Origin of the sequence: Streptomyces sp. 35G-GA-8, from assembly GCF_023534745.1 — a bacterium.
In the GTDB taxonomy this organism is placed as follows: domain Bacteria; phylum Actinomycetota; class Actinomycetes; order Streptomycetales; family Streptomycetaceae; genus Streptomyces.
Genome location: NZ_JAMHJQ010000001.1, coordinates 1 through 57671, shown reverse-complemented (window position 1 = coordinate 57671; position 57671 = coordinate 1). Strand labels below are relative to the sequence as shown.

General features: G+C 70.2%; 43 protein-coding genes and 1 pseudogene. 20 read left to right on the top strand and 24 right to left on the bottom strand.

Annotated elements, in window-relative coordinates:
- Positions 1 to 299 precede the first annotated feature (299 nt).
- Entirely contained in the window at positions 300 to 1349 is a 1050-nt protein-coding gene (locus M1203_RS00220) for an LLM class flavin-dependent oxidoreductase (RefSeq protein WP_249947369.1), read from the top strand.
- Here the strand turns inward: M1203_RS00220 and M1203_RS00215 are convergent.
- Positions 1330 to 2463 (bottom strand): LLM class flavin-dependent oxidoreductase, encoded by a 1134-nt coding sequence (locus M1203_RS00215; RefSeq protein ID WP_249947887.1) that lies wholly within the window; start codon positions 2461 to 2463, stop codon positions 1330 to 1332. The genes M1203_RS00220 and M1203_RS00215 overlap by 20 nt on opposite strands.
- Positions 2464 to 2617: 154 nt before the next feature.
- On the opposite strand from M1203_RS00215, the gene M1203_RS00210 reads away from it, so the two are divergent.
- The gene (locus M1203_RS00210; protein WP_249947368.1) at positions 2618 to 2782 is read left to right on the top strand and encodes a hypothetical protein; all 165 of its coding nucleotides are present in this window, start codon (positions 2618 to 2620) and stop codon (positions 2780 to 2782) included.
- Positions 2783 to 2941: 159 nt separating this feature from the next.
- Here M1203_RS00210 and M1203_RS00205 read toward each other — a convergent pair whose 3' ends face one another.
- Complete coding sequence (locus tag M1203_RS00205; RefSeq protein ID WP_249947367.1) at positions 2942 to 3469, bottom strand: DUF4142 domain-containing protein; 528 nt, start codon at positions 3467 to 3469, stop codon at positions 2942 to 2944.
- 325 nt (positions 3470 to 3794) lie between these two features.
- Between M1203_RS00205 and M1203_RS00200 the strand changes: the two genes are divergently transcribed.
- Complete coding sequence (locus M1203_RS00200; protein ID WP_249947366.1) at positions 3795 to 4541, top strand: SDR family oxidoreductase; 747 nt, start codon at positions 3795 to 3797, stop codon at positions 4539 to 4541.
- Between the two features lie 120 nt (positions 4542 to 4661).
- On the opposite strand, the gene M1203_RS00195 is transcribed toward M1203_RS00200, so the two are convergent.
- Positions 4662 to 5414, bottom strand: coding sequence for an SDR family NAD(P)-dependent oxidoreductase (locus M1203_RS00195; RefSeq protein WP_249947365.1), 753 nt, complete (start codon positions 5412 to 5414; stop codon positions 4662 to 4664).
- Between the two features lie 99 nt (positions 5415 to 5513).
- Positions 5514 to 5945, bottom strand: a complete 432-nt coding sequence (locus M1203_RS00190) for an Rrf2 family transcriptional regulator (protein ID WP_249947364.1) — start codon at positions 5943 to 5945, stop codon at positions 5514 to 5516.
- 345 nt (positions 5946 to 6290) lie between these two features.
- Between M1203_RS00190 and M1203_RS00185 the strand changes: the two genes are divergently transcribed.
- Positions 6291 to 7772: a short-chain fatty acid transporter gene (locus M1203_RS00185; RefSeq protein ID WP_249947363.1), complete on the top strand. Its 1482-nt coding sequence runs from the start codon at positions 6291 to 6293 to the stop codon at positions 7770 to 7772.
- A gap of 174 nt (positions 7773 to 7946) precedes the next feature.
- Positions 7947 to 9986 carry an NB-ARC domain-containing protein gene (locus M1203_RS00180; RefSeq protein ID WP_249947886.1) on the top strand — a complete coding sequence of 680 codons (2040 nt, stop codon included), beginning with the start codon at positions 7947 to 7949 and terminating at the stop codon, positions 9984 to 9986.
- Between the two features lie 65 nt (positions 9987 to 10051).
- Here M1203_RS00180 and M1203_RS00175 read toward each other — a convergent pair whose 3' ends face one another.
- Complete coding sequence (locus M1203_RS00175; RefSeq protein WP_249947362.1) at positions 10052 to 10561, bottom strand: Dps family protein; 510 nt, start codon at positions 10559 to 10561, stop codon at positions 10052 to 10054.
- A 111-nt stretch (positions 10562 to 10672) separates the two neighbouring features.
- Positions 10673 to 11275, bottom strand: coding sequence for a hypothetical protein (locus M1203_RS00170; RefSeq protein ID WP_249947361.1), 603 nt, complete (start codon positions 11273 to 11275; stop codon positions 10673 to 10675).
- 315 nt (positions 11276 to 11590) lie between these two features.
- Here M1203_RS00170 and M1203_RS00165 point away from each other — a divergent pair, with 315 nt between their 5' ends.
- The 4 genes from M1203_RS00165 to M1203_RS00150 all read left to right on the top strand — a co-directional run bounded on the left by M1203_RS00165 (position 11591) and on the right by M1203_RS00150 (position 14986).
- Entirely contained in the window at positions 11591 to 12121 is a 531-nt protein-coding gene (locus M1203_RS00165) for a hypothetical protein (protein ID WP_249947360.1), read from the top strand.
- Between the two features lie 128 nt (positions 12122 to 12249).
- A complete protein-coding gene (locus M1203_RS00160; protein ID WP_249947359.1) occupies positions 12250 to 13095 on the top strand; it encodes a DUF4097 family beta strand repeat-containing protein in 846 nt (281 codons plus the stop codon).
- A gap of 74 nt (positions 13096 to 13169) precedes the next feature.
- Positions 13170 to 14195 carry an ATP-binding cassette domain-containing protein gene (locus M1203_RS00155; RefSeq protein ID WP_249947358.1) on the top strand — a complete coding sequence of 342 codons (1026 nt, stop codon included), beginning with the start codon at positions 13170 to 13172 and terminating at the stop codon, positions 14193 to 14195.
- Positions 14192 to 14986 carry an ABC transporter permease gene (locus tag M1203_RS00150; RefSeq protein ID WP_249947357.1) on the top strand — a complete coding sequence of 265 codons (795 nt, stop codon included), beginning with the start codon at positions 14192 to 14194 and terminating at the stop codon, positions 14984 to 14986. Before M1203_RS00155 ends, M1203_RS00150 begins: the two co-directional genes overlap by 4 nt.
- A gap of 68 nt (positions 14987 to 15054) precedes the next feature.
- Here the strand turns inward: M1203_RS00150 and M1203_RS00145 are convergent, their stop codons facing one another.
- Positions 15055 to 16410, bottom strand: coding sequence for a M14 family metallopeptidase (locus M1203_RS00145; RefSeq protein WP_249947356.1), 1356 nt, complete (start codon positions 16408 to 16410; stop codon positions 15055 to 15057).
- A gap of 457 nt (positions 16411 to 16867) precedes the next feature.
- On the opposite strand from M1203_RS00145, the gene M1203_RS00140 reads away from it, so the two are divergent.
- The 11 genes from M1203_RS00140 (at position 16868) to M1203_RS00090 (ending at position 31437) form a co-directional block, all read left to right on the top strand.
- Positions 16868 to 18076, top strand: coding sequence for a S8 family peptidase (locus M1203_RS00140; protein WP_249947355.1), 1209 nt, complete (start codon positions 16868 to 16870; stop codon positions 18074 to 18076).
- Positions 18077 to 18352: 276 nt separating this feature from the next.
- Positions 18353 to 18745, top strand: a complete 393-nt coding sequence (locus tag M1203_RS00135; protein WP_249947354.1) for a YegP family protein — start codon at positions 18353 to 18355, stop codon at positions 18743 to 18745.
- A gap of 147 nt (positions 18746 to 18892) precedes the next feature.
- A complete protein-coding gene (gene pstC, locus M1203_RS00130) occupies positions 18893 to 19945 on the top strand; it encodes a phosphate ABC transporter permease subunit PstC (protein WP_249947353.1) in 1053 nt (350 codons plus the stop codon).
- A gap of 81 nt (positions 19946 to 20026) precedes the next feature.
- Complete coding sequence (gene pstA / locus M1203_RS00125) at positions 20027 to 21307, top strand: phosphate ABC transporter permease PstA (protein WP_249947352.1); 1281 nt, start codon at positions 20027 to 20029, stop codon at positions 21305 to 21307.
- Complete coding sequence (locus M1203_RS00120) at positions 21304 to 23043, top strand: phosphate ABC transporter substrate-binding protein PstS (protein ID WP_249947351.1); 1740 nt, start codon at positions 21304 to 21306, stop codon at positions 23041 to 23043. Before pstA ends, M1203_RS00120 begins: the two co-directional genes overlap by 4 nt.
- A gap of 50 nt (positions 23044 to 23093) precedes the next feature.
- Entirely contained in the window at positions 23094 to 25562 is a 2469-nt protein-coding gene (locus M1203_RS00115) for a hypothetical protein (RefSeq protein WP_249947350.1), read from the top strand.
- Between the two features lie 260 nt (positions 25563 to 25822).
- Complete coding sequence (locus tag M1203_RS00110; RefSeq protein ID WP_249947349.1) at positions 25823 to 26824, top strand: substrate-binding domain-containing protein; 1002 nt, start codon at positions 25823 to 25825, stop codon at positions 26822 to 26824.
- Positions 26825 to 27030: 206 nt separating this feature from the next.
- Positions 27031 to 28476, top strand: a complete 1446-nt coding sequence (locus M1203_RS00105) for an Ig-like domain-containing protein (RefSeq protein ID WP_249947348.1) — start codon at positions 27031 to 27033, stop codon at positions 28474 to 28476.
- A gap of 175 nt (positions 28477 to 28651) precedes the next feature.
- Positions 28652 to 29620 carry a sortase domain-bontaining protein gene (locus M1203_RS00100; RefSeq protein WP_249947347.1) on the top strand — a complete coding sequence of 323 codons (969 nt, stop codon included), beginning with the start codon at positions 28652 to 28654 and terminating at the stop codon, positions 29618 to 29620.
- Positions 29621 to 29641: 21 nt separating this feature from the next.
- Positions 29642 to 30478, top strand: coding sequence for a phosphate ABC transporter ATP-binding protein (locus M1203_RS00095; RefSeq protein WP_249947346.1), 837 nt, complete (start codon positions 29642 to 29644; stop codon positions 30476 to 30478).
- Positions 30479 to 30591: 113 nt separating this feature from the next.
- Positions 30592 to 31437: a GNAT family N-acetyltransferase gene (locus M1203_RS00090; RefSeq protein ID WP_249947345.1), complete on the top strand. Its 846-nt coding sequence runs from the start codon at positions 30592 to 30594 to the stop codon at positions 31435 to 31437.
- Positions 31438 to 31546: 109 nt separating this feature from the next.
- Here the strand turns inward: M1203_RS00090 and M1203_RS00085 are convergent, their stop codons facing one another.
- From M1203_RS00085 to M1203_RS00005, 17 genes and pseudogenes are all read right to left on the bottom strand, one after another.
- Positions 31547 to 32428: a peptidoglycan-binding protein gene (locus tag M1203_RS00085; RefSeq protein WP_249947344.1), complete on the bottom strand. Its 882-nt coding sequence runs from the start codon at positions 32426 to 32428 to the stop codon at positions 31547 to 31549.
- 30 nt (positions 32429 to 32458) lie between these two features.
- Positions 32459 to 34054: a DUF6519 domain-containing protein gene (locus tag M1203_RS00080; RefSeq protein WP_249947343.1), complete on the bottom strand. Its 1596-nt coding sequence runs from the start codon at positions 34052 to 34054 to the stop codon at positions 32459 to 32461.
- Between the two features lie 109 nt (positions 34055 to 34163).
- Positions 34164 to 36374 (bottom strand): hypothetical protein, encoded by a 2211-nt coding sequence (locus M1203_RS00075; RefSeq protein ID WP_249947342.1) that lies wholly within the window; start codon positions 36372 to 36374, stop codon positions 34164 to 34166.
- The gene (locus M1203_RS00070; RefSeq protein ID WP_249947341.1) at positions 36371 to 40204 is read right to left on the bottom strand and encodes a putative baseplate assembly protein; all 3834 of its coding nucleotides are present in this window, start codon (positions 40202 to 40204) and stop codon (positions 36371 to 36373) included. Before M1203_RS00070 ends, M1203_RS00075 begins: the two co-directional genes overlap by 4 nt.
- On the bottom strand, positions 40201 to 43416 hold the full coding sequence (locus M1203_RS00065) for a putative baseplate assembly protein (protein ID WP_249947340.1): 3216 nt from the start codon (positions 43414 to 43416) through the stop codon (positions 40201 to 40203). Before M1203_RS00065 ends, M1203_RS00070 begins: the two co-directional genes overlap by 4 nt.
- The gene (locus M1203_RS00060) at positions 43413 to 43796 is read right to left on the bottom strand and encodes a GPW/gp25 family protein (protein WP_249947339.1); all 384 of its coding nucleotides are present in this window, start codon (positions 43794 to 43796) and stop codon (positions 43413 to 43415) included. The genes M1203_RS00065 and M1203_RS00060 overlap by 4 nt, the downstream gene beginning before the upstream one ends.
- The gene (locus M1203_RS00055; protein ID WP_249947338.1) at positions 43793 to 44131 is read right to left on the bottom strand and encodes a hypothetical protein; all 339 of its coding nucleotides are present in this window, start codon (positions 44129 to 44131) and stop codon (positions 43793 to 43795) included. Before M1203_RS00055 ends, M1203_RS00060 begins: the two co-directional genes overlap by 4 nt.
- A 69-nt stretch (positions 44132 to 44200) precedes the next feature.
- Positions 44201 to 44740, bottom strand: coding sequence for a phage baseplate assembly protein V (locus M1203_RS00050; protein ID WP_249947337.1), 540 nt, complete (start codon positions 44738 to 44740; stop codon positions 44201 to 44203).
- 68 nt (positions 44741 to 44808) lie between these two features.
- Positions 44809 to 45948 (bottom strand): hypothetical protein, encoded by a 1140-nt coding sequence (locus M1203_RS00045; RefSeq protein ID WP_249947336.1) that lies wholly within the window; start codon positions 45946 to 45948, stop codon positions 44809 to 44811.
- Positions 45941 to 46300, bottom strand: coding sequence for a hypothetical protein (locus M1203_RS00040; RefSeq protein ID WP_249947335.1), 360 nt, complete (start codon positions 46298 to 46300; stop codon positions 45941 to 45943). The genes M1203_RS00045 and M1203_RS00040 overlap by 8 nt, the downstream gene beginning before the upstream one ends.
- 9 nt (positions 46301 to 46309) lie before the next feature.
- A complete protein-coding gene (locus M1203_RS00035) occupies positions 46310 to 47014 on the bottom strand; it encodes a hypothetical protein (RefSeq protein WP_249947334.1) in 705 nt (234 codons plus the stop codon).
- A gap of 55 nt (positions 47015 to 47069) precedes the next feature.
- Complete coding sequence (locus M1203_RS00030) at positions 47070 to 47576, bottom strand: hypothetical protein (RefSeq protein WP_249947333.1); 507 nt, start codon at positions 47574 to 47576, stop codon at positions 47070 to 47072.
- Positions 47577 to 47615: 39 nt separating this feature from the next.
- Positions 47616 to 54185 (bottom strand): DUF4157 domain-containing protein, encoded by a 6570-nt coding sequence (locus M1203_RS00025; protein ID WP_249947332.1) that lies wholly within the window; start codon positions 54183 to 54185, stop codon positions 47616 to 47618.
- Positions 54182 to 54472 carry a hypothetical protein gene (locus M1203_RS00020; RefSeq protein ID WP_249947331.1) on the bottom strand — a complete coding sequence of 97 codons (291 nt, stop codon included), beginning with the start codon at positions 54470 to 54472 and terminating at the stop codon, positions 54182 to 54184. Before M1203_RS00020 ends, M1203_RS00025 begins: the two co-directional genes overlap by 4 nt.
- Positions 54463 to 56469, bottom strand: a complete 2007-nt coding sequence (locus tag M1203_RS00015) for an ATP-binding protein (RefSeq protein ID WP_249947330.1) — start codon at positions 56467 to 56469, stop codon at positions 54463 to 54465. The genes M1203_RS00020 and M1203_RS00015 overlap by 10 nt, the downstream gene beginning before the upstream one ends.
- A gap of 33 nt (positions 56470 to 56502) precedes the next feature.
- Positions 56503 to 57381, bottom strand: a complete 879-nt coding sequence (locus M1203_RS00010) for a DUF4255 domain-containing protein (protein ID WP_249947329.1) — start codon at positions 57379 to 57381, stop codon at positions 56503 to 56505.
- Between the two features lie 4 nt (positions 57382 to 57385).
- Positions 57386 to 57671, bottom strand: a pseudogene (locus tag M1203_RS00005) (hypothetical protein); the annotation flags it as partial.

The following is a 57671-nucleotide window of genomic DNA, read 5'->3' as shown; positions in this document are numbered from 1 at the left end:
TCGGCGCCTCCGCACGCGCGGCCCGCCACCACGCCCCTCTCACCCTCGACGCCCCACCGCTGTCCGTTCGCGCCCGCACCACCATGGACTCCCGTTCACTTGCCCTCGTACCCCCGGACGCGCCACCGCCCGAATCGGTTTCCGGCTCCACCCCCGGCTCCACGGCACGAACGATCTCGATCCTCCCTCATGATTGGCCTGACAAGTTCTGGACAGGTGGGGTTCGCCTCCACACTCTCGGGAGAGGTATCCAGCCCGGCGGTGCATACCGCCCATGGCCACTTCGGAAGGTGGCGCCGGTGAAATTCAGCTATGCGATGCTCCCCGACTATCCGCTCCAAGAGTCACTGGCCTCGATCAAGCTCGCCGATGAACTCGGCTTTCACGCCTGCTATGCCGCCGACGAGGCCTGGCACAAGGACCTGTGGCTGCTCTTCGCCGCCGCGGCGGGCCAGACCAGCCGGATCCGTCTGGGCCCGAGCGTGTCCCCGGTCACGATCCGGGAACCCACCCTGATCGCCCAGGCCCTGGCCACACTCGACGAGCTGTCAGACGGCCGGGCGGAAGGCGTGCTGTCCAGCGGGAACTTCGGGCTGCTGGCCCAGTACGGCACCGACTGGGCCCGCACCCGTCCGCTGTCCCGGGTCAAGGAAGCGCTGCATGTGGTGCGCACGCTGCTGGACGAGGGAGCCATCTCGTACGACGGCGAGTTCTTCACCTACCGCGGGCTGTTCACCTTCGCCCGCCCCGTCCAGGAGCGTGTCCCGCTCAAGCTCGGCGCGATGCGCGGACCCAGGTCCTTCGAGGCGGCCGGCGAGCTGTCCGACGGCTGCCACCACGCGCTGAGCTACACGCGCGAGGCGTACGACTACGCGGTGCGGCACATCCGGGCCGGAGCCGAGCGCGCGGGGAAGGACTGGCGGTCCCTGGACATCGGCGCCTGGGTCGTCTTCGCCACCGGACCCGACTCCGCGACCGCCAAGGACGCGGCCCGCAGCATGGTCGGCATCTACGCCTCCTCGATGCCCGAGGAACAGCTCCGCCGCAACGGCGTCGACCCGGGCGAACTGAAGCCGGTCATCGACGCCATCGCGGCGGGTGACCTCGCCCGTGGCATCGAGCTGACGACACCCGAGATCGCCGAACGCCTCTCCATCGCGGGCACCCCGGAGGAGTGCCTGGAGAAGATCCAGCGGGAGATCGCCCCCAGCGGCGTCAATCACATGATCTGCGCCCTCACCGACCGCAGTCTCGTCAAGGCCTTCACCGGCCGTGACCTCGTGGGAGCGGCCGATGTGAACACCCAACTCCGCCTGATCCACGACAAGATCATGCCCGCCTTCGCCTGATCCGCGCCGTCGCCTGACCGGTGCCGTCCCTGACCGAGGCCGTTCGGCTCCGGACGGCGCGGGCGGCACCGTCAGGCGTCGCGGGTACGCGGCACGCGGTAGCCCGGGGCCGAGGGCCGGTCAGGCCCAGCAGTCGGGCCAGCCGGGTGTACGAGTCGAGCAGCGCCTCGCGGTCGTAGGTGCTCGTCGTGACCAGGAATTCGTCGGCCCCGCTGCGCGCCAGCAGCTGCCGGAGACCGGCCGCCACCTCGTCCGCCGTACCGTACAGATGCCCGCGCCGCGCTTCTTCGAACAGTGCGCGCTCGCGTTCCGTCATGGCGGTGGCGAGAATCGTCTCGACCGAGGCGAGCGGCGGGAACTCCCCGTGGGTGCGGGAGTACGCCGTCGACCAGGCCTCCGGGAGCAGCAGCGCGCGGGCCTCCCGTGTGGTCGGTGCCACCGCGACCGTGCCGGACAGGACGACATACGGCCGCTCGCCCCAGGGGGAGGGGCGGAAGTCACGGCGGTACGCCTCGATGGCCCGGAGCATCGCGTCCTCACCCCGTACGGCGGCGATGACCAGCGGGAGCCCGGCCTCCGCCGCGACCCGTGCGCCCTGGCCGGTGGCCAGGACGAAGACCGGGACGCTCAGCCCTTCGGCGGGGTGGGCGTGGACCTGGGGGTGCGCGTTCTGGGTGCCGGTGAAATATCCGAGGAGTTCGGCGAGCTGCCCGGGGAAGTCGGCCGCGTCCTCCTTGCCCCGGCCGAGTGCCTTGCGTATCCCGTCGGTGAAACCCACCGACCGCCCGAGCCCCATGTCGATACGGCCCGGGAAGAGGGATTCCAGCACCCCGAACTGCTCGGCGACGACGAGCGGTCGGTGGTTCGGCAGCATCACACCGCCGGTCCCGACGCGGATGGTCGACGTGGCGGCGGCCACGGCCGCCGCGAGCACGGTCGGAGCCGAGCCGGCGACCCCCGGCACGCTGTGGTGCTCGGACACCCAGAAGCGGTGATAGCCAAGGGCCTCGATCCGCCGGGCGAACGCGACGCTGTCGCGCAGCGCCTGAGGACCGTCCGACCCCTCCCGGATACGGGAGCGGTCCAGTACGGAGAAGGGAACAGTCGCCGCGATACTCACACCATCTCCAACAACCGGGCCGTACGAGGATTCCCCGGGGCCGGGATTCGCCATGAGGCGCACCTGTTGGCCGGTATCGTACGAAAGCTCGCTCCTGGCACGGCCCGGCGGTTATGTTTGCGGCCATGTTCCACGTTTGGGGGTCGCCATGAGAGCGTTCTGGACCGTCCTGGCCGTCCTCTTCGCGGCCCTCACTGTCGGAAGCCTCGCCGTACTGAACGAGGGCGCCGACAGGTCGATCGGGCTCAGTGACATCGCCGTCGCGGCGGTGCTCGGGACGCTGGCCTGGCTCAGCTGGGGCGCCCGGCGGTGAGGGGTCCCCTCCGCGGACCCGAATCGCCGTAGAAGGGCCGTAGGGCTTTTTCGTCGACCGCCCTACGGCCCCTCTCGTCCGTCGCGGTCGGCGGCCAGGTCCCCGAGGCCGCCACCGGTCTCCACCGGTTCCGCCGGCTCCACCGCTCTTCGCGGGGGATCAAGACTGCTTGACGCGCGCCTCGCAGGCACGGATCAGTTCCAGGTGCTTCGCCACCACGGGGCGTGCTCCTCGGGCGGCGGCCTTGACCTCGGCGTTGCCTCCCTTGGCGATTTCGCCGTCGATCAGGGCCAATGTGTCCTCGTGGCTCTTGGCCTCGGCGGTCAGCCAGTCGGTGTTGTACGCGCTCGTCCCCACACTGGCCTGCATGGCGGTCATCGCCTTCTCCTGCGCGGCGGAGGGCGAGGCGGACAGCGGGACGTGCAGTTCGGCCGCCAGCGCCTTGACGCCGACATCCAGCTTCCTGTGGTCGCGCACCAGCGTGACGCCGACCGACTTCACGCAAGCCGCCGTGGCGTTCTTGCGTGCGCTCTGTCCGGCCGCGATCTCCGCCAGGTTGCCCTGGTGAATCGCCTTCAGGAACGGCGCGTCATCGGCGGCCGGGGCCGCCGCGTACGCCGAAGGCGCGGATATGCCGGCCAGCGCCGCCAGCATCGTGGCAGCGGCTATGCGTCGCACAGCGATCATCTGCGTTGCTCCCTTCGCCCGGTCCGGGACGCACACAGGTCGGTGTCGGACCGGTCGTTGGACAAGCACCCCAGTCGGTGCCCGGAGCCCATGCATTCCCTCGCCGAACACGCCGGTCACACAATCACTCCTCAGTCACACGAATGGCCTTCAACTCGCCGGTGCGGCGGCCAGTTGAGCCCTGCGGCTTCACGGTGTCGGCGACCGGGCGAGGGGATTCGTAGCGACGTTACGAGGTGGGGTTGGCGTCGCTAACTCGACGGTGTTAGCGTTGATACGGTCGGGTTGCGAGCGGCGCTATCCGGCCGGGACAAGGAGCAGTGCCATGACCGAGCAGACCGTTTCTCCCCGTCGGGTGGCGATCATCACCGGAGGGTCCCGCGGCATCGGCCGCGAGAGTGCCGAGCGGCTGGCCGCCGACGGATTCGCCGTCGTCCTCAACTACGCCGGTAACAACACCGAGGCCGAGGCGGCGGTCGGGGCCATCACCGCCGCCGGCGGGCAGGCGATGGCGTTCCGGGCGGACGTGGCCGACGAGACGGCCGTGGCGGCGCTCTTCGACGCGGCGGAGGCGGCGTACGGCGGCATCGACGTGGTGGTGCACGCGGCGGGTGTCATGACGCTGGCGCCATTGGCCGAGATCGACCTCGACGCCTTGGACCGTATGCACCGCACCAACATCCGCGGGACGTTCGTCGTCGACCAGCAGGCCGCGCGCAGGCTCCGGCCCGGCGGGGCGATCATCAACTTCTCCAGCTCCGTCCTGGCGCTGGCACTGCCCGGCTACAGCGCCTACGCCGCCACCAAGGGCGCGGTCGAGGCCATCACACTGATCCTCGCCCGCGAGCTGCGCGGCCGGGACATCACCGTCAACGCCGTGGCCCCCGGGCCGACCGCCACCGCCCTGTTCCTGGACGGCAAGGACGAGCAGACCATCGCGAAGCTGGCAGGCCAGGCACCCCTGGAACGGCTGGGCGCCCCGCAGGACATCGCCGAGGTCGTCGCCTTCCTCGCCGGTCCCGCTCGCTGGGTCAACGGACAGGTGCTGCGCGCCAACGGCGGCATCGTCTGACGCGTCGGCGTCCCGCTGGACCTGCGCACCGTCGAACTCGACGTGCTCTCCCAGGAGTCCGCCGACGCGGCGTCTGCCCGTCCGCCCGTCTGCCCGTCCGTCCGTCCGTGGACGGAACGGTCAGATCTGGGCGAGGCCGCCGTCGACGAAGAGTTCGGCGCCCGTGGTGAAGGAGCTCTGGTCCGAGGCGAGGAAGACGGCCATGGCGGCGACCTCGTCCGGGCTGCCCATCCGGCCCAGCGGGATCTGGGCCGTGAAGCTGTCCTTGAACTTCTTCCTGGCCTGTGCGCTGTCGCCCGCCAGGCCTTCGATACCGGGGGTCTCGATCGGCCCAGGCGAGATGGCGTTGACCCGGATCCCGCGGTCGGCGAGCTCCGCGGCCCAGGTGCGGGCGAGGTTGCGGATGGCGGCCTTGGTGGCGCTGTACACGCTCATCGCCTCGATGCCGAGGGAGGCGTTGGTGGAGGAGAGCACGATCACGGACGCGCCGTTGGGCAGGAGCGGCAGGGCCTTCTGGACGGTGAAGATCAGCCCCTTGACGTTGATGTCGAAGGTGGTGGTGTAGTGCTCCTCGGTGATCTTCCCGAGCCGTGCGAGCTCGCCGCCGCCCGCGTTGGCCGCCACGATGTCCAGCCGCCCGCTGCGGGTTCCGATCGTCTCGAAGAGGGTGTCGAGATCCTGGAGGTTCGACACATCGCTCTGTACGCCGACCGCCCGCTCCCCGATGGCCTCCACGGCGGCGTCCAGTTCGGGCTTGCGCCGTCCGGTCAGATAGACGGTGGCGCCTTCTTCGGCGAACCGGCGTGCGATGGCGAACCCGATGCCCTTCGAGCCGCCGGTCACGAGGGTCACCTTGTTTTCCAGCTGTCCCATGACATCCATCCTTGAGGTAATGAGTTTTGTTACATTAAAGAGTGCGAATAACGACATGCCCGCGCACCGGCGGTACGACGCGCCGATGAAGCACCTTTCCTAGCGGGCGGCCAGCACGTTCTGGAGGACATCGGCCAGCGTGGTGCGGGCCAGCTCGTCGCGCAGGACGACATCGATTCCGTCGTACACGCTCTTCATCGTCGGCCGGATCCCGAAACCCACCGGACAGTCCAGGTTCGGTTCGGCGCGGTGCATGGCGAACAGAGGGCTGGGCTCCACGGCGTCGTAGACGTCCAGCAGTGTGATGGCTTCGAGTCCACGCGCCAGCGTCCAGCCCGCGCCCGCGCCGCGCCGGGACTCGACGATTCCGGCCTCGCGCAGCTCTCCGAGCAGACGCCGGATGACCACGGGGTTGGTGTTCACGCTTCCGGCGATCTGCTCCGAGGTGGCGATCTCGTGCCCCCGGCGCCGATGGAGCTCCATCCAGGTCAGGGCATGGGTCGCGACCGTCAGTCTGCTGTTCGCGCTCACTCGTTCATCACCTCCCGGCGCCTCCCGTGACTCTCGTACCGTCCGATTCCCGCCGTTAGTCGCAACGCTAAAGGTTACGACAGACCTCGTCAACCGAGGGACCTCCATCCGGACCGTGACGTGGCCTCGTCGTCGTGGGGACGAACATCCCGATGTCCGTTCCTTCTTCGGGAGTCGATTCACCACATGATGTGGCCGCACGCTATGTGGATCACCTCTATTGTCTTCCGGCCACGCGCGGCCGAAGATCCTCGGCACCGCACCCCGGACCCTCGGACTCCGGATCTCACGGTCACCCGGGCCCCGGACCGCGGGCAGCCAGAACGCTCGACAGGAGGACACGCGATGACCACAGCGCCCCCGCGGGAGCCGGCCCCACCGACCCCGGCCGGCAGGGAGCCCTGGCCGGCGCGCATGGCGCTGCGCTTCACCGCGTTCTCCGAGAGATGGCTGCCGGACGCGCTGGGCTTCGTACTCGTGGGTACGTTCGCGGTCTTCGCGCTCGGCCTCGTGACCGGCGAGGACCTGGTCGGCACCCCGTCGGATCCGGCGGCGACAACCGGCTACGGGCTGGTGGACGCGTGGGGTCAGGGCTTCTGGTCCCTGATCACGTTCACCCTCCAGATGGCGATGATCATTATCGCCGGGTACGCGGTCGCGGTCTCGCCTCCGGTCGGGCGGCTGATCGGCCGGCTCGCGCGGGTGCCGCGTACGCCTCGCGGAGCCATCGCGTACACCGCGGCCGTCGCGATGGTGACGTCCTATCTCAACTGGGCCTTCAGCCTGATCTTCACGGCGATCCTCGCCAAGGAGATAGCGCGCAGGGTCGCGGGCGTCGACTACCGGGCGCTGGGCGCGATGGCCTTCCTCGGACTCGGCACCGTATGGGCCCAGGGCCTGTCCGGGTCCGCCGCGCTCCAGGTGGCCAGTGAGGCGTCGAGCCCGCCCGCCGTACAGGAGGTCATCGCGGAGGGGCGCGGAAGCGGTCTCATCCCGCTCACGGAGACCATCTTCCTCTGGCAGGGCATGGTGGCCACGGCGATCGTCTTCGTCGTCGCCGTCGGAATGGCCTGGTTCCTGTCGCCGTCGCCGGAGCGCGCGAAGACCGCCGAACAGATGGGTGTCGAACTGGGGCCCAGCGTGGCGAACGAGCGCGCGGAGCTGCGCCGAGGCCGGCCGGGGGAGTGGATCGAGTACAGCCCCGTCTTCGCGATCCTGCTGTTCGCGCTCGGAGTGTGGTACCTGGCGCGGCACTTCGCCCGCGCGGAGGGCAGCGCCCTCAACGCCCTGGATCTGAACACCGTCAACCTCATCCTCATCCTGCTGGCGCTCATCCTGCACTGGCGTCCGGTACGGCTGGCGCAGGCCGTCAAGGAGGGGACACCGGCGGCTTCCGGCGTACTGCTCCAATTCCCGCTGTACGGCGGGATCTTCGGGATGATCGCCTTCACCGGGCTGAGCAAGACCATCGCCGGCTGGCTGGTTTCGGTGTCGAACGAGTTCTTCTACCCGGCCTTCATCGCCATCTACAGCTGTGTGCTCGGCGTCTTCGTCCCCAGCGGCGGCAGCAAGTGGGTCATCGAGGCGCCCTACGTCCTGGACGCGGCCAATCAACTCCAGGTGAACCAGGGCTGGATGGTCGTGGTGTACGACCTCGGTGAGGCGAGCGCCAATCTTCTCCAGCCGTTCTGGATGCTGCCCACGCTGACGATCCTCGGGCTCAAGGCGCGCGACATCATGGGCTACACCTTCTCGATGTTCTTGGTGTGCTTCCCGGTCGTGCTGATCGTCGTCACCCTCTTCGCCCGGACGCTCCCCTTCCCCTGACGCCGACCGTGCTGCCGCCCGCGTCGACTCCGTGCTCGATGGATCACCGGAATTGCCCACTCGTGCCAGAACGCGTGGCTGATTGACTGTTCTGGGCCCACGCCCGGCCGATTCTGGCCGTTTACGACCAGGGGTGTAGGCCACGCACCGCAAGAGGGCCAGGATATAGCCGTGGTGGGCAACCTTCCCGTCGTGACGACCAGCTTCGTAGGCCGGAACAGCGAGCTGGGCTCGATCGAACGGGCATTCGCGGAGCACCAGTTGGTCACGCTCACGGGCAGTGGAGGCGTGGGCAAGAGCCGGCTGGCGCTGCGTGCTGCGGAGGGGGCGGGCGGGCGGTTCCCGGATGGTGTGTGGTGGGCGGATCTGTCGCCGCTGTACGACGAGAAGCTGTTGCTGGGGACGGTGTGTGATGCCGTCGGGCTCTCGGATCATTCGCTGCGGTCGCCGGTGGAGGCGTTGTGCGAGTGGCTGGCGGGGCGGCGGTTGCTGCTGGTGCTCGACTGCTGTGAGCGGATGGTGGCGGCGGTCGGGCATCTGGTCGGTGAGCTGCTGACGGCCGCGCCCGGCCTGACCGTGCTCGCCACCAGCCGGCAGCCGCTCGGCGCGAGGGGTGAGCACTGCCTCGACGTTCCCCCGCTGCCCCTGGAGGGCGATGACGACGCGCTACGGCTCTTCCGCGACCGGGCCGCCCGTACCGCGCCTCAGGTGTCGCTGGACGACCCTGGCACGGCCGCCGCGGCCGTCCAGATCTGTCATCGTCTCGAAGGTATTCCGCTGGCGGTCGAACTGGCCTGTGCCCGGCTGGCCGATCACTCCGTCGAAGAGGTCGCGGATCTGCTGACCAGCCGGCTGGAGGTGCTGACCGATGAGACGGTCTGGCCCCGCCGCCATCGCGCCCTGCGTACCGCGATCGGGTGGAGCCATGAGCTGTGTGCCCCTCTCGAACGTCTGCTGTGGGCCAGGCTCTCCGTCTTCCGTGGCGACATCGGGGCGGCCGACGCGCGGGCGGTGTGCGCCGGAGGCCCGCTCGGTGCCGACGCGGTCACCGCCGCTCTGGCGGGACTCGTCGCCAAATCCGTCCTGCGCCAGGACGAGGGCGCGGACGGCCGTTACCGCATGCTCGACACGCTGCGCGAATACGGCGCCATGTGGCTGGGCGAACTGGGTGAGGAGAGGCTTCTCGCCGACCGGCACGCCGCGCACTTCGCCGAACTCGCGCGCCGCGCCCACGCCGGCTGGCTCGGCCCCGACCAGGTCGCCTGGTACCGCCGTGTCGCCGACACCCACGCCGATCTGTGCGCGGCCATCGACCATCTCCTCGAACACGACCCGGCACAGGGCGTGGAGATGGCGGGCCGCACCGGACTCTTCTGGAGCTGCTGCGGCCACCTCCACCAGGCCCGCAGCTGTCTGGAACGCGCGCTGCGCCTCCACCCCGCCGGAGGACAGCACCGTACCCGCGCCCTCTGGGCCCTCGGCATCACCCTCGCGCTCCAGGGCGACCACGAGGCCGCCCGCCGGGTCGGTGAGGAGTGCAGCGTCTCCGCCTGGCACGACAACGAGCCGGAATCCCTGCTCTCCGCCGCCCACCTCGTCGGCTTCAACTGCCTGATGATGGGCCGCCCCCTGGCCGCGCACACCGTCTGCGACCGCGCGCTGCGCAATCTGCCGGGCGATCCGCGCGACGCCCCGTCACAGTTGCGCTGCCGGGTGATAAGGCTGTTCGCGCTCACGGCGCTCGGCCGGCTCGATGACGCGCGCGAGGAGGCCGCCGGGCTGCAACGGCTCAGCCTGCGTTACGGCGAGCGCTGGGCGCGTGCCTACGCCGACCACCAACTCGCCTTCATACACCTCCTACAGGGCCGCCCGCGCGACGCCGAGGGCCATGCGCGGGCGATGCTCGCGGGCAAATACGAGCTGCACGACAGCCTCGGGATCGCTCTCGGTCTCGATCTGCTCGCCGGAGCGATCGCGGTCCAGGGCGACGGTGTGGAGGCGGCCCGTACGTACGGCACGGGACACGCGTACTGGCGCATGATCGGCCATCCCCATCGCGGTTCCCCCGAACTCGGCGCGCTCCGTGAGGAGTGGGAGCGGCGGGCACGGGAGGCCGCGGGCGACCCCGCCTACGAGAGGGCGTACGACCGGGGGCTGGCCGACGACGCCACGAGCGGGCTCGTCCGCGCGTTACAGGGCCATCTGCCGTCGTAGAGCCCCGTCCCGCACCGGGACGGGGGGCGAAGGTTGATCACCACGTCACAGGGGCCGGGGTGCCCTCACACCTTCCGGTTCTCGGAGCGGACCATCCACGCGTGCTTTTCGAGGGTGTCGATGATCGAGTGGAGGATGTCGGCGGTGGAGGGGTCCGCCTTGTCCACGCCGTCATGCACGCGCCGCATGGTCGCTGTCGTCGCGTAGAGGCGCGTCGTGATGAGATCCACCACGGCCGCCACGCTCAGCTCGCCCTCCGGGAACTTGGGCAGGGTGGTGGTGGCCACGACGGTGTCGGAGCGTCCGTCCGGAACGGTGTGGAGGGCCCTCATGCGCTCGGCGATCTCGTCGCCCCCCTCTCGGGCGTCGTCCACGATGTTGTCCAGTTGCAGATGCAGGTCCCGGAAGTTGTGGCCCACCAGGTTCCAGTGGGCCTGCTTGCCCTGGAGGTGCAGTTCGATGAGGTCGACAAGAATCGCCTGGAGGGCTTCCGACAACTGCCTGGACGCCGTGAAGCCCACGGCCGCGTCGTGCTCGGAGAGACGAGCAGAGGGTGAAACAGTGCGCGACGTCATGTTTCCGCTCCTTCAGAGAAACGCATTCCCCGGGGCACTGAGCGCAGAGAAGGCGTGCCGTCATGTCCTCCCCAGTTTCGTCGCAGACTCCTGACCTCGCAGCTTGGGCTTTCAGGGCTGGAGCGTGGTGGCCCAGGACGCGGTGACGGCCTCGTAGGCGGTCTGTCCCGTCTCGTCCAGCGTCCGCTCCGTCCCGTCGGCCATGACGACCGCCAGGGTCCGTACCGCGAAGGTGTCCAGCTCCAGTACCGCCACCACGCGTTCGAGCTGGGAGATCAGACAGCGCGGTGAGCGCGGCGGGTCGCCCCACTCGGCACCGGCCTGTCCGACGAGGTCCAGGAGCCCTTCGGTGCCGGGCTCGTTGTCGAGGGCGCGGTGCAGTCGGGTGAGGACCTCCCACAGCGCGTCGAGGTCACCCGAGTCCACCGCGAGCGCGTGCACGGTCGGCTGTGGGGTTCCTGTGGGCGAGAGCAGTGGTTCGAGACCGCTCCCGGCGTGCTCCGGGAGCATGGAGACGACGCGGTCGCACGCGGTCGCGGCCTCGGCGTAGGGGGCCGCGGGGAGTTCCCACGGGTCGTCGTCCAGAGCGGCGGCGGCCGACAGATGATCGAGCAGCCGGTCCCCGACGGTCCGCAGATCGCGCAGCCAGCCCTTGTCGTCGGGCAGCACACACCACCGTCGGCCCGGCCTCAGTGTTTTCGCGCTCTCGTTCATCCGTCCAGCGTTCCAGCACCGGGCCTTTGCCCGCAGGCACTTGCCCGCGCCTGGCGGAGAACGTGCGGACGCGCCGGAGATACGGTACGTCCCGGCCGGAGGCCCGGCGTTGTCCGGATCGGAGCGTGGCGCCGCCAGTGGTGCCACGTGGTGCCATCGACGGCGCCAGAGCAGCCAGGAGCCCAGATGGCGCCGCATTGACACAAGATGGCGCCAGCGCGTTTCAGCAGGTCAGAGCATTCGTACTGACCTGGGTTCGTGCTCACTTCCCTCAGGGGCTTGCAGATGGCGCCAGAGTGGTGCCACTATGGCGTTATGGACCTCACGCCGTATGTCGACAACCTTCGCCGCGAACTCGCGGTGGCCGCCGAAGCCGGCGGCCGAGAAGCCCGCGAGCTGGCCGACCGGCTCACCGCTCCCCTGGAGTCGGCGACCCGCCTGACGATGCTCAATGTGCTCTCCGCCGCGATGGGCGAGATCACCCGCGAACTCGCCCCGGGCTCGGTCGATGTACGGCTGCGCGGGCTCGACCCCGACTTCGTGGTGACACGGCCGGCGGGCGACGAGGCGTACGAGGACAGGAGCGGGCCCGCCGAGCCGCTCAGGGCACCGGCCCCGGCACCCGCCGACGGCGACGACGGCGGCACCGCCCGCGTCAACCTGCGGCTGCCCGCCCATCTCAAGACGCGCGCCGAGGAGGCCGCGAGCCGCGAGGGCCTGTCGGTCAACGCGTGGCTGGTACGAGCGGTATCGGCCGCGGTCGAAGGCGGCGCCCCGTCACGTACGACGGAGAAGACCCGCACCACCCGCACCGTCGGGCAGAGCGTCACCGGCTGGGTGCGCTGACCCCGCACCGCCTCATCCGCGTCACATCACCCACGTCACATCACCCACGTCACTTCACCCACGTCACTTCATCCACACCACGTCCCACCAGCGGGGACGCCACGACGACCCAAGAGGACGGGACAGCCATGCCTTCTTTCGACACCCCCGCGACGATCTCGGTCACCGCCCGTGTGGACGCCGGATCCATCCGGTTCATCGCCGCCGACCGGCTCGACACCCTCGTCGAGGTGGAGCCCCGCGACCCCAAGAAGGACCAGGACGTACGGGCGGCGGAGCAGACCGAAGTGCGCTACACGAAAGGTCTGTTGACCATCAGGACGCCCAAGCAGCGCTATCTCGTCGGGCGCACGGGCGCCGTCGACATCACGGTCGAACTGCCCACCGGCTCGCAGGTGGAGTTGACCGGCGCCTGGGCCCAGGTGCACAGCGAGGGCCGGCTCGGCGAGGTCCGTGTGAAGACCTCGTCGGGCGACGTCCGCCTCGACACCACCGGACCGCTGCACCTGACCGCGTCCCACGGCAGCATCACTGTGGACCGCGTCGAGGGGGCCGCCGAGATCACCACCAGCTCCGGCAGCCTGCGCGTCGGCGCCGTCGACGGCCCGGCCGTCCTGAAGAACTCCCACGGCGCCACAACCGTCGTCGACGCCCTGGGTGATCTGCGTGTGAGCGGCGCCAACGGCGACATCCTCATCGAGCACGCGGAGGGCTCGGTCGCCGCCACCACGGCGCACGGCACCCTGCGCGTCGGCGATGTCGCGCGCGGGACCGTCCAGTTGGAGACCTCCTACGGTTCCATCGAGGTCGGCATCCGCGAGGGCACGGCGGCCTGGCTCGACGCCAGCTCGGGCAGCGGTCAGGTGCACAACGCGCTCACCGCGTCCGAGGCCCCGGACGCGTCCGAGGACACCGTCGAGATCAAGGCCCGTACCCGCCACGGCAACATCGACATCCGGCGAGCCCGGGCCTGACCCGCCCCGACCCCTCATCTCCTTACGGCCAAGTCCACTTCACCACTCACCACGCCTTCGAATGGGAGGGCCCCATGCCTTCATCTGTCATGCCCACGTCCAGGCAGGGCGACGGTCACGCGTCGCCGGCCGCCGTCTCCGCCGTCGGTCTGCGCAAGTCGTACGGCGACAAGACCGTCCTCGACGGCATCGATCTGCGCATCCCCTCAGGCACCGTGTTCGCGCTGCTCGGGCCGAACGGCGCCGGCAAGACCACCACCGTGCGGATCCTGTCCACGCTCATCTCCGCCGACGGCGGGCAGGCCCAGGTGGCGGGTCACGACGTCGCCACGTCACCGGACGGGGTGCGTGCCGCGATCGGCGTCACCGGGCAGTTCTCCGCCGTCGACGGGCTGATCACCGGAGAGGAGAACATGCTTCTGATGGCTGATCTGCACCACCTGTCCAAGCGTGAGGGGCGGCGGGTCGCCGCCGAGCTGCTGGAGCGTTTCGACCTCACCGACGCCGCGAAGAAGCCCGCCTCCACCTACTCCGGCGGCATGAAACGCCGCCTCGACATCGCCATGACGCTGGTCGGCGATCCGCGCGTCATCTTCCTCGACGAACCCACCACCGGCCTCGACCCGCGCGCCCGACACAACACGTGGGGCATCATCCGCGAGCTCGTCACGGGCGGCGTCACCGTCTTCCTCACCACCCAGTACCTGGAGGAGGCCGACGAACTCGCCGACCGCATCGCGGTACTCAACGACGGCAGGATCGCGGCCCAGGGCACCGCCGACGAACTGAAACGGCTCATCCCCGGCGGACACGTCCGGCTCCGCTTCACCGAACCGGCCGCGTATCAGTCCGCCGCCGACGCGCTGCGCGAGGCCACCCGGGACGACGAGGCACTGTCGCTGCGGATGCCGAGCGACGGCAGCCAGCGCGAGCTGCGCTCCCTCCTCGACTGGCTGGACGCCGCCGGTGTCGAGGCCGACGAACTGACCATGCACACCCCCGACCTCGATGACGTGTTCTTCGCCCTGACCGGCTCCGGTGTGCCCGGCCGGAACAACCAGGCCAACCAGGCCAACCAGCCCAAGGAGACAGTCCGATGAGTTCCCTCTCCCTCGCCGTACGCGACTCCTCCACGATGCTGCGGCGGAATCTGCTGCACGCGCGGCGCTATCCGTCCATGACGCTGAACCTGCTGCTCACCCCGATCATGCTGCTGCTGCTCTTCGTCTATCTCTTCGGCGATGTGATGAGCGCGGGCATCGGCGGCGGCGGTGCCGACCGTTCCGAGTACATCGCGTATCTCGTCCCGGGCCTCCTGCTGATGACCATCGGCAGCACCACGATCGGCACCGCGGTCTCCGTCTCCAACGACATGACCGAGGGCATCATCGCCCGCTTCCGCACGATGGCGATCCACCGCGGCTCCGTGATCATCGGACATGTCATCGGCAGCGTCCTGCAGTCGATCGCCAGCGTGGTCCTCGTCGGCGCCGTCGCCGTGGCCATCGGTTTCCGGTCCACCGATGCCGGCGTCCTTGAGTGGCTCGCGGCGTTCGGACTGCTTGTCCTCTTCGCCACGGCGCTGACCTGGATCGCGGTCGGCATGGGTCTGATCAGCCCGAACGCCGAGGCCGCCAGCAACAACGCGGTGCCGTTGATCTTCCTGCCGCTCATCTCCAGCGCCTTCGTCCCGATCGACGCGATGCCGGGCTGGTTCCAGCCGATCGCCGAGTACCAGCCGTTCACCCCGGCCATCGAGACCCTGCGCGGACTGCTGCTCGGCACCGAGATCGGCGACAACGGGTGGCTGGCCGTGGGCTGGTGCCTGGGGCTTGCCGTGCTCGGCTATGTCTGGTCCACGTCGGTGTTCAACCGCGGCACCACGCGCTGAGCGTCACAAAGAGGGGGCGTCTCCGTCGGGAACGGAGACGCCCCCTCGGGCCGTTCGGCGGGGACCCGTCAGCAGTACTGGGCTTCCTTGCCGATGGACCGGTACATGCAGTCCGCGTTCTCCAGCAGTTGCAGTACCGCGTCGCGGTTCCGGCTCGTCTCGCGGGTGATCACCTCGTCGGGCGGGTAGAAACCGCCGCCGCCCGAGGACGGATACATCTCGAAGGTGTATCCGAAGATCTTGTGCGTGCCCCACAGCCAGTCGTCGATCGAGCCGTCCGTGATGTAGAGGTCGCTGGACTGCTCGGGTGTGTAGCCGTTGCTGGCGGCCATCTTCTGGCCGACGGCGGCGAAGGCGTTGCGGTCGTCCAGGGTCATTCCGGTCGCGGTGTCGGCCGTGGTGTAGCCGAAGGGCCAGAGCACCAGCTCGCTGTAGGTGTGGAAGTCGATCGCGGCCTTGATCTGCTGCGTACCGCCGACGATCCGTCCGCGTACGAAGTCCGCCACGACCTTCACCTCGGGCGCGGACTCGGCGGCGCTGCCCCGGTAGGTGTCCGACGAGGCGCTGCCCGAGGAGCCGCCGCAGCAGCCCCAGCGGTAGGCCCAGTTGCGGTTGAGGTCCGTACCGACCGCGGTGGAGCCCGAGTTGGGCTGCCGGTTCTTGCGCCAGCTGCGGTAGGAGCCGGTGGCGATGTCGTACTCACCGCCGTCCGGGTTGAGGTCCGGGATGATCCAGATCTCGCGGTTGTTGACGATGTTGGTGACGCGTGAGTCGGTGCTGTAGTCGGAGGTCAGTTCCTTCAGCAGATACAGCGCCATCTCGACGGTGAGATGTTCGCGCGCGTGCTGATGGTGGGTGAAGAGGACCTCGGGCTCGTTCTCGTCGGTGGCGACATTGTCGCTGATCTTGATGGCCGTGATGTTCCGACCCTGGTACGTGGTGCCGATGACCCGCTGACTCGCGATGCCCGGGTTCGCGGCGACGATGGAGTTGATCTCGCTCGTCATCTCGGCGTAGTTGTGGTAATTCGAGTCCGCCGAGGGGAAGTCGAACGGGGTGACGGCGCCGTTCAGGGTACGGTCCGGGGCGGCGCCCAGCGGTGTCGGCGCGTAGCCGAGCGCGCGGAGCTTCTTCACCTGCGCCGGGTCGGCGGAGACGACCACGCTCTCGCTGTCGGACGCGTCGATCGTCACACCGGTCCCGGCGAGCGCGGTGCGCGTCGCGGACGTCGCGTGCATGACGATCTCGTACTGCTGGATGTCCTCGTCCGCGGCCGTGGCTCTGGCGGCTGCCGACGAGGGAGTGGAATCGGTGCTGGTGGCCGTGGCGGTGGCCGTGACGCCGAGGGTCAGGGTCAGCGCGACGGCCAGGGTGGCTGTCCGTCTGCGACCGGAGGCGCCGCTGCCGCGTATTCGGAGCCGCATGAAGTCTCCTGGATGGGGAGTTGTGGGGGTGCGGGCGCGCGCAGTACGTGCCCGGGGTCATGGTGAGGCTTTGGCATGACCGGGTCAAGGGTGCGCATACGGCGGGCAAAGGGAGAGTTACGCGTTCTGGCCGATGCGGTACGCGTCCGGTTTCCGGGCTCCCGCCGGCCGACCCGCCGTGCCGTCAGTTCCAGGGGTTCCAACTGGCTTGATACGGCGCCTCTTTGTGGCTCCGAAGCGTCCCCGAACAGGCGCGTCCTCACTACGGGGATATTGCGTGACCATGTCATGGCTATGACATCCGGTCGGACCTCTTGTCGACTGACGCCGTCTCAGCGAAGGTCTTAGCGGGCGGCGGTCCCAGGAACCACGCGGTCCGCTCCCCACGCATACGTCCCGTATGTGCCCCCACGTTGCGCACGCACCCCAGCGCACCCGATGAGGAGGATCCCTCACGATGGCAGTGTTGCGTACCACCAAGACACGGATCGCCGCGGCGATCACGGCGGCAGCGGCGGCTGCGGCCATGACCGCCCTCGCCGTTCCCGCCCAGGCGGCCCCCGCCGTGGGTACGGTCGTCGGCGCCGATGCCAAGGACGCGGTGCAAGGCAGCTACATCGTCACACTCAAGAAGACCGCCGGCCTCAAGTCCGCCTCGGCCGCGGGCCGGAGCGTGGTGTCCGAGTACGGTGGGACCGTCAAGCGCACGTACACGGCGGCCCTCAACGGCTACGCGGCGGAGCTCTCGCCCGCGCAGGCGCGGAGACTCGCCGCCGACCCGGCGGTCGACCAGGTCTTCCAGGACCGCGAGGTCCACGCACTCGCCACCCAGACCAACCCGCCGTCCTGGGGCCTCGACCGGATCGACCAGGCGGCGCTGCCGCTGAACAACAGCTTCACCTACCCGGATTCCGCCGGTGAGGGCTCGACCGTGTACGTCATCGACACCGGCGTCCGCATCACCCACCAGGACATCGCGGGCCGGGCCTCGAACGGCTACGACGCCGTCGACAACGACAACGTCGCGCAGGACGGCAACGGCCACGGCACGCATGTGGCCGCCAACGCCGCGGGCACGGCGTACGGCGTGGCCAAGAAGGCCAGGATCGTGGCCGTGCGCGTGCTCAACAACGCGGGCTCGGGCACCACGGCCCAGGTCGTGGCCGGTATCGACTGGGTCACCAACAACCACGGCCCCCGGTCGGTCGCGAACGTCTCGCTCGGCGGCGGCGCCAACGCCGCGATCGACACCGCCGTGCAGAACTCCATCAACAGCGGTGTGACCTACGCGATCGCCGCCGGTAATTCCGGAGCGAACGCCCAGAACTACTCGCCGGCCCGGGTCGCGGACGCGATCACCGTCGGCGCGACGACCAGCACCGACGCCCGCGCCAGCTACTCCAACTTCGGCGCGCGCGTGGACATCTTCGCTCCGGGCAGCGCCATCACCAGTGCCTGGAACACCTCGGACACGGCCACCAGCAGCATCTCCGGCACGTCGATGGCCACACCGCATGTGGCCGGAGCCGCCGCCGTCTACCTCGCGGGACACCCCACCGCGACCCCGGCCGAGGTCGGCGCGGCCCTGGTGAACGGCGCCACCAACGGCGTGGTGACCAACCCCGGCACCGGCTCGCCCAACAAGCTCCTGCGGATAGTCCCGTAACCCACCGGACCGTCTGAGAACGTGACGCCCGGCGCCGACCACATGGCGCCGGGCGTTACGTCTGTCCGGCGGCCGTCGGCGGGCTCCGTCGGCCGCGGCGACCCACGCGATTCCGGCGAAGAATCGGTGGCCTAGAGGCAACTTCCCGGCGAATCCTTGCGCCTTGGAGTCGTTTGCATCCCGCCCGTAACGATCGCCTCAATAGGTTGCACCTGCCGCTCCACGGGCCGTACGTGCGGTCCGACAGGGACGAGTGGCAGGGGTGGGGACGTGGGGATGAGATCTGCCGACGAGAGCGGGAGATTAAGAAGTGCCGCCGGGCTGCGCTGTCAGACCGACATCGACGCGGAGGGCCGCTACCGATGGCGGGTGGTGGCGCAGAACGGCCGGGTGGTCGCCGTGTCGGCGCTCGCCTTCGCGTCGTACGAGCGATGCCGCGCCGCATTCGAGGAGGTGTGCAGGCGGCACGCGGCCCTGACCGGCGGGGTTCAGCACACGGCGGAGGCCAATGGCTGGATGTGGATCGTCCGGGACGAGAGCGGACGCCGGACCATCGTGTCCGCCCGCTCCTACGAGCGGTACTCGACCTGCCGGGTCGCGTACACCCGATTCCGCGAACTGCTGCGGGAGTTGGGGGAGAGCGGCGAGGTTCCCTGGAGCGGGAGCTGACGCCCCGCCGGCGGGTGTACCAGGCGCTGAGCAACAGGCCCTGCGCACCGTACGCGCACACGTTCGTCATCGGAAGTTGCCTCTAAGAGGCGCCTCGTTCATATAAAGATGCCTGCGTGTCAACCGCGCCCCGTGAGCGTCATGGGTGTGCTGAGACGAACAGGGGAGCGAACGGTCGCCGCCCACGGATCCGTTGGGCTCGCGACCGAGAGAACGGCCTCCGCCGTAGGGCCGCGTGGGCTCTACGCCGACCCCGGGCTGCCCGACCGGATCTTCCGGGGTGTGGCCCGTGGCGGCGGCGGGCTCGTGCTCGCCGTGATGCTGCTGGTGGGCGGTTTTCTGCTGTACCGCGCGTGGCAGGCGCTCGAACGGGCAGGCTGGTCCTTTGTCACCACCGCGGCCTGGGAGCCGGACGCGGGCCGCTTCGGTATCGCCGCCGTCATCGTCGGCACCGTACTGATCGCGCTGGTCGCGATCCTGGTGGCGGTGCCGCTCGCGGTGTGCGGGGCGCTCTACATCTCCGAATACGCGCCGCCGTCCATGCGCGGGACGCTGATCAGCGTGGTCGACCTGATGGCGGCCGTGCCGAGTGTCGTCTACGGACTGTGGGGGCTCTTCTTCTTCGAGGGCGCCGTGCTGCCCACGGCCCGCTGGATCGCCACCTACTTCGGCTGGTTCCCGCCGTTGGGTGTCGTCGGCGCCGATCCGCGCGATCCGCTCTCCACCGAGACCGTCTACACCTCCTCGACCTTCATCGCGGGCATCGTGGTCGCGCTAATGGTCGCGCCGATCATCTGCTCGGTGATGCGCGAGGTCTTCACCCAGGCTCCGGCCGGTGAGCGCGAGGGCGCCTACGCGCTCGGCGCCACCCGCTGGGGCATGATCCGCAGCGTCGTCCTGCCGTTCGGCATGGGAGGCATGATCGGCGGCACCATGCTCGGACTCGGCCGCGCCCTGGGCGAGACCATCGCCGTCTACCTGATCATCTCGCCGGTCTTCGTGATCCAGCCGCACATCCTCCAGAGCGGCACCAGCTCCGTCTCCTCACTGATCGCGCTGCGGTACGGGGAGGCCAGCCCGTTCGGGATGTCCGCGCTGATGGCGGCCGGTCTCGCACTCTTCGTGATGACCCTCATCGTCAACTTCATCGCCTCGTCCATCGTCGCGCGCAGCCGCTCCGGCGCGGCCAGCGATGCCTAGGTCCTGTCCGGTGCCCATGTCCCGTCCGCTGCCCGAGCCCTCGCCGATGTCCAGACCCTGTCCTAAGGGGACCCGCCCGTCATGACCCTCGCACCCGAGTCGCCACCGTCCCTCGCGAAGGAGCGGCGTACCGTCCTGCCCGCGAGCGCGCCGCGGCCCGTGGAGGCGGCCGGGGAGCGGCGGCGCTCCCTGGCGCTGAGGCGTGCCACGGACACCTACGCGCTGCTCGGCTCCGCCGCCGCGGCCATCGCACTGACCTCGCTGCTCTACATATGGCTGCTGCCGTTCAACGGGGTGATCGGCTTCCTGGTCGTCGGATACGTATTCTTCCTCGGCCTCTACGCGCTGCTGGTCTCCTTCGACGAGGACGGGCCCACCGTCCGGGACCGGGTCGCCGGGGTCGTCGTCCGTTCGGTGGGCCTGGTCATGGTCGTCGCCCTGGCGTTCGTGATCGTCTACACGCTGTGGGAGGGCCGCAAGGCGCTGCCCCATCTGAACTTCTTCACCGAGGACATGACCCTCGCGGGCCCTCTCGACCCGCTGAGCGCCGGCGGCATCCTGCACGCCATCGTCGGCACCCTGGAGCAGATTCTCATCGCGCTGGTGCTCACCGTGCCCGCCGGGCTGGTCTGCGCGGTCTTCCTCAATGAGGTGCCCGGCCGGTACGCGCGGTTCGTCCGTACCATCGTCGAGGCCATGACGGCGCTGCCGTCCATCGTGGCCGGCCTGTTCATCTACGCGACCGCGATCCTCGCCCTGGGCACCGGGAAGTCGGGCTTCGCCGCGTCCCTGGCGCTCGGTGTGATGATGCTGCCGATCATCATCCGGGCCGCCGATGTGGTGATCCGGCTGGTCCCCGGCTCGCTGCGCGAGGCGTCCTACGCGCTGGGCACCTCACGCTGGCGGACCGCCTGGCATGTGGTGCTGCCCACCGCCCGCTCCGGACTGACCACTTCGGTGATCCTCGGCACCGCGCGCGGGGTGGGCGAGACCTCTCCTGTGCTGCTGACCGCGGGCTTCACCGCGGAGATGAACGCCGACCCGTTCAACGGGCCGCAGGTCTCGCTGCCGCTGGCCACCTTCGAGTTCGTCAAGTCGCCGGAGCCCTCGATGATCGCACGCGGGTTCGGCACCGCGGCGACCCTGATGGCGCTGGTGCTGCTGCTGTTCGTCCTCGCCCGGCTCATCGGCGGGCGCGCACCGGGCAAGCTGACGCGCCGTCAGACACACCGTCGAGTGCTCGCCTCGCGCCGTGACGCCGAGCGCTTCGCGAGCCGTACGCACGGCCACGCGGCTGCCGCCGCCTCGTCCGCACCGACTTCCTCCGTACCCGCCGTCAAGCCCAACAGGAGTACCCCGTGAGACCCGCGACCGTCTCCCGACTGGCCATGGGGCTGGCCGCGCTGCTCTGCGCGCTGCTCGCCGTCGGCCCGCCGCCCGCCTGGGCGGTGACCTACCCGAAGATCAACGGTGCGGGCTCCACCTGGAGTTCCAACGCACTGGACCAGTGGCGCCGCAATGTCGCCTCCAACTTCGGTATGACCGTCAACTTCGCGGCGACCGGATCCTCCAACGGCCGGGAGCAGTTCAGAAACGGCTCCGTCGACTTCGGTGTCTCCGAGATTCCGTACGGGCTCAAGGAGGGCGGGGTCACCGACGCCCCGCCCAAGCGCGGCTACGCCTATATGCCGATCGTGGCCGGTGGTACGGCCTTCATGTACAACCTGAAGATCGGCGGCAAGCGGGTCACCAACCTGCGGCTGTCCGGCGATGTCCTCGCCAAGATCTTCACCGCCAAGATCACCATGTGGAACGCGGCGGAGATCAGGGCCGACAACCCGGGCCTCACCCTCCCCGCCCGCCGGATCGTGCCCGTCGTACGCTCCGACGGCTCCGGTACGACGGCGCAGCTGACCACCTGGCTGTCCAAGGAGCACTCCGGGGCCTGGAACGACTACTGCGCACGCGCCGGACGCGCCACCCCGTGCGGTCTCACCTCGTACTTCCCGGTGGTGCCCGGCACCTCCACGATCGCCAAGTCCGGATCGCTCGGTGTCTCCGGCTATGTGAAGCAGAGCCAGGCCGAGGGTGCCATCACCTATGTCGAGTACTCGTACGCCATCTCGACCGGTTTCCCGGTGGCGAAGATGCTCAACGACAACGGGTTCTATGTCGAGCCCACCGCGTCCAGCGTCGCCGTGGGGCTGCTCGGCGCGAAGATCAACCCGGACAGGAACTCCACGAACTATCTGACCCAGATCCTGGACGGCGTCTACGGTTCCAAGGACGCCAGGGCCTATCCGCTCTCCAGCTACAGCTACATGATCATCCCCACCTCGCTGACGGGCGAGCAGAACCCGATGACCAAGGAGAAGGGCCTCTCGCTGGGCACCTTCGCCAACTACTTCCTCTGCGACGGCCAGCAGATCGCCGAGGAGCTGGGGTACTCCCCGCTGCCGAAGAACCTCGTCCAGGCGGGCTTCGAACAGGTACGGCGTATTCCGGGCGCGCCCACGGACAAGATCAATATCAACTCCTGCCGCAACCCCACCTTCTCCTCGGACGGGACCAACACCCTCGCCAAGAACGCGCCGCAGCCGAAGGCCTGTGACCGCAAGGGGCCGACCCAGTGCTCCGACGGCACGGCGGGCGCCACGGGCCAGAAGACCCCGGTGAAGCCGTCGGCCCAGGGCTCCAACGGCGGTTCCGGCAGCGGTGGTTCGGGAGGTACGGGCGGCGGCTCCGGCGATACGGGCGGCTCCACCGCGGGCACCGGCGGCACCGGGGCAACCGGTGGCACCGGCGGCGCCACGGGAGGCTCCAACGGCTCCCCGGAGCCAGGGGCCGCGGCCGGGGGGTCCGGCGGTGGCGGTGCCATCGACCCCGATACGGGCGAGCTGATCAGCGGCGACGGAGCCGGCGGCGGTGACTCCTCGGTGGTCGGGAATCCGGTCACCCTCGCCTCCAACGAGGCGACGGGGCTGCGCGGCGCGCTGATGGCGCTCTCCGCGCTGCTTCTCGTCGGTGTGGTCATCGGCCCGCCGCTGACCGCACGCGCGCTCGCCGCACGGGCCCGCCGCCGGGAGGGATCGATATGAGGGCCCGTCAACTCCGCACAAGAGAAGGCGGATCCAGGGTCTCCCGGCGGGTGCGGGTCGGTGTCGGGGCGCTCTTCGCCGCCCTGGTCGTCGCGCTCGTACCGCTGCCTCCGGGCACGGACCGAGCACAGGCCGCGGAGCAGGGGAGCGGTACGAAGGCGGCGTCGGACTCCGCGATGACGCTGACCGGCAGGAAGGGACAGTACGACGACTTCTCCGGCCTCAAGGTGACCGTCCACCAGACGAAGAACCTGCGGGCCCAGGGGGTCGATGTGACCTGGGAGGGCCCCGCCGTGCCGACCGCGGACGGCTACCGGAACTTCCTCCAGATCATGCAGTGCTGGGGAGACGATCCGGCGGGCCCGAACCGGGAGCAGTGCGAGTTCGGGGGAAACAACGCCGGTACCCACTGGATGAGCCAGCGCACCCTGCCCAAGGGCTCGGACCCGCTGGAGAAGAAGTACACGGACGCCGGGGACAACAACCCGTTCGTTCCGTTCCAGCCGCTCCAGGGCGATCCGACCGACTCGCCCTCCGACGCCACCTACTTCAGCAAGAACGACACCAACGCCCAGCCGTGGCTGAGGACACGGAGCGACGGCAGCGGTGAGGCCGTCTTCGAGGTGAAGTCGGCGATCGAGGCCCCCTATCTGGGCTGTGGCGATGTCGGCAGCGCGGCCGGAGCGGGGAAGCCCCGGAAATGCTGGCTGGTCGTCGTCCCCCGTGGCGAGCATGACCCGGACGGCACCGTCAACGCGGGCGACGGTGTGCACACCTCCGCGCTCAGCCAGTCCAACTGGGACCAACGACTCGTCTTTCCCATGGAGTTCGGTCCGGTCGGCAACACCTGTCCGGCGGACAAGGCGGAGCGACGTGTCATCGGTTCCGAGCTGCTGACCGATGCCATCACCTCCTGGCAGGCCACGCTGTGCGCGGGCGCCGACGCGCGGTTCACCTACAGCCAGGCCGCCGAGGACTACGCGCGTCGCCTCATCGAGAAGCCCACATCGACCTCGCCCGGGATGGGCGTCACCGTGGCCCCCATCGAGGAAGCGGAGGACGTGGTGTACGCGCCGGTCGCGGTCAGCGCGCTCACGGTCGGCTTCTTCTGGGAGGACGCGGAGGCCGGCCAGGTGCGCGATCTGAAACTCAGCGCCCGGCTGCTCGCCAAACTGGTGACCGGCTCCTACCCCTATGACATCCGGCAGGTCGGCTTTCAGCACCCGGTCCCGGATCATCTGAAGGGGAACGCGCAATCCATCATTGTCGACCCGGAATTCATCAAACTGAATCCCTACTTCGACCGTCCGACACAGCCCCAGCTCGGTCCGGGCGGAATTCTCCTCCAGGCCGGTAATTCGGATGTCAACAGCCTGCTCTGGCGCTATCTCCAGTCGAACGCGGAGGCCCGGGACTTTCTGCGGGGCAAGCCGGATCCGTGGGGGATGAAGGTGAACCCCTTCTATCAGGCGCTGGGTCTGGACACGGACGCACCGCTCGACTTCCCGAAGGCCGACACGACCGAGACGCGCATGACACTGCCCGACAACGGCGTCGACCGCACCATCGCGTACGGCCAGCTGGAGAAGTCCCCGTACTCCAACGACATGCACGACGGCGCGCTGCGCGTGCGGCGCGGTGCCACCGGTGCCACGTTCCTCGCCTCGCTCGACCCGGGATCCCCGCAGGGCATCAAGCTGGTGCCCTCGGACAGCAACCCAGGGACCCGTCGGGCGTACGGTGTCGTCGACGCGGCGTCCGCCTCCCGCTACGAACTCGACATCGCCGCGCTCCCGAACGCCGACGGTGTGTACGTACGGCCGACCGCCGACTCGATGCTCAAGGCCGTCGCCCGGATGCCCGACTCGTCCGTCAAGGGGGTGAAGGCGCCGAGCCCGGCCACCGCCAAGAGCGGCGCGTATCCGCTGACGGCGGTCGCCTACGCCATGGCCCCGGTCGACCAGCCCGCGGACGCGCGTCAGGACTACGCGCGACTCATCCGGTACGCGGCGGGCGACGGGCAGACCCAGGGCCTGGCGCCCGGTGAGCTGCCGCCCGGATACGTGCCGATGCCCAAGGCACTGCGTGACCAGGCGCTGTCCGCCGCCGACCAGTTGGTACGCGGCAAGGTGGCAGAGCCCGCCACCACCCCGCCGGCCGACGGCGGGACCGTCGGCGGTTCGGCGGCCGGCGGGTCCGTCGGCGGTGCTGACGCCGGCGGCGGTGACAGCGGCGGATCCGGGTCCGCGGGAGCGGCCGGGGCCGGCGGAGCCACGGGCGGTGAGGGAACGGGAACTCCCGAGGCATCCGACCCGCCGGGCGCGGGGGCGGGCACCTCGGGCCCGGGTTCGAAGAGCGGACTCGCCTCCGGCGGGCTCACCCCGGGCGAGGTGCTCGGCATCGTCCGCTGGGTGCTGCTCGGCGTCCTGGTCGTCGGTGGTGTGGCCGCGCTCGCCGGTCCCGTCATGCTGCGGCTCTCGGCACGCAGGGCGGCGACAGCGACGGGCGGTCCCGGGTGACATAGGAGGAAAAGCGTCCGATCCAGGGGATCACCCGGAGCGGCCCAGTGCCCTCCGGGAATTCTCCATAACCAGTGGTGAGTTCTCCAGGTGTCTCCTAGGAAATGCCCCCGTAACCTTTTCATCCGGCGGAGTTGGTGGTCTTGGACTGTGCATATGCGGAAATGTTCACGGCGTCGGCCGACGGGTCGACGGAACGAAATCCGGATTCTTCTTGACAGTCCATTCCTCGAAATCCGTATTCACGGAGGAGAAAAGAAGTGAACGTCAAGTCCCGTGCTCGCCTGGGCGCCGTCGTCGGTGCCGCCGCACTCGGTGTGGGCCTGCTGGCCCCCGTAGCCTCCGCCGACCCGGCGGTCGGTGAGTACCGTCAGCTCGCCGGCGTGGGCTCCGACACCACGCAGGACGTCCTCAACCGCCTCGGCGCGGTCATCCCGGACCCGGACGGTGTCCCGGACGGTCAGCTCATCGCGTCCTACAACGCGACGGGCACCGCCACCATCAAGACCCGCGCCACCGGCTGTGTCATCAACCGGCCCAACGGTTCCTCGGCCGGCATCGACGCCCTGCGCAACGCGGTCCTCAACAGCACCGGCTGCCTCGACTTCGCCCGTTCCTCCCGGGGCCCGGTGGACACGACGACCACCAAGCTGACCTGGATTCCGTTCGCCAAGGACGCGGTGACCATCGCGGTCCGCTCGGACAGCGCGCTCAACAACAACCTGGACCTGACCACCGCCAACCTGCGTGACATCTACACCTGCGTGAAGACCACGCACAACGGTGTCGCCCTGACCCCGCTGCTGCCGCAGTCGGGCTCGGGCACGCGGTCCTTCTTCCTGGAGAAGATCGGGGTCACCGAGGCCCAGATCGGCACCTGCGTCAACGGCACCGTCCAGGAGCACGACGGCACCGCGCTGGACAGCGCCGGCGACATCGCCCCGTACTCCGTGGCCCAGTACATCGCCCAGACCAACGGTGTGGTGACGGACCGTCACGGCGTCACCGTCCTGGGCAAGGTGAACACCGTGGCGCCGCGCAACGCGGACGGCACGCTGAACGTCAACTTCCCCTACAACCGTGACGTCTACAACGTCGTCCCGTCCCCGAAGATCACCGGCTCCACCGCCGACCCCAACGTCGTGAGCGCCTTCGTCGGCACCGCCTCCAAGGTCTGTGGCCAGCCGTCGCACATCACGGCCTTCGGCTTCGGCACGATCGGCACCGCCTGCGGCGCCACCACCCTGAAGGGCGAGCGCTGATCAGCGTTCCCACCCACCACGCCAAGGCCGGGCACCCTCCAGGTGCCCGGCCCCGCGGCGTGTCCCGATCCCGTTCCAGTTCCGGCCGACATCGACACCGACGTCACCACTGACACCGACGTCAGCGCCGATCCCGACATCACCTCCGACACCGACATCCACCGCGGCACCGGCCGCGACACCGACACCCTGTGGGGGACCCGACCATGACACGCCTCGCGCGAGCGAGATCACTCCCGGCGCTGCTGCTGTGCTGCGCTCTGCTCATGGGTGCGGCCGCCGCCGTGCTCGGCGCCGCGGCGACCGCGAACGCGGCCGGCCGGCTCGGCGATCTGACGCTCAGTGTCACCACTGGCAGCACCACCGACGATCCGCTCGTCCCCCGGGTCAGCACCGACACGGCGTGCCCGGAGGGGCAGGGCGGCGCGGTGCGGCTCACCGTGCTCCACCCGACGGAGGGCACGAGCGCCCGTCTGGGCAACGCGACGACGGGACCGTACGATGCCGGGCCCATCGACACCGAGATGCCGATGGAGTTCTTCCCCTTCTCCGACATCCTCGCCGGGTGGTACGGCAACGAGTCCCACGACGGTACGTACGAGTTGCGGCTCGACTGCGTCAACGTCCTCGACCCGAACCTGCCCGCGGCGTTCTTCACCACGAACATCGAGGTCACGGGCGACACCTGGGCGCTGGCCGCGGCCGAGACGACCAGCCTGGAGCTGACGGCCGCTCCGGAGAACCACCCCAAGGCGGGCAGCGAGGTGACGGTCACGGTGAAGGTGACCCCCGAGGCGGCGGCCGGCGAGGTGGCACTGACCTCGGAGCGTACCGGTAAGGAGCCGATCGCTCTGGGCACGAAGGCGGTCGAGAACGGCACCGCCGTGTTCACGACGAAGGAACTGCCCGTGGGCGTGCAGAACATCCGCGCCCAGTTCACCCCCACGGATACTGACGCGTACGCGGGTTCGAGCAATGAGCTCAGTGGCTATACGGTCGACGAGGCCGGTACCCCGAGCGGCCCGCCGACGCCCACCGGCTCCGACGAGCCGACCGACGACCCCAGCGTCCCCGCCGACATCGACGCGCTGGACGCGGACGGCAATCTGCTCGAACCGAACCCGAACCTGGAAGCCGGCCAGCAGGTGACGCTCGTCGCCCGCGGCTACTCCAAGGACGCGACCGTGAAGGTCGCCCTCGCCGAGGGCGACGCGGTCTTCGAGGACGCCAAGGCGGACGCGGACGGCATCGTCCAGGGCTACCCCTTCACCGTCCCGGCGGACATCGCGGACGGCGACCACGTGCTGACGCTCGCCGAGGACAAGGAGGGCGGGCACAGCCTCGACTTCATGTTCACCACGGGCGAGGTGACCGAGCCCACCCCCGAGCCCAGCGACTCCGCGGGCGAGGACGGCGGCGCGGCCGCGGGCACCTCCGGCGGTGACACCGGCGGTGACGGCGGCGCGGCGGCCGGTGGCAGCACGGGCGGCGACAGCGGTGGGGGCGGCTCCCTCGCCTCGACGGGCACGGGCGTCGCCTCGATCGCCCTGGCCTCCCTCGCGCTGTGCTGCGTGGGCGCCGCGTTCGTGATCGGCGTGCGCCGCAAGGGCCTGATGACCTTCGCCACGCCTCCGGGCACGGCGGGCGACTGAGCCGGGACGGGTCCCGAGGTGCCCCGGTTTCCGGAGGCAGGCGGTGTGTCTGCCTCCGGGCCCCGGGCTCGTACCGACACCTCGGCCCGTCCGCCCCCGCCGCTCCCAACCCCTCGCCCCACCACCGACCTTCGATCCCCGAACCCCGACCCAGCCAGCGAGGAGCGCAGCCACCGTGGCCGTTCTGACACCGCCGCCGTCCGCCACCGCCCCGCCGGACGCCCCCTCACCGCCCACCGGATCCCCGCCCCGCACGGAGCCCGCGGGGCGCGGGGGAGCCCGGGGGACGCCCGCCCGTCCGGGTCTCGCGCTGGCCGGGGCCGCGCTGTGCGTGCTCGCCGCCGTCCTGCTCGGCTTCGCCGCGAACCTCACCGTCGTCGGGCACCTTCAGCACGCGCGTGACCAGCAGGTCGCCTATGACGAGCTGCGCAAGCAACTCGCCGAGGGCACCGCCCCGGTGGGCCCGCTCGACAACAACGGCAAGGAACTCGCCCTGGGCGCCCCCGTCGCGCTGCTGGACATCCCCGCCCTCGGTGTCCACGAGGTCGTCGGCGAGGGCACCACCTCCGGTGTGCTGATGTCCGGCCCCGGGCACCGCCGGGACACCGCGCTCCCCGGCCAGTCGGGCACCGCCGTGATCATGGGCAGGCAGTGGGGATACGGGAGCCCGTTCTCCCATCTCGACCGGCTCCCCGACAATGCCACCATCACCCTGATGACGGGCCAGGGCAAGGCGGAGTACCGGGTGACCGGCATCCGGCGCGCGGGCGACGAACTGCCCCCGCCCAGCGGTGGTCAGAACGAGGGCCGCCTCACCCTCATCACCGCCACCGGCGCCCCCTACACCCCCTCGGGGGTGCTGCGCGTGGACGCCGAACTGACCACGCCCGTACAGCCGAGCCCGCCGCGCGAGCGCCGCTCCGGATGGATCGGCAGCGCCGAAGAGGCGCTCAAGGGCGACGGCGGCGCCTGGCTCGCCGTCTTCCTGTGGACGCAGGCGCTCTTCCTCGCCGCGCTCCTCGCCGCCTGGGCACACCGGGTGTGGGGCCGCTGGCAGGCCTGGATCTGTGCCGTACCCGTCCTGGCCGCACTCGGCCTCGCCGTCTCCGGCGCCGCCACCCGCCTCCTGCCGAACCTGCTCTGACAGAAAGTGAGTTGCCCCACCATGACGGTGACGCCGCCCGATCTCGTCGACACCCTGGTCCAGCCCGCGGTGGGCGGTGGCACCGCCGCCACACTGCGCGCCGATGCCGTCTCCGCGTGGTTCGGTGACCACAAGGTGCTCGACCAGGTCTCGCTGACCATGCCCGCGCACGAGGTCACCGCGCTGATCGGCCCCTCGGGCTGCGGCAAGTCGACCTTCCTGCGCATCCTCAACCGGATGCACGAACTGATCCCGAGCGCCGCGCTCGCCGGACGCGTGCTGCTCGACGAGGGAGACATCTACGACCGCGGACGGCGCATCACCCATGCCCGCCGGCAGATCGGCATGGTCTTCCAGAAGCCCAACCCGTTTCCCGCCATGTCGCTGTACGACAACGTCCTGGCCGGGCTGAAGCTCAACGGCATCAAGGCAGGGCGCGACACGAAGGACAGTCTGGTCGAGGAGTGCCTCACCAAGGCCGGGCTCTGGCGCGAGGTCAAGGACAGGCTGCGGCAGCCGGGCGGCGCGCTCTCCGGCGGCCAGCAGCAGCGGCTGTGCATCGCGCGGTCGCTGGCGGTACGGCCGCGGGTGCTGCTGATGGACGAGCCGTGCTCGGCGCTCGACCCGACCTCGACGCGGCGCATCGAGGAGACGATCGCCGAACTGAAGGCGGAGGTGACGATCGTCATCGTCACGCACAATATGCAGCAGGCCGCGCGGGTCTCCGACTCCTGTGCCTTCTTCCTCGCGGAGCAGGGGACCCCCGGGGTGATCGTCGAACACGGCGACACGGACGCGATGTTCAACGCGCCCCGGGACACCAGGACCGCCGACTACGTCAACGGCCGGTTCGGCTGAGCGGGCACCGATACGGGTGGGTGGGGGGGCGACCGGCGCACCGGCCGCCCCCCACTTCCGGCTTCTCCCGGTCCGGGCCGTGGCAAGGTGTGAGACCACCGCACTGGAGGTCGATGGTGACGTTTGAGATCGTGACGGCGAACGCCGACTATGTCGAACAGCTGGGTATCTGGGCGGACGAGGAGGGCTGGAATCCGGGGAAGTCCGACCGGCACTCCTTCTTCCCCACCGACCCGGGCGGCTTTATCTTCGGGCGTCTGAACGGTGAGGCCGTCGCATCCGTTTCCGCCGTGCGCTACGGCACCGGTTTCGGCTTCATCGGTTTCTATATCGCCCGTCCCGCCGTACGCGGACAGGGATACGGAATTCAGGTCTGGCGGGCCGCCATGGCACGCCTGAACGGCCGGAACGTAGGACTCGACGGGGTGGTCGACCAGCAGGAGAACTACCGCAAGTCCGGCTTCCGAAAGGCCTGGAACAATGTCCGCTACGAAGGCGTCCCCGCGGCCATCGGTATTCCGGACGACATCACGCTCATCGACGCCCGTAAGGTCTCCTTCGACCACATCGCCGCCTATGACCGGAGGTTCTTCCCGGCGGAGCGCGACGCCTTCCTCGCCTCGTGGATCGGGCTGCCCGACCGTACGAGCCTCGCCGCCGTCCACGACGGTGAACTGCGCGGCTTCGGGGCCATCCGCCCCTGTAGCGGAGCCTCGCGCGTCGGGCCGCTCTACGCCTCGTCCCCGGGGATCGCCGCCGCGCTGCTGAGCGGACTGGCCGCCACCGTCCCCGGGAAACCCGTGGCGATCGACATCCCGGACATCAACGCCCCGTCCGTACGGCTCGCGGAAGAGCTCGGGCTGGCGCCCAGTTTCGAGGCCGCGCGCATGTACACGGGCCCGGTCCCGGAAATCGATCTCCCGGGTATGTACGCCGTCACCAGTCTTGAACTCGGGTAGTTCCCGCGCACCGGCCGGATCCCCTCGGGCTCGGGCCCTGATTCGCCGGGGTGTCCGGCCGGTGCGCGGTGGAACAGATCCCGTCAGATCACGGCTTCGGCCCGCCGGATCAGACGTTGGGCACCTTGAGCTTGTCCCAACTCGTCTTGCCCGGTATCCCGTCGGCGTCGCTTCCCGTGTAGCCGAGCTTGCGCTGCCAGGCCGCGTACGACGAGCGGTCGGCCTCGGTCCAGTCCGGCCCGGGGCCCACCTCGTACCGTCCGCACCCCTCCGCCACCAGCCGCTTGCCCATCGCCGTGATCACGGCGCTGCGCCGGCCGACCGCGAAGAAGGCCGCCCCGGGGAAGGGTTCGAATGTCGCCGGAGGCTTCGGCGGCGGTGACGAGGGGCCGTCCGGCTTGCCGCCGAGCCGGTTCCCGATCCGCGTCCGCATCGACTCCATCGTGAAGCCGCGCGGATCGATCTTCCCCGGCTGCCACTCCTTATGACCGATCACCGAGCGCTGCGTCCAGCCGTGCGCCCGGCAGATCGCCGCCGCGGCCTTCTCGATCGCCTCCAACTGGGCGGCTGGCCACGGGTCCGTGCCATTGCCCAGGTTGACGCACTCGAAGCCGTAGAAGTAGCGGTTGCCGTCGGTGTTGGCCTCGTTGTCGGCGGGCAGCGCCGACTCGTTGATCACCGCGCGCAGGACATCGTCGTCACCGAGTCCGGCGTGGTTGGCCCGGCCGTTGCCGACCAGATACACCGTGCCGTCCTTGGCGATCACACCGTGGCACAGCGGGCCGGGCAGGCTCGAATGGCCGTTGTAGCAGAGCTCCACTGAGCTCTCCGTCCCCGAGGTCACGGTGTGATGGATCATCACACCGTGCAGCGGCCCCCAGGGCCCCTTGTGGTTGCGGTTGTGCGTGCGCCAGCTCCGGTGCTCGACGACGCGCAGACCTTCGTTACGGAGGACTTGCAGCAGTTTGGTGGCGGTCAGAGGCGTTGCCATCGCGATGCTCCTTCACTTTCCGACGAGCCGTCAGTTCTCTTTCTGTCCCTCGCTGTTCTGTTCCGGCGCCCGTTCCGCGGCGTCGTCCGTCGCGGCGAGTTCGGCGGCGACGGCCTCTTCCTCGGCCGCCGTCTCCGCCGCCAGCTGCGCCTCGTTGGCCGGCGGGACAGGAGTGGCCAGCGGGGCGAACGCCAGCCGCAGATCGGCGGCGGACCCTTCGCCGAACACCCACGCGAGCGGAGCGTAGTGGTACTGGACCCCACCGGGTGCGCGGAGCAGCGGCCGACGGGCCGTGTCCTTGGGCCATTCCACATCTCCGGTCGCCGTACGCGCGGGAACGGTCCAGAAGTCACCGGAGCGATAGGTTTTCCCCGGCTCGAAGTAGACGAGAACGCCGTCCTCCAGCGGAATCCAGCCACCCTCCTCGATCCGCAGCGCGCCGTCGCGCGGCTTCGTCGCGCCCCGCTTCTGCCGTCCCGACCGCCCCGCCCCACTCGTGTGGTGCGCGTCCGGCCGGTGGTCCCAGCGGCGCAGGAACGGATGCAGCTCGGGCCGGCGTCCCACCGACGGGTCCGGCTCGCCGGAGAGCCGTACCCGCCGTCCCGGCAGGTCGACCTCCTCCACCCTGAGCAGCGGCAGCGGCTCGCCCCTGCTCAGATACGCGGTGTCGGCGAACTCGACCTGGTCGCCGACGTTCAGATCCAGCTTGTCGTCACCGCCGAGCGAGGCCAGCTCCACCCACGTACCGTCGAGTCCGTCGACCGGGAAGGTCACCGAGCCGTTCTCCCTGGACCACTTGAACGTCGCGTCCTTCGCCGCCCCGCCCTGATGGATCTCCACCCGGTACATCTGGTTCTCCGGCCCCCGGTACCGCGCGTCCGGTTTCACCAGGCACGGGTCCTCGTCCGCGTGCTCGGGCCGCCGGGCGCGCGCCGCCATCCGCGCCGTCGGCGCCTGCGCCGCCACCCACGTGCGGAACGCCGCGCGGGCCTGCTCCTGCGGTGTTCCGTCCGCCGGATCCAGCTCCAGCCGCTCGCCGGACAGCGGCAGCAGCTGCCAGACGACCTTGAGCCTGGCCGCCGTGTCGGGCATCGCCGAGCCCAGCGCGACCTCCCGCAGCAGCGGGTCCTCGGCCGCCGTGACCGAACGCTCCCACACCTTCAGATAGACCAGATAGGGGTATTGGGTGGGCAGCCGGTCGGCGGGCCGCTCCGGGTCGCGGTACGCGTCGGGCTGGTCCCAGTACGTCCAGGTGGCCGGCGCTTCCGGCGCCGCTGGAGTGTCCTTGTCATCGTCCTCGGCCGGGGCCGCGTCCTCCTCGACGGGCACCCCGGGCGCCGGCCGTGTCGCGTCCACCAGGATGCCGTCGACGTAGTAACGGCCGCCCGCGATGGTCAGATCGTCCAGCTCCCGGCCGCCGCCCACGAAGTCCAGCGCGAATCCGGTGGCACCGCGCGGGCCCCCGTGCGGCCCGATCAGATCGGCGGCGAGAGTACGGGCCTGATACAGCTGGATCGCGGCCTGCTCATTCGCGTCCGCGTCGAGCTGGACGCGGCCCTGCTGGGCGATCACCGCCGAGTAGTGCCGGTCGGGCCGGAAGGTGATGCGGGAGATATCTGCGTGCATGGGAAGGGGTCCCCCTCGGAAGATCGGCATTCGGTCGCGCGGGATACGGGTTCACGGGATACGGGGTCACGGCATCGGTCATGGGACGGGGCGCGGGGCGAAGGAGGGCTCAGGTCACGGTCACGATCCCGGCGTCGGTACCGGCCGGGGTGTACTCGGCCAGCCGCGCCCGCAGACTGTCCAGGCGCTGCGGCTGGTGGAGATCGTGGAAGGCACCCATCTCTGAGCCGTCCTCGGCGCCCCGCTTGATCTCCTCGGCGCACCCGTCCGCCAACTGCCCGTACGCGGGCGTGCCGTACCGCTCGGATGTGAACAACGGCCGCACCCGGGCGGCCTCCTCGCCCCCCACCAGGTCCGGCTGGCAGCGGTGGCGGCGCGGGGTGCGCGAGCCGGGCGGTACGTACGAGAACCGCACGCACCCGACGCCCCGCCTGGCCACCCGCAGCGCCCCGGTGAACAGGGAGTTCTCGGCGATCTCCACCGCGTGGGCATGGACCTCACCGATGACGGTGGTGCGGTGCGCGTGCAGCACGGCGTGGGCATGCCGGCAGTCCGGGGCGGACAGGGCCGCCCGGTCATGACCGGTGGCGTCCAGGACGCTGTCGCGGATATGGAGGGGCAGCGGGTCGTGCCCCACCTCGTCACCGATCACCTCGATGGTGCCGAGGACACACCGCTCGATCTCCACGCACGCGGTGGTCCTGTCCAGCACCAGACTCGGTTCCTCCGGGGAGTGCGGCTCGCAGTGGGGCTCCAGCGACCAGCCGGGCACGAGCGTGCAGTGCCGCAGCACGACCGAGCCCATGGGACCGGCGACATGGAGCCCGCGCCCGGTGATCAGCAGACCGTCGAGCACGATGCGGGGAGCCTCGCCCGCGCCCTTCCGGCCGCCCGCGTCCCGCCGCGCCTCCGCGTCCCGCCGTGCTTCCTCGTCCCGCGCCCGGATATTGAGCGCGTCGGGCCGGTTGCTGTACCAGTCGAGCAGTCGGATCACCGGCCGGGTGCCCTCGGCGGCCCGCACCTCCAGCCGGTCACCGGGGTCCAGATCGAAGTCCAGCTGCTCCTGATAGGCACCGCTGTGCGTGATCTCGATCAGCCCGTCGGGTCCGCAGCGCCCGGCCCGCCGGTCCGCGCGCCACTGCGCGTACGCGTCCATGATCCGCTGGTACGGCCGGCCGGGGCCGACCCGGTAGACAGCCGAGGACACCGGCGTCTCCCGGTCGCGCGGATACTCACCGCCGCCCGTGTCGTCCGAGAACGCGCAGTGGTACGTGACCCAGACACCCTGGCGCGGCGCGGAGCGCGAGCCGAAGGCGATCCGGCCCAGCTCGGGGTCGACCGCGACCTGCCCGCGCTTGGGCCGGTAGCGCCAGTCCGTCAGATCCGCCACCACGAGATCCGCCGGTGCCACCGGCTCGTCCTGGCCGTCGCGCCAGATCGTGAAGCTCCTGCCGGGACCGTAGTAGTCCGCGAGCCGGTCGGCGAGCTGCCGACGGCGGACATACGCGGGGACGTTGTCGATGGTAGCCACATGGGTGGCGGACGGCTCGGGCACCGGCTTCGTCACCAGCGGGGTGTCATTGCCCAGGATCGAGAACGTGTAGAGGTTACGGGCCCGGTCGACGCAGTACGCGGGCGCCTTGGTCAGGTGGTACGGCTTCAGCCGCCACACGAACAGGCCCACCCCGGCCGGGGACTGGCCGCCCCGCGTGCGCGCCGAATCGGCCCGCCGTACGTTCACCGACCGCGCGACCGTACCGAACGGCCCGCCCGCCAGATCCAGCGCCGCGCCCTCCCGTACGTCCACGAGCCGGCCGCGCTCCAGCCGGCGCGCGTTCACGGCCGCCGTCCCCGATCCGTACAGCTTGACGGGCTGCTGATGTGCCAGGAGACGGGAGAACTCCACCGCCCGCGCGGGCCATCCCGCCACATCCCCGGCCAGCTCCTCCAGCAGCGCCAGGGTGCCCTTGCGCCGCCGGTTGGCGACGGTCGCGGCGACATCGGCGCGCGGCGCCAGGGCCTCGGCGAGCCGGTCGCGCGCCTCCTCGGCGTCGCCGCCGTCCGCCAGGCCCCTCGCGAGCACCCGCTCATAGCCGGGCAGCGGCGTGTAGCCGACCAGATCGCCGAGATACGGCAGCACCCAGGGCGCCGCGGTCTCCACGAACCAGTCCTCATAGCTCTGTTCGACCCCGTCGCGGACCCGGTCGACCTGCTCGGCGATCACCGCGAGCAGCGCGCGCAGCGGCTCCCCGCCCTCGGCGTCGCGCAGCCGGTGCCACTGCGGGAGCAGCTCCGCGAGCCCGTCCGGTTCCCTGCTCATGCGGTGACCTCCGTCAGAATCAGTGTGTCCGCGACATGCGGTGACAACAGAGCGAGCTGGGCCGGCCTGATGCCCCGGAAGACACACACGGCCCGTCCCCTCGCCTGCCGCCGGGTATCGGTGATGTCCGGGTTCAGCCGCAGCAGTTCGGCCAGCGGGATGCCGTACTGCCCGGCGATCCGGGTGAGCGTCTCGCCGTCCCGCTCGCCGACCACATGCACGTCCTCGTCGTATGTGGCGAGCCGCGCCGGGACCGCCGGGCGCGGCCGGTCCAGGTCGCCCACGAGCCCGATCAACTCCTCGGGGGTGACGGACGCGGACACCCCGGTGAACACATCGACATCCACATAGTCCACACCCGGCACCCGGTGGGCCGTCGCCAGCACGTCCGAGAGCCGGGCGGGCTCGCCCAACTCCCTCCGTCCGCTGCCGAATTCACGCAGCAGCGCCTGCCGCAACCGGGGTTCGACCACACTCCAGGTGTGATCACGGGCCACCTTCACCCGCGCCGCGAGCAGCAGCAGCACCAACTCACGTACGTCCACGCGCACGGGCAGCCGCGAGTCGCCGTAACGGGCGAGCGAGGACCGCAGGGCGCGCAGCACCTCGGAGTCCTCGGCGATCGCGATGTCATCGACCCCGGCGACCGTCATATGCAGCACCCGCCGCCGCCCGTCGAAGATCTCGCGGACCGCCGCCCGGCCGATGCCCGCACGCGAGCGGGCGAAGTCCTCGTAGTCCCTGAGGGAGACGAGCCGGTCAAGAGCGGAGACCGCGAGCGGGGTCGTGCGCCGGGTCAGACCGGGACCGTCGGCGTCCGCACCGCCCGTGGCGGGCCCCGGATTGGTGACGGCCGTGACGCCGAGCGGCCGGGTGACGGCCTGGGTGATCCGGTCCGCCGGTACGTTGGCGGCGCTGCCGGTGCCGAAGCGGTAGCGGGCCCGGACATTCTCGTGCCCGGACGGCAGCCGTGCGCCGAACACCCCGTCGCCGAAGGTCACGGTCGTCCGCCCGTCCGCGGCCGTGCCGATGACATACACCCGCTCACGCGGACCGCGTCCGGCCAGGCTGTCCACCGCGTGCCAGAGCAGACCGTCGACCCGTACCTCCAGGGTGGGCGTGGCCCCCAGTGGATTGTCCGCGGGCAGCCAGGTCAGCGGCGACTGCCAGAGGGCGAACGTCTGGTTGATCCGGCCTGCGTCGCCGCTGCCGATCGGCTCGTCACGGCTCTCGCCGTGCGACGCGGGGACCACATTGCCCTGGACGCGCACGGTGTCACGGCGGTAGCGGTGGGCCAGGTCCGCGGTGAGGGTGAGTTTCGTATGGACATGGTCACCGGGCAGTTGGGGGTCGAGCGCCTGCTCCACCTCGGCGATGACGGCCAGTTCGGTGCCGCGCACCCCGGCCGTGTAGGGGATGTCGGTGCGCTCGCCCGACACGATCAGATACCGTCCGGGCCGCAACCCGTCGTACAGCTGGGCCAGTTCGAGCTCATTGCCGTGGACGTCCTCGCCCAGCGGCTCGTCGGCGAGGCGCAGCGCCTCACCGCCCGCGTGCACGGTGGTGTCCCGGATCGTGGAGAGCAGGACGTCGTGCTCGTCCAGCCAGGGGTCGGCGAGCGTCAGTTCGGTGCCCCGGCCGGTGATCCCGTAGTTGGTGTACGCGGCGGTGCGCAGGGCGGTCACCCGAGTGGTGACGGACGCGAGCTTCCTGTCGCCCGGGATTCCGTCGGGCCCCTCGGCGCCCTTGCGGGGGCGCTCGACCACGACCCAGCTGCCGACCGTGATGCCCTCCTGCACGGAATCGAGCGGTAGCGTATGGCGGTTGGTCTGCTCGGGGACGGTCGCGAGTCCGATCTCGACATTCGCCGGCTCGCCGCCGACGGTGTACCGCACGGTCAGCTCCAGCTCTCCATGGGTGACCTGCTTGTGCTCGCCGGGAGCGAGCCACCACTCCAGGGCCTCGCCATTGTGCACGGCCACATGAACCCGGCCGTCCTCGCCGGGGCGCGAGACGAAGAGCGTCCGCTCGGGGAGGCCGGGCAGCAACTGGGCGGTCACGCCCGGCTCCTGGGAGTCGGCCGGACGCCGGGAGAGCCAGCTCAGATCGCGGTCCTGGGCGGTACGGGTCACCAGCGAGACCCGGCCGGGCGCCAGATCGAAGGTGATCTCCGCGGGCAGATTCTCCGACCGCTGTACCGATGAGCCGGTCTCCGTGTGCTGGAACTCGGCGCGAACCGGCACCCGGCCCGCCGTGTCGTACACGATCCGCATGGTGGTGAGGGACGAGCCGCCCAGCGGCCAGTCGGTCTGCCGGATGACCCGCCCACGCTCGTCCTGAACGGGCTTGAGCGGCGCCGTCGCCCCGAAGGGCGCCGAGGTCACCCGCATCGCCTGGACCTCGCGCAGCAGCGCGGGCACGGCCGGGGCCGCGTTGCGCCACGCCGTGTACATCCCGTCCGCGATCCGTGGATCGAGCGCGGCCAGCAGCCGCGCGCCGAGGTCGGAGCCCGGCGCGAAGAGGCGTGCCGGGTCGTGCGGGAGCGCGCGGGCTCCCGACGGGGGCCTGACGACCCGGGTGCGCAGGGCCGGCAGTACGGCGCCGAGCGCCCGCAGGGCCGGGGAGTCTGCCGCCCCGGTGGTCTCCGCGCGGGAGTCCGCCGCCCCGGTGTTCGCGGACGCGTTCGCGAGGGGAGCGGGCGGCACGGGCGGCACGGGCGGCACTGGTTGTGCGGGCTCCAACTCGGAGGCGCGCTCGATCAGTTCGCCGACCACGGCCTCCAGCCGCTCGAACCAGGCCGCGACCTCCTCGTACGCGGCCGCGAGGGCCCCCGCCTCGGCGAGCCGCTCATGCGGATCCGCGAGCCGCCCGGCGAATGCCGCCGGGGATGTGATGCCGTCCAGATCGGCGCGCAGCGGCGCCAGCACCTGAACGTCGAAATCATCGATAATCAGGCTGACAGGGCGCGGATTGGGGTTGTCGGGGGTGGGATCGCCCTCCTCGGCCTCCCGCCCGTCCTTGGTGATCCACTCACGCAACCGGGCCACCAGCTCGGCCAGTGACGGCGGCGCGGACTGCGGCAGACCGATCGCCGTCACCTCGTCGTCCCGGTCGATCCTGACCCGCGCGACCCGCGACAGCTGCCGCTCCCCGGCCGATTCCCCGTCCGCGCCGAAGACGAACAGCAGTCTGTCGCCGGTCTGGAACGAGGCGGCCGTCCCGGAGATCCGGATCTCGGAGCGCTCGCGCAGATCGTCGGGGGTGAGCAGGGCGGGCCGCCGCCGCCGTACCGCCAGCTCGTTCCAGGCCCAGCGGGCCGTCAGGTCCTCATCGGTCTCGAAGGTCCGCGACTCCTCCTCGGCCGAGGCGGGCACGCTGTTGCTGCGCGCGCCGCGCGGGATCAGCACCGGCAGGTCCTCGGCGCGCGGATCGCGGTCCAGGGTGTACGCGAGATGGGTGTCGGAGGCGATACCGGGCCGTGGCCGGTGCCCGACCAGCCGCCCCAGCAGGGCCAGCGAACGGTACTCGCGGGCCGTACGGAGATACCCCTCCTCGGCGATCCGCTCGGAGTGGAACGTGAGCAGGTCACCGACGACCGCCCAGGAGTCGAGCAGTCCGATCGCCGGGTCGTCCGGGGTACGGACGGTCAGTCCGCGCAGCGCGGGATAGGCGGGGGAGGCGAGCCGGTCGAGCATGGCCGCGAGAAACGAGCCGTACTCACCGACCCGGTGGTCGAGGGCCGTCCGGCCCGGCGGGTTGTACGGCGGCCGGGGAGCGTGGCGCTCGTCGTGCCCACCGCAGCCGCAGCCGCAGGTGCGGGTCTCGCTCATCGTGCGCCTCCGGCCAGTTCGATGGACAGCCGGCCGTTCTCGGGCCGGTCCGGATCGTTGTCGCAACGCGCGATCTCCAGCGGGCCGAGCCGCAGCACGCCTTCCTCCAGTGCGATGTCGTTGTCGGGGTCCTCGTCGAAGAGCCGGATCAGCCGGGTCACCCGGGCGCTCTCCACGCCCTGTACGGCCGCCGCCGCGGCCACCAGCCGGCTGAGCCGCACCGGTTCGCCGAAGGTCAGCGCGTCAGGATGGAAGAACCCGAGCCGGCCGCCGGACAGCCGTCCGGGGCCCAGCAGCCGGTACAGCTCGGCCAGGATCTGCCCGTGCTGGCGGCCCGGCTCGGCACACACCGTGAGAGCGATGTCCAGCGGTACGTTCCTGGCGGGACCGACCACCAGGTCGTGGCCGATCCGGCGGTAGCTCTCCAGGGCGTACGACACCGAGTCGAGCAGCTCGGGCGAGGGATCGCCGTTCCCCAGCGCGTCGATGGCGATATGCGCCTCCTGGACACTGCCCGTCCAGCGGATCTCCGCCGCCGCGCGCCGCACGCCCGGGAGCCCGGCGGCCAGCGCCGCGTAGTCCTCGGCGGTGACGGCGCGCAGCCGGGAGCGCTTGAGGTCCAGCGGGGCCAACTGGCGCACCTGGTCGATGGGTTCGGGCTCCGTGCCACCGACGGCCGGCAGCGGATTGCGTACCCCCGCCACCGGCATCGGGTCCCCGGCGTCGGACGCCTCCGGATCGCGGCACAGCACCAGATGGTTGATCGCCTCCGCGCCGACATTGCCCGCCTTGCCGCCGCCGAGCCGATAGCGCAGCTCCAGCCGGGCACCCGGCCGGGGGCGCGCACCGTGCCGCCCGTCGCCGAAGCGCAGGGCGATCCGTCCGTCGTCCTCCAGCTCGCCGACGAAGTGCGGGTCGCGCGGGCCGCTGGAGAGCAGATCCCGCCGGGGAGCCCAGGACCTGTCGCCGTCCGTGACCGTCACCGCGGGCAGCGCGGCGCGTGGGTCCTGTACGAGCGCCGAGGCGGGCCCGCGCAGCACCGCCTCGCCGGGGTGCAGCCCGACCGCGTACGCCGGGCCCCAACTGTGCGCGATCTCCCAGGCGATGGAGGCGTCGAGCACCGTGCCCGCCCGTGCCCGTGCGCTCAGTACCTCAAGCCGGCGCAGCTTCGGGGCGAGCAGCCGCTCGCCGCGGTGCAGCAACTCACGCAGCGCGCGCACCGGATGGCGCCGCAGCTCAAGACGTTCCAGGACGCGCAGCCCGAACAGCACGGTCAGCTCGACGATCTCATGGTCCGTCAGTCCGTCGTGGTCGCGGGCGCTGCGCCACAGCTCCACCAGCCGCTCCCGCACCCGGCCCCCGATGGCCGCCAGCCGGGTCGCCTGTCCGGCCGAGACATGGCGGGGCTCCGGGAACGGCACGGACTGGACGACGGGGGAGCGGTCGAGCACCGGCCGCAAGCGCGGCCGGATGCCGGGATAGACGACCTGCGCCAGCAGGGTCGCCAGCGCCTCCGCCTGGGCGTAGGCCGTGCCGGGGACGACCTTCTCCCGCCGTCGGCCCGCCAGCTCCAGCGTGAGTCCGGCGCGTACCGTCGCGTCCTCACCGACGACGGCGAACAGTTCACGGACCTGCTCGGCCGTCAGCGACCGACCACAACGTGTCTGTTCGATACGGGTGTTGATCAGCTCGGCCGTCGCGTTGCCCGCGTCCCCGTCCCAGCAGCCGAAGCCCGACGGCTCGCAGGAACCGAGAACGGCGGGTGCCGGCGGGACGCTGACGGTCTGGTCCGCGCCCCCGTGGAGGCTCCCTGACCGGCCGTGGTCGACGAGTACGACATTCCCGCGCGCCACGCTCACGTCCTCGACCGGCTCGCAGCCGGGGCCGCCGCGCGTCGACAGACAGACGGGGAAGGTGAGCGCGTCCTCCCGTGCCCAGGTGACCTCCAGGACGGGCTGGTCCGAGAGCCGGTCCACGAGCGGGGTGACGGAGGTGAGGCGTACGGCCTGCCGGTGCGCCGGATCGGCGTCCCCCGGCGTACCGGACCGCGGCCCCCGTACCTCCTCGATCAGCAGCAGATCGCCCGGCGACAACTCCAGCGTCCGGGCCGTGCACTCCTTGTCCGCCCACGCGTCCCGCAGCGTGGCGGCGGTGGCCCCCCGGGGCAGCGCGCACACCTCGTCGCCCCAGGTCCAGAAGCGGATGGTGGTGTGCTCGGGGGACAGGACCAACGGCTCCTCGGCGACGACCGGTTCGAAGACCTCCACCGAACCGCGTTCGTCCAGCACGGACAGATCCCGGTCGTCGATGACCGTACCGATCTCGGGCACGTCGCGCGGCGCCGGAGTACGGACATCGACGGCGGCGAAGCGGAACGTACCGGGCGGCAGCGTCAGCCGGCGCGCGGTCTGGACGGTGACGAACGCGCGGGCGTTGACCCCGTCGTGCATCGGATAGTCGATGAGCCGCACATGGCGGCGTACGGACACCCGCCGCCGTGCCGTGTCGAGATATGCCTCGGTCGCTACCGCGTCCTGCTGATAGCCAATCAGATCGGCGTTGTGAGCGAGGAGTTCGACCAGCGTCGTCCCGAGGTCGGCGGCATTGCGCTCGACCCAGTCGGGGGTGGTCAGCGCCAGCCGGTCCAGGATCAGCCGGCGGATCGTGTCGTAGTCACGCGCGGTGTAATCGATGACGGGTGCGGGTGCGGGTGCGAGTGCGGGTGCGGCTCCCGGTGTGTGCGGGGGCGGGCCGCAGGGCCGCTCGACCCCGCCCCGCTCGTCCTTCTCGCGGTCGAAGGGGGTGGGACAGTCCGCCCGGAAGTCGAAGTCGGCCCAGAAGTAGCGCTGGTCGAACCCGTGGAAGGGCTCGGTGCCGGGCCGCCCGTACGGATCTGTCGCGACGACCGAGAGCCGGTAGCGGGATGTGTCGCCGGTGCGGTCGAGCGTGACGAACAGCCGGTCGTCCAGCTCCGGGTCCTCCTCGCGCTCGACGGACACCTCGACGGCCTCGATACCGGTGATCCGCCGGCCGCCGTCGATCCGGATGTTCTCCGGGCAGAGCCCGTGGGGCGCCTTGCCCAGGAAGGTGACCGTGAGGGTGAGCCCGTCGTCACCGACCTCGACCGCGTCCACGCCACCGAGCCGCGCGGCCCGTACCTTCGCGCGCCTGCCGTCCGTACGGCAGACCAACTGATCGCTCCGCACACTCATACCGGGCCGCTCCCCTCGAACACCTCGTCGCGCCGGCTCGCGGTGGAGCGCACCACATAGCGCAGATACACCCGCACCACGTTCTCCTCGCTCACCACGTCCAGCGCCTCCACCTCGATCAGTTCGCCCAGCCAGCGCTGGAGCGACGCCTGTACGGACAGCTCCAGCGCGGAGGCCAGTTCGGGGCTGTTCGGTGTGAAGACCAGATCGAGCAGCCCGCAGCCGAAGTCGGGGCGCATGACGCGCTCGCCCGGGCTGGTGAAGAGCAACTGCTCGATCAGATCCCGCACATGGTCGTCGTGGTCCGCGTGCGCGGTGCGCCCCCGCCGGTCGGTACGGAAGGGGAAGGCGATGTCACTGCGTACCTGCCTCGTCCTCATCCGCAGGCCACCCCCTGGCTGGACGCCGTCGTGATGACCGGCGGCCCCTGCGGCACGAGGCCCGCCGTGTAGCAGAGGGCCGCTGTGCTCTCCAGCAGTAGCGGCGAGCCGTCGATCAGCACACCGCCGGCCGCCGGCGTCCAGCGGACGCTCGTGCACGGCACGGGGATGTTGTCGACGGTGTGCCGACAGCCGGTGACGGTGTGGACGAGCGCGCCGGTCGCGGCGGCGAGCCCGTCGAGCCGCACACCCGGCGACTGAGCGGGCGCGGCGTCGGCCCGGCCGCCGTGGGGGCAGCCGATCAGGGTGCCCGCATGGATGACTTTCCCGGACAAGACTTCTCTCCCCGTCTCTTCGCTGACGTTTCTTGGGCGCTTCTCGGCGCTTCTCGGCCCTCCTGGGCGCTAACGCTTCTTGGGTACCGTCAGCCGGCCCCGATTGATGTCGACCTGGTCGCCGGAGACAAGGACGGATGCCCCCTGCCCGTTGTCGATATGGACCCCGTCCCTGTTGATCCGGATGAAGGGCCCGTTTCCGTCCGCCCCCGGCGCCTGGAGGAGAATCCCGTTCTCGGGGTCGTCGGAGAGCACGATCTTGTGATGGCCCTGGGTCTCGATGACGACGGGCCGCGCGTCCCGCTCCGCGCCCGCCAGCGCGTCCGCCGGCAGTTCGCTCTTGTCGCCGAACCAGCAGCCGGTCCAGATCGGGAAGCTCGGATCGCCCTGCTCGAACTCGATCCACACGCCCGCCCCCTCGGACGGGACCACATACTGGCCGGACCGCTCGCCCGTGAACGGGAAGCAGGGCATGGCCCAGGTCGATGCCTCCTCATCGAGCACGTCGGGGACGTACGCGGTGATCCGGCCGATCCGCAGCGGATCGTTGTTGTCCGCCACCCGGCCCCGGAACTTGCCGAGGAAGCGATTGTTCGATGCTGGCGCCATGCGGGCTGCTCCTGCTGTGTCTGGCTTGGGACTTCAGGGAATTCGGGGCTTCACCAACTGGATGGAACTCAGGGACGGACGGTGCCGCTGCGGGCGATGAGCCCCTCACGTGAGAGCGTGAAGTTCTGCTGGTACGAGCCGGGCGTGAGGTTGTGGGTGACGGAGGTGACGTAGTAGTCACCGTCGTACGTCCTGCCGGCGCCCCGTACCCCCACCAACTCGCGCGGACGCAGCACATAGCCATGGCGGTTGACATCGAGCTGACCCGAACCGGAGATCGCGTCGGCGGAGGTCGCGGCGCGGGCGAGGGCTTCCGCCCGCGCCTGCTCGAACCCCTTCTTCGCGGTGCCCGACAGCCGCTTCCGCTTGAGCGCGGGGCTCGCACGGCGGCCCAACGGTGGCCTGAGCGGGCCGATGTCGGGCTGCGGGAGCAGCGTCGTCTCGCGGGAGCGCGGATTCTGCCAGCGGGCCTGCGGCTCCTCGCGCGCGGCTCCGTCGTACGCGAAGGTGAGCTGGTCGACGGTGGAGTTGACGTCCATGTTGACGTTGAGCGCGTGCTGACGCTGCCCCAGCCGACGCTGCGGGCCCCAATAGGCGAGGGAATGGCCGGGGGTGGGTCCCGGTTCGAGATAGAAGGTGTAGCCGTTGGCGCGGGCGAGCTCATTGACGTAGCCGAGGTCCGTGGCGGTCTGGTAGTCGACGCGCAACTGTTCGCGGGGCGGCTGGGCGATCTGCTCGGGTACGACCTCGGGCCGGATGCCGTAGTCCACGTATTTGGCGAGAATGCGGCTGACGCGCTCGGCGGGGGAGAGGTTGGGAAAGCGGTCGGTCCGCTCCTCCAGGTCCATGAGGATGGTCAGGTCCTCGCCGGTGACGGTGAGTGTGCTGTGCCCCGGCTGATTGCTCGCCCCGACTTCCTGACGGACGATCAGGCCGTCGAGGAGGACGGTCGGTGTGCCCTTGATGACGGTCGAGACGATGACGCGGGTGCGGGGATCGAAGAACCCCTCGGGCAGGAGCCGGTCGACGATGGCGCCCTTCTTGGTCAGGTCGAACGCCATCTGAAAGCCGCTGCGTTCGCCCGCGGTACTGGTGATCTGCGCGGACAGCAGGGCCTCGGCGACCGCCTGGGGCACGGGGCGGGTGAGCTTGGGGCCCATGCGCAGTGTGAAATGTACGGGCCCGGTCCCGATCGGCTCGTCAGCCATGGCCGGTCCCCACGGCCCCACCGGGCAGCGGAATCCCGATCACCCGGCCCGGCTCGGCGGTCAGCTCACGTGGATCGAGCACGGGATTGGCGTCCGCGATCTGCCACCACTGCCCGGGATCGCCGAAGTAGCGCTGCCCGAGGTGGTCGGGCCGCTCGCCACCGCTGACGGCATGCGGCGCGACGGCGCCCTCGTCGCTCGGCAGCGGCGGCAGCAACCGCCGCTTGGTGTAACGCACTTCGGTCCCGTCGGGCTGGACATGCACCCCGATCTCGGCGTCGTGGTACCGGCTGTCGCGGGGATACGGATGCGATCCCGGGATCGCGTCGAGCGGACTCTCGTACGGCTCCATCACTACGGACTACCTTCCTGTCCCGAATCCGGCACCGGCTCCGCCCCCGAGGGTCCCGCCCAGCCCGAGCCCCCCGAGCTGCCCGCCGACAGCGGCGGCGGCGAGCCGTTCCTTCTGCGCGAGATGCGCGAGATACAGCTCGGCCCCCCGATGCCCGGCGGGCAGATCACTGACGGTCAGCACCTTCAACCCGATGCTGAGGCTGGCCCGGATGGGATTGAGATGGACGTCGAACGCGGACTCATTGATCGACAACTCGGTGACCCGCACGGGCATGACGCGCTTGCTGCCCCAGGTGAAGAGGGTGAGCGGCATCTCGATGGGACTGATCTCGATGGTCCCGTTCTTCGCCAACTGCGACGCGGCCCGCAGCTTCTCGGTGGTGGGCTGCACCAGCATCTCCAACACGGCGAGCTGCGGATGAATCCCGTCGGGCGCGGCGACCTCGAACTGATCGGTGGCGTCGATCTCGGCGGTGAACTTCCACGTTTCCTGCGCGGGCCCCTTCAGCCGCAGGGCCTCATTCCGATCCCCGGTTCCACTCCCCCCGCCGCCGGAGTCACCACTACCGCCGGCGGCCTGGGGCGCGACGGAGCGTTCGAGGGTGTCGGGGTTGAACTGCAACACGATGATGCGCTGGGGCGTGCCGCGCTCGGGATCGACGATGACGATCCCGGACCGGATGGGCTTCGGTATATCCGCGTAACGGGTCATGCGAAATCTCCTTTTTAACATGGTCAGGACTGGATTTCCGAAGAGGAGGATGTGGCTATCGCCCGCTTTTCTCCTCTTCGTCGATTGCATTGAGCAAGAGGATGATTGACTTTCTGAGCGTTCCAGGTCGTCGCTTCCGGATCAAAAACTTGATTCTTCGTACAGGTGCTACATCTTGAATGAATTCCAGGGAAGTGTTTGAACGGATGAGCGGGGTGCGATTGCTTGGATCGTCGGACTCGTCCCCAAGGTCCTGGTACCCCCATCGACTGGCCACGTTTCGTCGTAGCGTTTCGCCAATGTATCGAACGGCGCCTTCGGTCATTGAGTCACTATCAACGGAGTCGTCGACTGTGTAGCGTTGCAAGAGCAGTGATTCCAGCTCATCCAATGAATCCAGGGTGAAGTTGAATGGGAAGTCGTTGGGAAGGAATTCTTGGCGCCATGAATCCAAGGCATCGTTCATGCTCGACAGCCATTCGTTCAAGAATGATCGAGCTGCCTGATTCATCCTTTCCTGATCCTGGGACATGTATTTCTGAGTGAGATCTTTTTCTGGCATTGACTTACCCCTGAAATTGCGTCTGATGCTTTTTTGCTGTCAGTTGGAACTCGGTAGGCGTGGCGTCCCTTCGCCGTGCCACACCAGGACTATAAATCCAGCATCCTCAAGTTCCTTTTTGTGTGACACTGATGGCTTTCTCCCGAATACGTATATAATGCGCCACCCTTGGGATACTAAACTCTTATCCTTTTCTATCTGCTTCTTGGATTGTTGCCTGTTTCCGGCCTTGAGTTCGTACATGACGCGCCTTCGGAAATTTACGGCATCTGGTTCGCGGTCTTCCCCCGTAACCTCGACCATCATCCTTCGAGCTTCGAGTTGGTCTTCGGGGCTGCGCCAGTGGGGACCTTGACCACTCCGCTGGAGTCCATGAGTCCTCGCGAAATCTACTTCGTATTGAGTCCCTCGTGCATCGTTTCCCATTTTTGCGATGTATCCATTGAGCCATTTTGTGAATGGTTGCGGGTTCTTGCCCTGCTCTCTCATTCGAGCTTCATAGGACTGGCGCCTCTGGATCATGTGCGCGCGGGTTCCTGCGGCAGGGTTGCGGACTTCGGCCGCTTCCTGAATGTCATCTTCGTCTGGTGCGTTCGAATTCCGTAGTTCTTCTGCCCGGTTCTCGTACGTGTAACGATGCGGTTCGTTTCTGGTACTTCCGCCTACGAGTCGATTTTGCTCGTCAAAGCCGGGCAGCTCGATGTCTTGGATTTGCCTGATCACCTCCGAGAGTTGTTTCTCTCGTGTGGAATCGTTGAGAAATTGAATCCATCCTTCCGGTTCGATTCCGAGTCGCTCTTCTAGTTGGCTTTTCAGGTCCTCCATGTCTTTGATAAATGCTTCTTCTGGCTGCTCGTCCTGGTATAGATGCCAGCCTCGACGGTCGGAAATTTCAAGCGACTTTTCGAGGCGCTTCTTGAGTTCCGCACCAAGTAGTTCGGTTAGCTTCGCCTCCAAGCCGGTTGTGATCTCCTGGTTGGGATTCAAGAAGGCTGTGATGGCAAACTGGGAGGTTCCTCTCTGTGAGAGACTCGTAAGTCGATACCAAGTGCGCAGGGCCAAAAGGGTCGCTCGCATTACTCGGCGTTGTACGCCCTTGATTAACAGGCCATTGATACGAGGGCGGAGACGAGCGACAATTCTTTGCAGGCGCGTGTCTTTGGACTCCTTGGAGTTCTCCCTCCTGTTGCGCTGGTCGCGGTGTTGGCGGCGTTGTTCCTGGCGGGTCCGCTGTTGCCGGCGCAGCAGGTCGCGGCGGCGGGCGTAGGCGTCGCGCATGCGGCGGGCGTTGTTGTCCAGGTCGCGGCGGCGCCTGGTGTCCGTGTCGCGGTGGCCCAGGGACTGCTTGGCCCTGCGGGTGCGGTTGAGGGCCGCCCTTACCGTCTGCCTGGCGCGGTTCATGGCCCGGGTCGTCGCAGACGTGGGGCGGCGGCGCTGTGTCGGCCTTGGGCGGGGGCGGTCCCGGGGGGTGTCCTGGTTGTTGGGGCGGTCGCGCTCGGTCTCGCGGTCGCTCGTGCGGTCGTCCGCGCGGTCCGGTCGTGGGCGCGTGGCGGGGGAGCTCTGGGGGCGGCGTGTCGTGGGGCGGCCTGTCGGGCGGGTTGTGGCGCCTCGGGAGGGGCGCGGTGGGCGCCGCTGTTCGTCGGTGGTGCGGCGCGCCTGCTGCTGGGCGTTCCTCACCTCCTGGTTCCTGCGCCGCTGATCATCAGGCCTCGGCTGCTCCGTCGCCTGTGGCCTGTTCGGGTTGTTCGGGCGCGTGGGGTCCTGGGGCCGGGCCGGGGTTCCCGGCCTGGCCGGGCCGTTCTGGGTGTTCTGGTCGTTCGGCCGCCCCGGCCGGTTGCTTCTCAGGCCTTCCGCCACGCCTCTCAGCCGGTCGCCGACCTTCTTCACATACCTGGCGACCCCGCTGAGCAGCGCCTCGTACGCCAGCTCCAGCAGCGCCACCACGCCCGAGGCCACGGCCTTGGCGAACAGCAGGCCGGCATTGCCGCCCTTGACCGCCTTCAGGTAGTCCATGAACGCGCCGAACGCCTGGAGGATCTCGCTCAGCGCGCCCCACGCGGCCTTCAGTGCGTCGATGATCGCCAGCACCCAGCCCGCGCCGGGGATAAGCTTGGCGATGACCTTGGTGATGACGATCTCGCCAATGATGAAGGGCAGTTGGGGCTGGGCCTCGGCCCAGGCCTCCTCGACCATCTGCTCCTTGCTCACACCACCGTTGAGCAGGGCGTCGAAGATCTCCCGGGGAATGCCGAGTACCTCTTGGATCTTCTCGTTGAACCAGTTCTTGACGGCCGAGATGATCTCGGAGAAGAGGTGGTTCCTGGCACCGTCCTCCGCCGAGGCCGCCGCGCCGCTGAGCCAGGCGCCCGGGTCGGTGATGATGTCGGCGGCGATCATCGCCCACTCGCCCAGGGCGTTGAGCAGGCCCAGCGCGAAGTCCATGATGGCCCCGAGCCCGCTCATGACGGCGTCGACCGCCATCCGGAGCCCTTCGCGCAGCACATCGAGGAGGCCGCTGAGCATCTCGCCGAGCTGGTCGAGGAGATCGTCGACCAACTGGCGTAGCTCGTCGGCGATCCGATTGACCAGCTCGATCGCCGCGTCGCGGATCTCGATGATGAGATCGCGAATCTCGTTGGCGATCTCCAGGAGCCCGTCGAGCAGGTCCCTGCCCAACTGGATCAGAGCCTCGGTGAACTCCTCGAAGAGACCGATGATCTCTTCACGGGCGGTTTCGATCCAGTCCAGGACCGTGCCCTCGAAGTCCGTGATCAGGCTGGTGATCGCCGCACGGGCCGCCCGGAAGACGCCGATGATGGCGTCCTTGAGCTCATTGAGCTTGTCGCGGATGTAGTCGAACGCCCGGGAGATCCAGTTGCCGGAGTCGCTCTTCGCGGTGTCGCGTTCGCTCCTGGCGTCCTGTTCGGCCGTGGTCCTCTTCTTGCCGATCTCCTCCTCGTCCGTTGTGCGGCGGGTCTCGACCGCTTCGTCGGTCTCCCTCTCCTTGTCCCCGGCCTCCTCGCGGATCCTGTCGATCTTGTCGCTCTTCTTCGTCCCGAGGGAGTCGAGTTCCTCGTCCTGCCGCGTCCTCCACCGCGTCCGGGACGCCTCGACCTCGGTCCTGGTCCGCTCGCGCTCGGTGGCCTGGGTCCTCGTATTGGTCTCGATCTCGCTCCGGACGTCCTGCCGGTGCCGCTCCTGGGACTGCCTGAACTGATCGTCCTTGGCCTGCCGCTTGTCGGACATCGTTCGCTGTCCGTCGCTGAACGCGCTCTGGAGTTGCGGCCGGCGTTCGTGCTCAGCGACCTCCGAGACCGCCTCCGGCGGGATCCGCCCCCCAGACGCCGCGCCACCGCCCTGGCCCGCGCCGCCGCCCTGGCCCTGGGCACCCGGCACCTGAGCGGTCAGCGTCTCCCGCGGTACATCGGGATAGATCTGGTCCTCGCCCAGCGGGCGGCCGGCGTCGTCCCGCCCCGACGAGAGAAGTTCCTGCCCCTTGGTGTCGAGCTCACCGCTCTGTTCGTCGACGCGGCCACTGGTCTCCCCTTCGAGCCCGACGCCGGGGGCCATGCCCACCGATGCCTGCGCGAGCATCTCGTCCTCGGTCGGCAGATCGAGGATCCAGCCCACGAGGGCGTCGGTGTCGATGATGTCCCCGCCACCGACGAGGTTGCTGACCCCGTTCACGATCCCGGCGACAGCCTGCCCCCCGGCCGCCAGGCCCAGTTCGACCTTGCTCGGCTCCTCGATCTCCATCCCCGGGATCTCGCCCTCCGGGGTCCGGTCTCCCGAGACCTCCGCCTCCTCCTGCTCAGGGGCGTCGATCTGGGCTGCCGGATCACCGGAGTACTCGCCGGGCGCGGAGGCGTTCGGCGCGCCACTCAATGTCCGCGGGGCACCTGACGGCCGTTCCGTCGTCGGCGGTGCGGCCCGCAGCGCCTGATGCTCCTCACCGACGGTTCTGTCGACCGCGCTGTTCACACCGCCCAGCGCCTCAAGGGCGCGGTGCGGCTTGAGGTTCGCCGCGGTGCTGAGACCGGCCTCCGGTGACACCTGCGACAGGTTCGGCGCGGCCGGTTCGCGCTTGGGTCCGGCCGATGCGGCACCGCGTGAGCCCCTGCCGCCTCCGCCACCGCCGCCGCCCGAGGCGCTACGCGTGCCACCGCCGCCCTTGACGGTCCGTGAAGACGCGGAGCCCGAAGGCCGCGAGGAGGCAGGCGCCGCCGCCTGAGTCGGCTCCGGTGCCGGAGCGGCGGCGGGCTCGTCGGTAGTCGGAGCGGCGGCGGGAGCGTCTGACTGCCGCGCCCCCGTCCCGGACTCCGGCGCGTCGCCACCGGTGGTTTCGACGGAGCCTCCCGCGCCCGAGACATGGGTGTCCCGGGCCGGGGAGACCTCGGTCGAGGTGCCCGTCCCGGAGTCCCGCTCGCCCGAGCCGGCGTCGCCGCTCCGGCGGGACCCCCCGGACGTGCCGTCGGAGGCGTCCGCCGTCGGCGCCGGGGACGTGACAGCCGTACCACTGGACGACGCCAGGCCTGTCCCGGACCCGGTCGCGCCAGGAGCGGACGCGGTGGATGAGCCGGACGCCGTACTGAATCCCGTACTGGAGGCCGTACTGGAGGCCGTGCCGGACTCCGCCGTCCCGCCCGCTGACGTCTGGGCGCCGCTACTCTCGGACGACTGGTCCTGAACCCGATCCTGCTCTTGGTCCTGGTTGCCCTGGTCCGGTTCGGATCGCTCCGTTTCCCGTTGTGCCGTGGACTCCTCCCGGTCCCTGACCTCGCCCATCGGTTCGGCAGGCCCGGTACGGTCACCCGCCGAGCCCTCGGACGAGGGCGGCGGGCCCACCTCCTGCTCCACCGGCATCTCGGCCTGGAGGGCGTCGAGTCGCCGGCCCTCCGCCTCGGCGCGGGCAGTCGGGGAATCATGCGCGTCACCGTCGGCGCCCATCGGCCGGGCGAGCTCGTCGTCCTCCGCGTCGGACTCCGCCGCGTCTTCCTCGTCCCGTCGCGCCTGAACCTCTTCGGCCTTGGTACCGGGCGGCTCGGGAAAGCTCGGCACCGAAGGGCTGGTGCCCTGGCCCGGGGTGATCCTGTCCGCGGTGGGCACACCGGACACGTCGAGGTCGGACGCGGGGAGGAAGTCCTCGGGTGCGAGCTCGGTGTGCCACGCGCTGTCCTCGTCGAACGCCTTCTCCGGATCGAGCTCTTCCGGCACGCTGTCCGTACCGGACTCCGGACCCGGCGGCTCGTCCTCCAACTCCCCGTCCTGGGACCGGATCCCTTCGAGCGTGCTGCGGCTGCCCAGGTCCGCGGTCTTCAGCAGAGCGCCCGGTGCCACCCCCGCCGACTCCTGCTCGTTCTCGCGACGCCTGTCCGCCCCGCGCGGCCGCTCCCCTGCGACCAAGGGCTCCACGGCGCCTGGCCGGTTCCTGGCGGCGGACTCCTCCTCGCTCGCCGTGGGCGCGCCGCTGACCTCAGGGGCGTCCGGGCCCTCTCCGGAGTCCTTCCCGCCTTGCTGTCGAGACCCGGTATCGGTCTTCTTGTCCGCGCTGGTCCTGTCGCCGCCGGCGCTGCCCCTGCCGCCACCGCCCTGCTCCGACACCCGCGTCCCCCGCGAGGTGCCGCCGGACGCTCCGGCCGGCTGTTGTGCCCCGGGCCCGGCCGTACGGTCATCGCCGTTCGACGCCGGCCGCTGCTGCTCCTGTTGGCCCGGGTCGGCCGTCCCGCTCTGCTCCTGGCTCGGTCGACGCCCGGCCTCGCCTGAGCGTTCGGGTTCCCGCTCCAGCAGCTCGACGGGGTCCGGTACGGCCGCGGGGGCACTCAGGGCGTCCAGTTCGAGTGAGCCGCTTTCCTCGGCCTCCTCGACCAGATCGATCAGCCGCTCCCGCTCGGAAGAGAGCAACCGCGGCTCCAGCCGGTCCAGCACGGCGTCCTGCAACTCCGGTGAGAAACGGCCGAGTTGCGTGCGTACACGCCTGGAGCGGTCCTCCGGGTCGCCGCGCAGCGAACGCAGCAGACTGTTCGTCAGCCGGTCCACCAGCGTCGCGGGGTCCAACTGCTCCTGGCGCCGCAGATCGGCGTCGACCGTCGCGTAGCGCAGCCAGCCCGGTGTGGCCCGGCCCTTCTCGACCTCGCGCGCCGCCGGTCCTCCGTCCCGTACGGACTCCCTCGCCGCCGACTCCGCCTCGCGCTCCATCGCCTGCTCCGGCAGGCTCACCGCGCCCAGGTCGCGGCCCGCGCGCAGGGCGCCCAGGCCGTCCGGGTTCTGGACCGTGTGCAGCAACTCGTGCGCCAGCAGGTGCTGTCCGTCGACCGTGCCGGGGCGGTAGGCGCCCTCGCGGAAGAAGATGTCCTGGCCGACCGCGACCGCGTCCGCGCCCAGCAGTTCCGTGAGCGCGCCCGCGTCGCGGTCGGTGTGCAGGCGTACGCGGCTGAAGTCATGGCCGAGCTGTTCCTCCAGCTCGCGCCGTACGCTCAGATCAAGCGGCTGGCCGGCGCCGCTGACGATGTTCTTCGGTTCCGGGGTACGGGATGCGGCCCGGGCCTTGCGCTTGCGCCGCTTGTCGTTCGCCGACTCGTTCTGCCGCTCCTCGGAGTGTGTCGTACTCATCGCGACTCACCCCGCCCCGAAAGCCCCGCGTGCACCGCGCGCGCCAGCGCCTCGCCCAGCCGGCGTGGTGAGGTGGTCGCGGGCAGGGGCGGCAGGCCGGACAGTGCGTCCAGCGTCCGGCCGCCGTCCGTGGCCAGGGGTACGCCCCGGTCCCGTACGAGACGGGCCAACTCCGTCTGGAACGCGGCCGAGACCCGGTCGGGGTCGACGCGGTCGAAGCCGTCCAGGACCAATTCGCCGATGTCCACCCGTACCGAGGGCGGGCGTGGTGTCTCGTTCAGACCCATCCGTGCACCTCCGAGGGCGTCAAGGAGCGGTCCAGCTTCAGGTATTCGGTGCGCGCGGCCTCCAGCATGTGGCGCATCTGGAGGCGGTTGCCTTCCTCTGCCGCGAGGAAGGCGCCGGACAGCGCGATATTGCGGATGGAGCCGCCCGCCACGGTCAGCCGGGCCAGCCGCGCCGGATCAATCCCCTTCATCGGCGCCCGCGCGGGCAGCACCCGCCGCCAGATCTCCGCGCGCTCCGCCTCGCCGGGGAACGGGAAGTCGACGACGAACCGGATCCGGCGCATGAACGCCGTGTCCAGCGCCTGCTTCATATTGGTGGTGAGGATCGCCAGCCCCCGGTACGCCTCCATCCGCATCAGCAGATAGCTGACCTCCAGGTTGGCGTACCGGTCATGGCTGTCCTTGACCTCGCTGCGCTTGCCGAAGAGCGCGTCCGCCTCGTCGAACAGCAGCAGCGCGCCCCCGCGTTCGGCCGCGTCGAAGACCTTGCGCAGATTCTTCTCGGTCTCACCGATGTACTTGCTGACCACCTGGGACAGATCGATGATGAACAGATCCAGGCCCAGTTCCCGCGCCATCACCTCGGCCGCGAGGGTCTTTCCGGTGCCGGAGCCGCCCGCGAAGAGCGCGGTGACCCCCAGTCCCCGGCGCAACGTCGACTCGAAGCCCCACTCCTGGTAGACGGTGGCCCGCTGCCGTACGTGCGCGACGATCTCGCGCAGAATCCTCAACTGCCGTTCCGCCAGCACCAGATCGGTCCAGGACGCGTCGGGTTCGATCCGCCGGCCCAGCTCGTCCATGCCCATACGGGCCTCGGTGAGCCCGGCACGCCAGGCGAGCCCGGCCGCGTCGGGGGCGTCCGCACCGGACAGCTCCCTTACGACCGAGGCGCCGGCGGACCGGATCAGATGGGGCGGCAGCGAGAACTGCTCGACCAGCGACCTCAGATCGTGCTCCGACACCGCCGGTACGTCCTCGAAGGCGTTCGCCCACACCCCCAACTGCTCCTCGGCGTCGAGCGCCGGTACGGTCACCCGCTCGCCGCGCGGCCGGGCGGTCACCCGCGGGTCGGGACTGGAGACGACGAGCGGTACGCCCGCGCTCTCGACGAACGCGTCCGTGGCGGCGGCCTGTTCACGGTCCGGCTCGCCGATCTCCACCAGCAGCGCGGCGGGCAGCAGGATGGCCTCACGCTGCCAGAGCCGGGCCAGCCGGTCGCGTTCGGCCGGATCGGTGGGCAGATCGTCGGCGGCCAGCGCGTACAGACCGAGCCCCGAACGGCGGGCCGCCGCGGCGGCGATATCGGCGCGGGAGCGCAGATCCCCGCCGACCAGCTCGACACGGAGCGGGGCGTACGGCCCGGCGCCGCCCAGCCCGGCCGCGACCCGGTCCGCCGCCCGTTCGTACGAGGCGGGGAGGGAGTCCGGCGCGCTCGTACGGCGCAGCAGTCCGTGCAGCCGCGCGTCCAGATACGGCGAGCCGGCGAGGAAGTGCAGGATGCGTTCGTCGAGGCGCAGCCGGGAGGTGGTCAGCCGTGTCTCGTCGTCCAGCTCGATCAGCCGCCAGCGGCGCAGCGGGGCGACGGGCGTCAGCGCGCTCCAGTGCGGTTCCACCAGAGCGGCGAGGGCGAGCGAGAAGGTCGGGTGCGCCCGGTCGGGATCGCCGCTCGCGGCGGCGCACCGGGCGCCGGTGGTCGGGTCGAGCTCCGCGGCGGCGGCGAGCAGGATCACCTCGCGCTCGAACGCGCTGAGCCCGAAGCACCTGACGAGCGCGTCCAGGGCGCCGGGACCGCTGCCGACGCCACTGCTGCCGCCGGTGTCTTCGGGCGCGTCGTCCTCCGTCGACCGCGTACGGTCCTCGGCGCGCCGCGCGTGGCGGTCGACACGCGCGAGGACGGACCGTATGGCCGCGGCCAGCGCGCGGCCGTCCGTACCGGCGTCGGCGCTGGCGTCGGCGCCGTCCGCCGCACCCCGGGCCGTCCCCTCGTACGTACCCATGTCCTCACCCGCCCCCGTTTCCCCCACGGCCCCTCAGCTCTCCGCGCCGTCTTCGCCGGTGCCGTCCTCGCCCGTGGCGGGCTTTCCACGGGTGTGGGTACGCGTACGAGAGGCGGACGCGGCCCGCTTGGCCGCGGGCTTGGAGGCGCCGGCGCTCTTGCCCGCCGCCCGCTTCCTCGCGGGCGCGTCGGCCTTCGGACTCGGTTTCGTCCCTGGCTCCGTGGCGGCCTCGCCAACACCTGACGGTGCCACTGACGGCGCCACTGACGGTGCCTCCGCTGTCGGTGGCACCGGCGCGCCCGGCGCCCCGAACGGCAGCACCCGCACCGTCCGCCGCTCCACTGGCTTCGCCGGTACCGGCTTCTCGCGGCCCTCGATCAGGATCAGCGAAGCCTGGTACGCCACCGACAGTGTGTACGGCGTCTGATGGAGCATCCCCCACAGCTTGGACGTCTCATCGATGTCCATCACCGTCGGTGTGAAGCGCACCTTCTGCGCCGACGCCGCCAGATCGCTGCCCGCCAGATACGGACGTTCGGCGGCCAGTTCGATCAACTCACGTGGCAGGACAGGGAATTCGTGCAGGGTCCGGATCACGCACCCGATCAGCCGCTGACCGACCAGCTCCGCCTCCTCTCCGTACGCGCTGATCAGATAGTGCAGATCCAGCGCCGCGGCGGGCCGCTTGACCAGCGTGCCGTCCGACGCGCGCGTCGGCAGATCGGTATGGCGCATCGAGGCGTTCGGCGTGACCTGGTACAGAAAGACATGGACGGTCGGCTCGGTCGGTGGCTCGGCCGGCGGTTTACGGGTCTCCACCTTGACCGCGATATCCATCTCGGGCCCCAGATTGCTCTCGATCAGCAGCGCCAGGGCCTGGGTCACCGTCGCGATGGCAAGCGCGTTGCTCATGGCCTCAGTTCCTCTTCTCGCCGCGCGACAGATAGTCGTCCAGGGTCAGCGCGGGCGCGCGCCGGCCGGTGCGATCGGCGCGGTCGGCGGCGGGGGAGCGGTCCCCGCCGGGCGGCGGCGCCGCGCTCACTTCGAGCCGGCCGATCTGTACGTGTACGACGCGCTCGGCCTGCTTGGGCGCGCGCCGTCCCACCCCGTTCGGCGCGGCGCCCCGGGCGGCGGCGGTGTCGGCGCCGCGCGGGCCGAGTCGCGTGGGGGCGGCCGAGGGAGCGGGGGCGGCGGCGCGCGGC

Bases quoted from the DNA above. Each gene is read 5' to 3' on its own strand.
- M1203_RS00210 (WP_249947368.1), top strand. From the start codon at position 2,618: ATGAGAGCGTTCTGGACCGTCCTGGCCGTCCTCTTCGCGGCCCTCACT.
- M1203_RS00205 (WP_249947367.1), bottom strand. From the start codon at position 3,469: ATGATCGCTGTGCGACGCATAGCCGCTGCCACGATGCTGGCGGCGCTG.
- M1203_RS00200 (WP_249947366.1), top strand. From the start codon at position 3,795: ATGACCGAGCAGACCGTTTCTCCCCGTCGGGTGGCGATCATCACCGGA.
- M1203_RS00195 (WP_249947365.1), bottom strand. From the start codon at position 5,414: ATGGGACAGCTGGAAAACAAGGTGACCCTCGTGACCGGCGGCTCGAAG.
- M1203_RS00185 (WP_249947363.1), top strand. From the start codon at position 6,291: ATGACCACAGCGCCCCCGCGGGAGCCGGCCCCACCGACCCCGGCCGGC.
- M1203_RS00175 (WP_249947362.1), bottom strand. From the start codon at position 10,561: ATGACGTCGCGCACTGTTTCACCCTCTGCTCGTCTCTCCGAGCACGAC.
- M1203_RS00170 (WP_249947361.1), bottom strand. From the start codon at position 11,275: ATGAACGAGAGCGCGAAAACACTGAGGCCGGGCCGACGGTGGTGTGTG.
- M1203_RS00165 (WP_249947360.1), top strand. From the start codon at position 11,591: ATGGACCTCACGCCGTATGTCGACAACCTTCGCCGCGAACTCGCGGTG.
- M1203_RS00160 (WP_249947359.1), top strand. From the start codon at position 12,250: ATGCCTTCTTTCGACACCCCCGCGACGATCTCGGTCACCGCCCGTGTG.
- M1203_RS00155 (WP_249947358.1), top strand. From the start codon at position 13,170: ATGCCTTCATCTGTCATGCCCACGTCCAGGCAGGGCGACGGTCACGCG.
- M1203_RS00150 (WP_249947357.1), top strand. From the start codon at position 14,192: ATGAGTTCCCTCTCCCTCGCCGTACGCGACTCCTCCACGATGCTGCGG.
- M1203_RS00145 (WP_249947356.1), bottom strand. From the start codon at position 16,410: ATGCGGCTCCGAATACGCGGCAGCGGCGCCTCCGGTCGCAGACGGACA.
- M1203_RS00140 (WP_249947355.1), top strand. From the start codon at position 16,868: ATGGCAGTGTTGCGTACCACCAAGACACGGATCGCCGCGGCGATCACG.
- M1203_RS00135 (WP_249947354.1), top strand. From the start codon at position 18,353: ATGAGATCTGCCGACGAGAGCGGGAGATTAAGAAGTGCCGCCGGGCTG.
- pstA (WP_249947352.1), top strand. From the start codon at position 20,027: ATGACCCTCGCACCCGAGTCGCCACCGTCCCTCGCGAAGGAGCGGCGT.
- M1203_RS00105 (WP_249947348.1), top strand. From the start codon at position 27,031: ATGACACGCCTCGCGCGAGCGAGATCACTCCCGGCGCTGCTGCTGTGC.
- M1203_RS00095 (WP_249947346.1), top strand. From the start codon at position 29,642: ATGACGGTGACGCCGCCCGATCTCGTCGACACCCTGGTCCAGCCCGCG.
- M1203_RS00090 (WP_249947345.1), top strand. From the start codon at position 30,592: ATGGTGACGTTTGAGATCGTGACGGCGAACGCCGACTATGTCGAACAG.
- M1203_RS00085 (WP_249947344.1), bottom strand. From the start codon at position 32,428: ATGGCAACGCCTCTGACCGCCACCAAACTGCTGCAAGTCCTCCGTAAC.
- M1203_RS00080 (WP_249947343.1), bottom strand. From the start codon at position 34,054: ATGCACGCAGATATCTCCCGCATCACCTTCCGGCCCGACCGGCACTAC.
- M1203_RS00075 (WP_249947342.1), bottom strand. From the start codon at position 36,374: ATGAGCAGGGAACCGGACGGGCTCGCGGAGCTGCTCCCGCAGTGGCAC.
- M1203_RS00070 (WP_249947341.1), bottom strand. From the start codon at position 40,204: ATGAGCGAGACCCGCACCTGCGGCTGCGGCTGCGGTGGGCACGACGAG.
- M1203_RS00065 (WP_249947340.1), bottom strand. From the start codon at position 43,416: ATGAGTGTGCGGAGCGATCAGTTGGTCTGCCGTACGGACGGCAGGCGC.
- M1203_RS00060 (WP_249947339.1), bottom strand. From the start codon at position 43,796: ATGAGGACGAGGCAGGTACGCAGTGACATCGCCTTCCCCTTCCGTACC.
- M1203_RS00050 (WP_249947337.1), bottom strand. From the start codon at position 44,740: ATGGCGCCAGCATCGAACAATCGCTTCCTCGGCAAGTTCCGGGGCCGG.
- M1203_RS00045 (WP_249947336.1), bottom strand. From the start codon at position 45,948: ATGGCTGACGAGCCGATCGGGACCGGGCCCGTACATTTCACACTGCGC.
- M1203_RS00040 (WP_249947335.1), bottom strand. From the start codon at position 46,300: ATGGAGCCGTACGAGAGTCCGCTCGACGCGATCCCGGGATCGCATCCG.
- M1203_RS00035 (WP_249947334.1), bottom strand. From the start codon at position 47,014: ATGACCCGTTACGCGGATATACCGAAGCCCATCCGGTCCGGGATCGTC.
- M1203_RS00030 (WP_249947333.1), bottom strand. From the start codon at position 47,576: ATGCCAGAAAAAGATCTCACTCAGAAATACATGTCCCAGGATCAGGAA.
- M1203_RS00025 (WP_249947332.1), bottom strand. From the start codon at position 54,185: ATGAGTACGACACACTCCGAGGAGCGGCAGAACGAGTCGGCGAACGAC.
- M1203_RS00020 (WP_249947331.1), bottom strand. From the start codon at position 54,472: ATGGGTCTGAACGAGACACCACGCCCGCCCTCGGTACGGGTGGACATC.
- M1203_RS00015 (WP_249947330.1), bottom strand. From the start codon at position 56,469: ATGGGTACGTACGAGGGGACGGCCCGGGGTGCGGCGGACGGCGCCGAC.
- M1203_RS00010 (WP_249947329.1), bottom strand. From the start codon at position 57,381: ATGAGCAACGCGCTTGCCATCGCGACGGTGACCCAGGCCCTGGCGCTG.